This is a genomic window from Streptomyces sp. NPDC048507, from assembly GCF_043199995.1.
In the GTDB taxonomy this organism is placed as follows: Bacteria; Actinomycetota; Actinomycetes; order Streptomycetales; family Streptomycetaceae; genus Streptomyces.
The window spans coordinates 1-48,810 of the sequence record NZ_JBICWZ010000030.1 but is presented as its reverse complement, the minus strand read 5'-3'; the positions used below and the strand labels follow the sequence as shown (position 1 = coordinate 48,810).

At 70.9% G+C, this 48,810-nt stretch carries 42 protein-coding genes and 4 pseudogenes; 29 read left to right on the top strand and 17 right to left on the bottom strand.

Going from position 1 to position 48,810, the window contains the following annotated elements; genetic code table 11:
• Positions 1-107: pseudogene (locus ACGFXC_RS36600) on the top strand (CsbD family protein); the annotation flags it as partial.
• A 145-nt stretch (positions 108-252) separates the two neighbouring features.
• On the opposite strand, the gene ACGFXC_RS36595 reads toward ACGFXC_RS36600, so the two are convergent.
• From ACGFXC_RS36595 to ACGFXC_RS36565, 7 genes and pseudogenes are all read right to left on the bottom strand, one after another.
• Positions 253-471 (bottom strand): hypothetical protein, encoded by a 219-nt coding sequence (locus ACGFXC_RS36595; protein ID WP_393719257.1) that lies wholly within the window; start codon positions 469-471, stop codon positions 253-255.
• Positions 472-1,397: 926 nt separating this feature from the next.
• Positions 1,398-2,318: a hypothetical protein gene (locus ACGFXC_RS36590; protein WP_393719256.1), complete on the bottom strand. Its 921-nt coding sequence runs from the start codon at positions 2,316-2,318 to the stop codon at positions 1,398-1,400.
• Positions 2,261-2,545, bottom strand: a pseudogene (locus ACGFXC_RS36585) (hypothetical protein); the annotation flags it as partial. The pseudogene ACGFXC_RS36585 and the gene ACGFXC_RS36590, both read right to left, overlap by 58 nt.
• A gap of 608 nt (positions 2,546-3,153) precedes the next feature.
• The gene (locus tag ACGFXC_RS36580; protein WP_393719255.1) at positions 3,154-3,498 is read right to left on the bottom strand and encodes a hypothetical protein; all 345 of its coding nucleotides are present in this window, start codon (positions 3,496-3,498) and stop codon (positions 3,154-3,156) included.
• On the bottom strand, positions 3,495-3,656 hold the full coding sequence (locus ACGFXC_RS36575) for a hypothetical protein (protein WP_393719254.1): 162 nt from the start codon (positions 3,654-3,656) through the stop codon (positions 3,495-3,497). The genes ACGFXC_RS36580 and ACGFXC_RS36575 overlap by 4 nt, the downstream gene beginning before the upstream one ends.
• A gap of 22 nt (positions 3,657-3,678) precedes the next feature.
• Complete coding sequence (locus ACGFXC_RS36570; protein WP_393719253.1) at positions 3,679-3,894, bottom strand: DUF3846 domain-containing protein; 216 nt, start codon at positions 3,892-3,894, stop codon at positions 3,679-3,681.
• A 236-nt stretch (positions 3,895-4,130) separates the two neighbouring features.
• A complete protein-coding gene (locus ACGFXC_RS36565) occupies positions 4,131-5,366 on the bottom strand; it encodes a helix-turn-helix domain-containing protein (protein ID WP_393719252.1) in 1,236 nt (411 codons plus the stop codon).
• 304 nt (positions 5,367-5,670) lie between these two features.
• Here ACGFXC_RS36565 and ACGFXC_RS36560 point away from each other — a divergent pair, with 304 nt between their 5' ends.
• Positions 5,671-6,420 (top strand): helix-turn-helix domain-containing protein, encoded by a 750-nt coding sequence (locus ACGFXC_RS36560; RefSeq protein WP_393719251.1) that lies wholly within the window; start codon positions 5,671-5,673, stop codon positions 6,418-6,420.
• Here ACGFXC_RS36560 and ACGFXC_RS36555 read toward each other — a convergent pair.
• The 3 genes from ACGFXC_RS36555 to ACGFXC_RS36545 form a co-directional block, all read right to left on the bottom strand.
• Positions 6,414-7,778 carry an NAD(P)/FAD-dependent oxidoreductase gene (locus tag ACGFXC_RS36555; RefSeq protein WP_393719250.1) on the bottom strand — a complete coding sequence of 455 codons (1,365 nt, stop codon included), beginning with the start codon at positions 7,776-7,778 and terminating at the stop codon, positions 6,414-6,416. The two genes, ACGFXC_RS36560 and ACGFXC_RS36555, sit on opposite strands and share 7 nt — an antisense overlap.
• Positions 7,779-7,957: 179 nt before the next feature.
• A complete protein-coding gene (locus ACGFXC_RS36550; RefSeq protein ID WP_393719249.1) occupies positions 7,958-8,992 on the bottom strand; it encodes a dihydrodipicolinate reductase in 1,035 nt (344 codons plus the stop codon).
• Positions 8,993-9,218: 226 nt separating this feature from the next.
• Positions 9,219-10,667, bottom strand: a complete 1,449-nt coding sequence (locus ACGFXC_RS36545; RefSeq protein WP_393719248.1) for an APC family permease — start codon at positions 10,665-10,667, stop codon at positions 9,219-9,221.
• 484 nt (positions 10,668-11,151) lie between these two features.
• Here ACGFXC_RS36545 and ACGFXC_RS36540 point away from each other — a divergent pair, with 484 nt between their 5' ends.
• The 17 genes from ACGFXC_RS36540 to ACGFXC_RS36460 all read left to right on the top strand — a co-directional run bounded on the left by ACGFXC_RS36540 (position 11,152) and on the right by ACGFXC_RS36460 (position 32,091).
• The gene (locus ACGFXC_RS36540; protein ID WP_393719247.1) at positions 11,152-12,687 is read left to right on the top strand and encodes a flavin-containing monooxygenase; all 1,536 of its coding nucleotides are present in this window, start codon (positions 11,152-11,154) and stop codon (positions 12,685-12,687) included.
• Positions 12,680-13,615: an alpha/beta fold hydrolase gene (locus tag ACGFXC_RS36535; protein ID WP_393719246.1), complete on the top strand. Its 936-nt coding sequence runs from the start codon at positions 12,680-12,682 to the stop codon at positions 13,613-13,615. Before ACGFXC_RS36540 ends, ACGFXC_RS36535 begins: the two co-directional genes overlap by 8 nt.
• Entirely contained in the window at positions 13,599-14,993 is a 1,395-nt protein-coding gene (locus ACGFXC_RS36530) for a flavin monoamine oxidase family protein (protein WP_393719245.1), read from the top strand. Before ACGFXC_RS36535 ends, ACGFXC_RS36530 begins: the two co-directional genes overlap by 17 nt.
• Positions 14,990-15,694 (top strand): transporter, encoded by a 705-nt coding sequence (locus ACGFXC_RS36525; RefSeq protein ID WP_393719244.1) that lies wholly within the window; start codon positions 14,990-14,992, stop codon positions 15,692-15,694. Before ACGFXC_RS36530 ends, ACGFXC_RS36525 begins: the two co-directional genes overlap by 4 nt.
• 26 nt (positions 15,695-15,720) lie before the next feature.
• The gene (locus ACGFXC_RS36520) at positions 15,721-17,079 is read left to right on the top strand and encodes an NAD-dependent succinate-semialdehyde dehydrogenase (protein WP_393719243.1); all 1,359 of its coding nucleotides are present in this window, start codon (positions 15,721-15,723) and stop codon (positions 17,077-17,079) included.
• Between the two features lie 28 nt (positions 17,080-17,107).
• Positions 17,108-18,223, top strand: coding sequence for a Zn-dependent alcohol dehydrogenase (locus tag ACGFXC_RS36515; RefSeq protein ID WP_393719242.1), 1,116 nt, complete (start codon positions 17,108-17,110; stop codon positions 18,221-18,223).
• A gap of 16 nt (positions 18,224-18,239) precedes the next feature.
• On the top strand, positions 18,240-19,496 hold the full coding sequence (locus ACGFXC_RS36510) for an aspartate aminotransferase family protein (protein WP_393719241.1): 1,257 nt from the start codon (positions 18,240-18,242) through the stop codon (positions 19,494-19,496).
• Positions 19,497-19,598: 102 nt separating this feature from the next.
• Entirely contained in the window at positions 19,599-21,155 is a 1,557-nt protein-coding gene (locus ACGFXC_RS36505) for a long-chain fatty acid--CoA ligase (RefSeq protein ID WP_393719258.1), read from the top strand.
• A gap of 42 nt (positions 21,156-21,197) precedes the next feature.
• On the top strand, positions 21,198-22,877 hold the full coding sequence (locus ACGFXC_RS36500) for a class I adenylate-forming enzyme family protein (protein WP_393719240.1): 1,680 nt from the start codon (positions 21,198-21,200) through the stop codon (positions 22,875-22,877).
• A 5-nt stretch (positions 22,878-22,882) separates the two neighbouring features.
• Positions 22,883-23,665 (top strand): SDR family oxidoreductase, encoded by a 783-nt coding sequence (locus ACGFXC_RS36495; protein WP_393719239.1) that lies wholly within the window; start codon positions 22,883-22,885, stop codon positions 23,663-23,665.
• Between the two features lie 27 nt (positions 23,666-23,692).
• Positions 23,693-24,931: an acyl-CoA dehydrogenase family protein gene (locus ACGFXC_RS36490; protein WP_393719238.1), complete on the top strand. Its 1,239-nt coding sequence runs from the start codon at positions 23,693-23,695 to the stop codon at positions 24,929-24,931.
• Positions 24,931-26,031: a phosphotransferase family protein gene (locus ACGFXC_RS36485; protein WP_393719237.1), complete on the top strand. Its 1,101-nt coding sequence runs from the start codon at positions 24,931-24,933 to the stop codon at positions 26,029-26,031. The genes ACGFXC_RS36490 and ACGFXC_RS36485 overlap by 1 nt, the downstream gene beginning before the upstream one ends.
• Before the next feature lie 122 nt (positions 26,032-26,153).
• Positions 26,154-26,387, top strand: coding sequence for a hypothetical protein (locus ACGFXC_RS36480; RefSeq protein WP_393719236.1), 234 nt, complete (start codon positions 26,154-26,156; stop codon positions 26,385-26,387).
• Positions 26,384-28,036: a transporter gene (locus tag ACGFXC_RS36475; RefSeq protein WP_393719235.1), complete on the top strand. Its 1,653-nt coding sequence runs from the start codon at positions 26,384-26,386 to the stop codon at positions 28,034-28,036. Before ACGFXC_RS36480 ends, ACGFXC_RS36475 begins: the two co-directional genes overlap by 4 nt.
• 248 nt (positions 28,037-28,284) lie before the next feature.
• Complete coding sequence (locus ACGFXC_RS36470) at positions 28,285-29,151, top strand: phytanoyl-CoA dioxygenase family protein (protein ID WP_393719234.1); 867 nt, start codon at positions 28,285-28,287, stop codon at positions 29,149-29,151.
• 48 nt (positions 29,152-29,199) lie between these two features.
• Positions 29,200-31,443, top strand: a complete 2,244-nt coding sequence (locus ACGFXC_RS36465; protein WP_393719233.1) for a SpoIIE family protein phosphatase — start codon at positions 29,200-29,202, stop codon at positions 31,441-31,443.
• A gap of 21 nt (positions 31,444-31,464) precedes the next feature.
• Positions 31,465-32,091 carry a TetR/AcrR family transcriptional regulator gene (locus ACGFXC_RS36460; protein ID WP_393719232.1) on the top strand — a complete coding sequence of 209 codons (627 nt, stop codon included), beginning with the start codon at positions 31,465-31,467 and terminating at the stop codon, positions 32,089-32,091.
• A gap of 71 nt (positions 32,092-32,162) precedes the next feature.
• On the opposite strand, the gene ACGFXC_RS36455 is transcribed toward ACGFXC_RS36460, so the two are convergent.
• The gene (locus ACGFXC_RS36455) at positions 32,163-35,378 is read right to left on the bottom strand and encodes a bifunctional cytochrome P450/NADPH--P450 reductase (RefSeq protein ID WP_393719231.1); all 3,216 of its coding nucleotides are present in this window, start codon (positions 35,376-35,378) and stop codon (positions 32,163-32,165) included.
• A gap of 253 nt (positions 35,379-35,631) precedes the next feature.
• On the opposite strand from ACGFXC_RS36455, the gene ACGFXC_RS36450 reads away from it, so the two are divergent.
• Complete coding sequence (locus ACGFXC_RS36450) at positions 35,632-36,693, top strand: zinc-binding dehydrogenase (protein WP_393719230.1); 1,062 nt, start codon at positions 35,632-35,634, stop codon at positions 36,691-36,693.
• 83 nt (positions 36,694-36,776) lie between these two features.
• Here the strand turns inward: ACGFXC_RS36450 and ACGFXC_RS36445 are convergent.
• Both ACGFXC_RS36445 and ACGFXC_RS36440 read right to left on the bottom strand, forming a co-directional pair.
• Positions 36,777-36,909: pseudogene (locus ACGFXC_RS36445) on the bottom strand (DUF1345 domain-containing protein); the annotation flags it as partial.
• A gap of 1,269 nt (positions 36,910-38,178) precedes the next feature.
• Positions 38,179-38,793 (bottom strand): hypothetical protein, encoded by a 615-nt coding sequence (locus ACGFXC_RS36440; RefSeq protein WP_393719229.1) that lies wholly within the window; start codon positions 38,791-38,793, stop codon positions 38,179-38,181.
• 646 nt (positions 38,794-39,439) lie between these two features.
• Between ACGFXC_RS36440 and ACGFXC_RS36435 the strand changes: the two genes are divergently transcribed.
• Entirely contained in the window at positions 39,440-39,610 is a 171-nt protein-coding gene (locus ACGFXC_RS36435; protein WP_393719228.1) for a hypothetical protein, read from the top strand.
• A 1,301-nt stretch (positions 39,611-40,911) separates the two neighbouring features.
• A complete protein-coding gene (locus tag ACGFXC_RS36430) occupies positions 40,912-41,367 on the top strand; it encodes an ATP-binding protein (RefSeq protein ID WP_393719227.1) in 456 nt (151 codons plus the stop codon).
• Between the two features lie 34 nt (positions 41,368-41,401).
• Here the strand turns inward: ACGFXC_RS36430 and ACGFXC_RS36425 are convergent, their stop codons facing one another.
• Positions 41,402-41,722, bottom strand: a complete 321-nt coding sequence (locus ACGFXC_RS36425; protein WP_393719226.1) for an STAS domain-containing protein — start codon at positions 41,720-41,722, stop codon at positions 41,402-41,404.
• Positions 41,723-42,215: 493 nt separating this feature from the next.
• Here ACGFXC_RS36425 and ACGFXC_RS36420 point away from each other — a divergent pair, with 493 nt between their 5' ends.
• Positions 42,216-42,551: a hypothetical protein gene (locus tag ACGFXC_RS36420; protein ID WP_393719225.1), complete on the top strand. Its 336-nt coding sequence runs from the start codon at positions 42,216-42,218 to the stop codon at positions 42,549-42,551.
• 335 nt (positions 42,552-42,886) lie between these two features.
• Positions 42,887-43,048 carry a hypothetical protein gene (locus ACGFXC_RS36415; RefSeq protein WP_393719224.1) on the top strand — a complete coding sequence of 54 codons (162 nt, stop codon included), beginning with the start codon at positions 42,887-42,889 and terminating at the stop codon, positions 43,046-43,048.
• Positions 43,049-43,206: 158 nt separating this feature from the next.
• Here the strand turns inward: ACGFXC_RS36415 and ACGFXC_RS36410 are convergent, their stop codons facing one another.
• A complete protein-coding gene (locus ACGFXC_RS36410; RefSeq protein WP_393719223.1) occupies positions 43,207-43,779 on the bottom strand; it encodes a dihydrofolate reductase family protein in 573 nt (190 codons plus the stop codon).
• A gap of 163 nt (positions 43,780-43,942) precedes the next feature.
• Here ACGFXC_RS36410 and ACGFXC_RS36405 point away from each other — a divergent pair, with 163 nt between their 5' ends.
• The 4 genes and pseudogenes from ACGFXC_RS36405 to ACGFXC_RS36390 form a co-directional block, all read left to right on the top strand.
• Positions 43,943-44,623: a winged helix-turn-helix transcriptional regulator gene (locus ACGFXC_RS36405; protein ID WP_393719222.1), complete on the top strand. Its 681-nt coding sequence runs from the start codon at positions 43,943-43,945 to the stop codon at positions 44,621-44,623.
• 487 nt (positions 44,624-45,110) lie between these two features.
• Complete coding sequence (locus ACGFXC_RS36400) at positions 45,111-45,722, top strand: hypothetical protein (RefSeq protein WP_393719221.1); 612 nt, start codon at positions 45,111-45,113, stop codon at positions 45,720-45,722.
• 154 nt (positions 45,723-45,876) lie between these two features.
• Entirely contained in the window at positions 45,877-46,209 is a 333-nt protein-coding gene (locus ACGFXC_RS36395; RefSeq protein ID WP_393719220.1) for a hypothetical protein, read from the top strand.
• A pseudogene (locus ACGFXC_RS36390) lies at positions 46,206-46,523 on the top strand (MerR family transcriptional regulator); the annotation flags it as partial. The gene ACGFXC_RS36395 and the pseudogene ACGFXC_RS36390, both read left to right, overlap by 4 nt.
• A gap of 172 nt (positions 46,524-46,695) precedes the next feature.
• On the opposite strand, the gene ACGFXC_RS36385 reads toward ACGFXC_RS36390, so the two are convergent.
• Positions 46,696-47,025, bottom strand: coding sequence for an STAS domain-containing protein (locus ACGFXC_RS36385; protein ID WP_393719219.1), 330 nt, complete (start codon positions 47,023-47,025; stop codon positions 46,696-46,698).
• A gap of 213 nt (positions 47,026-47,238) precedes the next feature.
• Between ACGFXC_RS36385 and ACGFXC_RS36380 the strand changes: the two genes are divergently transcribed.
• Positions 47,239-47,640: an STAS domain-containing protein gene (locus tag ACGFXC_RS36380; RefSeq protein ID WP_393719218.1), complete on the top strand. Its 402-nt coding sequence runs from the start codon at positions 47,239-47,241 to the stop codon at positions 47,638-47,640.
• Between the two features lie 57 nt (positions 47,641-47,697).
• Here ACGFXC_RS36380 and ACGFXC_RS36375 read toward each other — a convergent pair whose 3' ends face one another.
• Entirely contained in the window at positions 47,698-48,051 is a 354-nt protein-coding gene (locus ACGFXC_RS36375; protein ID WP_393719217.1) for a PRC-barrel domain-containing protein, read from the bottom strand.
• Positions 48,052-48,810: the final 759 nt, after the last annotated feature.

Here is a 48,810-nt window from a genome sequence, read left to right as displayed (position 1 = left end):
GCCGTGCGGTCGGCAACGAGCGGATGACCGCCGAGGGCCACGCCGACCAGGCCAAGGGCAACGCCCGCCAGGCCAAGGAAGACATCAAGGACACCCTGCACCACTGACTCATCAGCGCCTGCCGCGGTCCTGACCCGCGGCACCCGCTGGGCCCCGACCCCCTCCCCCCGGGTCGGGGCCCAGACATGTATCCGGACCCGGAAGACCGGCGGGCCCGGCACCAACAGCGGGCAAGGCGAGGGCCGGGCCGGCTTACGCCGCTTGCAGCCGCCGCAGCAGTCGGCTTTCGCGGCGGGAAACGGGCCTGGCCAGCAGCTCCCGCACCAGCACCTCTCCGCCCCGGCGTGTCTCCAGGCCGGTCCCGTGCTGCAGGTCCGACAGCCGCATGGTCGCCACGGTTGCGTCCTTTAGACCTTCGTCGCGGTGGCGGTGCCGCGGGAGGGTCGCTGCGGCCTTCCCGTCCCTGTTCATCGGGACGTACTGCCAGGATCGCGCAGCTGTGGGGGCGGTGAGCCGGTCGTAGGCGTCCGCCCAGCGCTTCCGCAGGCGCGATCCGATCCCGCAGGCAGACAGGAAGGCGATGCACTGCTGGCGGCTGGCCGGAAGGACCTGCCCGGTCACGACCCGCCCGGCGGTGCTCCTCGGCAGCAGATGTGCTCCGTCCGCCCGTGCGACCAGGAGGCTCAGCGGCGGGCCGCCGGCGGCTTCGTAGAGGTAGACCAGTGCCTTGCTCAGCTCCCCGGGGGTGGTGATGAGGTCGGCCGAGGCCGGGCTGCGCAGGCGGGCGAGGCGGCCTCGCTCTGCGATCCGGGCCCGCGTCCAGGTCTACGAGCTCCAGCCCGAGCATCAACCCGCCGGGTTCCCGGGCCCGGGCATCAACCCGCTTACGAGCTCCAGCTCAACCACGAGCACCAGCCCAGGCGCGGGCCCGGACGGTACGGCCCGGCCCTCGTCCGGCGGCACCAGAGGCTCAGCAGGAGCGGGCCCGGGGCACTGGGCCTTCGCCCCGCTCCCCCGACCGCCGCCAGCTGGGAGACGGGCGCGAACCCGACCGCGCCGCGGACCCCTGGTCACCGCGACGCAGCCGCAACCCGCCCGGCTCCCGCCCGCCCGGCTCCCGCCCGCCCGGCTCCCGCCCGCCCGGCTCCCGCCCGCTCCGCCCGGGCCGCCAGCCGGGCGGAGCGGGCCCAGCAGGACTGGACCCCAACCCCCGCCCGAGCCCGAGCCCGGACGCGGGCGGGGGTTGGCCGCGGGCGCGGGCTCCAGACCGGGCCGGAGCATCAACCCGCTTGCGAGCCCCAGCCCGCTCCGACGACGGGCCGGGGGGAGTCCGCGGCCGCCCCAGGACGCGCCCTGGAGTAGCGGCGGTGTGGCGTACGCCGCGCTGCTGGACCGCGTCAGGGGCTGAGCCAGCCGCGGAGGTGGTCCCCGATCTGGTTCACGACCACGATCAGGCCGTCCACCCCGACGAAGGTCACGCGGAGCCGTTCCAGGGCGGCCCGGATGCGGCCCGGCTCCCGTTCCTCCTCCGGGGCGCGCAGTTCGCGGGCGACCTCGCCCAGGTCGCCCGCGGCCCGCTCGCGCGCCAGCTCCGAAAGCCCTTCCGCCCCAAGAAGGGCGCTGCGGAGCTGCTCCAGCAGCTCCAGGACCGCCGCCAGGTCCACCTCCCCCGGCGGCGCGGACGCCCCCGGCGCCGCGTTGTGCACCGTGGTGCCGGAGATGCCCCCGTGGACCGTGTGTGCCACGTTGCCCGCGCCGCGGGCGTCGATCGTGACGCGCGGCTGGTCCCGCCTGTTCTCTGTCTCGTCCATGCGCTTCCTGTCTCCTGCGAACTCTTCGAAGATGCGGCTCCCGCGGCGGGTGAGCCGCCAGTGCTGCCGGTCGTGGTCGAACAGGGCGATGCCCTCGCGGACAGCCCGGTCCAGGGCCCGGTCGATCTCGTCCAGGGACAGGTAGGCCGGCACGTCCTTCGAGAGTCGGCTGATCCGTGAGCTGTCCCCGGGCTTCTTGAGCAGCTCCTTCAGGACGTGGTCGTAGACCAGCTCCGGCCACGCGGGATCCCGCCGGGGGTCCGGTTCCGGAGCGGGTTTCGGCCGCGCCGCCCACTCCGCCTGCCTGCGCCGTTCCTCCTCCTCGCGCTCCGCGCGCCGCGCGGCCTCGGCCTCCTCCGCGATCCGCAGCGCCCGGCGCTTGCGCAGGGCGTTACGGGCGGAGGAGAGGGCGAGGAGGAGGGCGAGCACCGCCACGAGGGCGGCCGCCTTCAGTCCGAGCTCGGCGAACAGCTCCGGCCCCACGATGTACGACGTCGCTCTGTCCATCGCCCCCCCAGGCCTGATCCAACACACCCCAATCTAACGTCAGTTGCCGGATTCCGGTTCACCGAGCGGGCCAGGGCCAGGGAACCGGCCACCTCCAGCCAGGTCAGGCCGTCGCGGGTGCGGGCGCCGAGCCAGGCCACGCCGACCACCGCCGGACCGATCGTCTCGCCGATCACCACCCCGGCCATGGCGACCGCCACCGAGCCGCGGGCCAGCGCCGAGGTGAGCCGCGCTCGGACCCGCGCCTGGACTCCAACCCGAGCCCGAGCATCAACCCGCTGACGAGCTCCAGCTCAACCACGAGCACCAGCCCGGGCCCGGGCGGTACGGCCCGACCCCGGTCCGGCCGCAGCAGGAGCGGGCTCGGGGCCTTGGGCCCTCACCCCGCTCCCCGGCCGCCGCCAGCTGGGCGCGGGCGCGGACCCGCCCGCGCACTACCCCGCTCGTCACCGCGCGCAGCCGCAACCCGCCCGGCTCCCGCCCGGGCCGACAGTCGGGCGGAGCGGACCCAGCAGGACTGGGCCCCAACCCCCGCCCGAGCTCGGGATCGGGATCGGACGCGGGCTCGGGCTCGGGCTCGGGCTCGGGCCCGAGCATCAACCCGCTTACGAGCTCCAGCTCAACCACGAGCGCCATGCCGGGCGCGAGCCCCAGCCCGGGCGCAGGCCCCGGACGGTATGGCCCGGCCGGCCCGGCGACACCACAGGCCCAGCAGGAGCAGGCTCGGGGGCTTGGGCCTTCACCCCGCTGCCCCGGCAGACGCGGGCGCCGGCCCTGGATCGGTCAGCGTAGACGCCGAACAGCCGCGCGCGGGCCGGGCTCTGTGCAGCCGAGCTCACCGCGAACGCCCCGCCCCCTTGGCCGGTCCGGCCTGCTGCCGGTGCGCGGGGACCGCGGCTTCCGCCGGGGCCGGCTGCCCGGGCGCGGCGGTGGCCGGGGTGGTGGTGGAGCGGGTGCGGGCCGCCGCCGCGGAGACCCGGATCCGTACCGGGGACGCGGGCCCGGCCGGGGCACAGGGCGGTGTCGTCAGGGCTTGCAGGGTCGCGTTCACAAGACGGCCGGCCGCGGCCGAGCCGCCGGCGTTTTCCTTCCACGCCCCTTCCTTCCCCGTGTCGGTGGTGAGGCGGGCCAGGTGCGCGGCGAGGAGTGCGCGGCCGCCCTGTTCGCGGATCTGGTTCATGCGGTGAGCGAGCAGGGGCGGGAGGCGACCAGGAGACCGGCCTGTGTCTCGGGCAGCACGTCCTTGACCAGCCCGACGATCGTGGCATGCCCGAGCAGGTCCACGCCGAGCTGCTCCAGGGGCTTCTTGCGGTCGCCGAGGTCCAGGTCCCGGGGCACATCCAGGCCCAGGGAGGCTTCGTCAGAGGTCGGCGAGCGTTACCAGGATGGCGAGCATCTTGTCCCTGTTGAGCGGCAGGGTCTCCCCCTCGTCGTCCGCTCGGCCGGTCAGCAGAACGGCGCCGTGGTAGTCCTGGTAGGTCCGGCCGAAGCGCCCCGCGAGCAGCGTAGCCACCGGGTTGACCGGCTGGGTGTTGAGGCCGTTGTCGTCCAGCCACATGTCCACCTGGTCGGTCATCGTGAAACATGTAGAGCCGAAGGAAAGTCGCAGGCCTGTAGCGTGGCGGGCGCCAAACGTGCTCACAATGGGCATTACGTGCGACGTGGGCGCTATGTGCGACCCCTGACGCACGCGCGGAGGGCACGGGGCATCTTCACACCGTTCCGGCCTCCGACGTCAGCCTCTGGGCGGCGGTGTAACCGTCGCCCTCCTTCCATGGCAAGGAGGCTCGAGCCACGCGGCCGCATGTGAGTTCAGCTCGGAGCGATCGTCACGATGTCGGGTGCGATGTCCAGCACCAGGAGCGCCGCCGCCACATGGGTCGGATTGTCCTCCACCTTGACGGCCGAAAGCTCGTTGGCGCGTGAGACCCGCCGTTCGACGGTGTTGCGGTGCGCGTAGAGGTTGGCGGCCGCGCGGGTCGTACTGAATCCGCACTGTACATAGGTGAGCAGTGCCTGCCGCAGCGCTGTGTCGGCTTCGGCCAATGGCCCGAGGGTGTTGATGACGAACCGGCGTGCGCCGGGCCGGTCCTTCGTGAGCGCGTCTATCAGCTCGACGTCGGCGTAGGCGGTGAAGCACCGGTCGGACCCCAGCCGGATCACCAGCGCCTGCGCCGCGAGGGCGTCCTGGTGGCTGGAGCGGAATCCTTCGAGGCCGCGTCCCGGCCTTCCCACTGCGGCGCGGACCTCGGCGGCCGCCGCGAGTTCCTTCTCCACGTGGTGAGGGTCCGGGACGGTCTCCCCCGAGAGCCAGATCCACCGCGACGCGGCGCTGGCGCGCGCCACCAGGGCGCTTCGGCCGCCGGCGGAGGAGCGCACGGCGGCGATCGCCTCGTCCAGGGCGCCGCCGTCCTGAAGATCATCGACCCAGAGGACGAGGCTCATGTGCCACCGCGCCAGCCGGTAGCGCAACTGCCCTTCGGCAAGGTCCTCCGCCATCGGTGCCCCACTGGCGATCAGCTGGATCAGCGCGATCTCCTCGGCATGCATGTTCCCCATCGCCGCGGCGAGGCCAGCTTGCCGCAGGGCGGCGACGGAGTCGAGGGCGTACTGCACCATCGACTGCGCCGTCACGTCCAGGACCCCGACGAGAAAGTCGGGGTCGGCGCAGAACGCCACGCATTCCTCGAGCCAACGCCGCCAGCCGATCCCCAGGGCCACGCGCCAGGCGACGGCGAAGTCGGGCGCGATGCCCCGGGAGACGAGATCGTTGATGTACGCCGTGGTCCTCTGACTAACGTAGGGCTCTACCCTCCGACCCGGTTGTTGAACGTTTGCGGTCAACCATTGGGCGAGGTCGGAGCGGTTGAGTGCGAGATCCTCCTCGACCAGCGACGCGTCCGCGAGGAGGGCGGGATCGTTCTGGGCGATGAGGGAGGGCCCCGCGAAAGCGTCGACCAGGGCGTCCGTTTCCGTCAGCAGGCGCTGGCACAGTGACCTGATCGCGTCAGCGACCTCGCGCGAGGGCGGGGGCCACAGCTCTTCCATGCTCTCAGTGTCCCTCTGCTCTCGGGGAGCCAAGGCTCCCGACATGCCGTGTCACCGATAGATGAAGTACTGGCCGACGGCGAATGCGCGAACCAGCGCTGTCTATCATCGCTAAACAGCGGCAGATTTAGCACGCCCTCGTCGGCTCCACAAAGGGTTCAACGCCGTCGCTCCCTTCACAGGGGCGCGCCGACATCCCCTGACGCGCATGCCTTAGCCGCGTGTCACGGAGACCACTCGTCCGGGTCGGCCCCTCCCCTGACAGACGCACGACCTCGGCCTGGGGACGGGCGGTGAGCACACCGTGTCCATCGGTGACAGCGGGACAGCAGGCGGAGCGGAAAGGGGCGCCGCCGCCCTCGAAGCGTCCACAGGCGCGCAGCTGCAGAAGATCAGGCTCGACCGCGGGTTGTCATTGACGGAGGTCACGCACCGGGCAGAGGTCACCAAGGGCTTTCTGAGCCAGTTGGAGCGCGGGCTCACCAGCGTGTCCGTCCCGACGTTGCTGCGCTTCTGCGAGGTGCTGCGGATCGGGGTCGGGGAGCTGTTCGCATACCCCGACGAGCAAGCCGTGGACGGTGGAAGCCGGATCGACATGGGTGGTGAGGGTGTGGCCGAATACCTGCTCACGCCCGCCGACACCACGGCGTTCCAGGTATTCCGTTCCGTGATCGAGCCAGGCGGGGGCACCGGCGGCCCCTATCGGCTCGGCACCGCCGCGATCTTCGCGATGGGACTGAGCGGCTCGACCCGTCTGATCGTCGGGCGCGGGGCCCGGATGCTGTCGGCAGGGGCGTCCACCTCGTTCTCCGGCCAGACGCTTCACCAGTTCGACAATCCGGGCACGACGGTGAGCAAGGTCCCCTGGGTCCTGTCGCCTCCCCCTATTGCGCGCCGCGCGAGAGCCCGCCTAGATCCTGTCGTCGCATGCCGGGCCCACATCAGGGTGACGCGAGGGCGGCGGCTGTTTCGCAGGACCGGGCGGTCTTGTCGTAGCGGGGTGGCGATCTCGCACCGCGCCGTCACGGAGCAGGCGTCGCTCGGCCCTCAGTAGCCTCCGCGCCTGCCGCGACGCAGCGCCCGCCGGGCCAGCGTTCTGCTGCCGTTGAAGAAGTCGTTGAACCGGTCCAGCCCCCAGACGGCTCGGAGGACGAACGGCTGCATCAGCAGCGACATCGACCGCGAGTATTTCGAGGCGTCCGACCAGATGCCGGCGAGGTCCTCCGGCATCTCGCCGTCGACGATGTAGTCGGCGAGCTGATGTGTCACGTACGGCACCTGGCAGAGGCCGTGGCCGTTGCAGGCCATCGCGTAGAAGACGTTGTCACCGACCTGCCCGGCGACCGCCAGCCAGTCCGGGCTGATGCCGATCCAACCGCCCCAGGCCCGCTCGATGGCCACGTCGGACAGCGACGGGAACCGGTTGGCCAGATCCTTCCCCATGTCGCGCACGACACGGGGGTCCGGGACACGGTCCGGGAGCGGGTAGGTCTGGCCTCGCTGCGCTTGGCGGACCCCGCAGACGATGGTGTTGCGCTCGGTGAGCCGGTAGTGGGTCATCACCTGGTGCTGGGTGATGATGCCGGACCGATTGGTCCAGTCCAGCGCGGCGAGCCGCTCCGGCGCGATGGGTTCCGACTCGATCTCGATGACGTACAGCGGCGTCGCGAGGTTCTTCGGCGTGATGTCCCACTCGCCGCCGTAGACGCTGGTGGCGAGCAGCACCTTTTGGGCCCGCACGGTGCCGTGCGGTGTCGTGATCTCGACGATGCCGCCTGCGCGCCGGACATCGCTCACCCGCGTCTGTTCGAAAACCCTCGCCGAGGAGCCGAGCAGTGCGCGACGCACACCACGGGCCAGCTTGCCCGGGTTCAGCATCCCGCCGATGGATTCCCGCATACCGCCCACAAAGCCGGCGGGGAGGCCGAGCTCCTCTCTGCTGCCGACGGTCCCGTGCCCACCGAAGGCGCGCAGGATCGCCGCCTGGGTGCGCACCCTGAACATCATGAAAGGGGATACCGCACCCCACACCAGGCCGTTCGCCACGTAATCGCAGTCGATGTCGTGCGTCTTGATGAGGTCTTCCACGTAACGGCCCGCGTGCTCCGCCAGTCTGGCCATGATCGGCACCTTCTTCGGGGACTGGAGGCTGAGCATCCGCAAGTCGCCACCCGGCGCCCCGGCGATCTGACCGCCGTTGCGCGAGGCCGAGCCGTAGCCGCAGAACTCGGCCTCCAGCAGGACGACGTCCTGGTCGCGCTCCGCGAGGCGCAGCGCAGCCGCCATGCCGCCCGTGCCGCCGCCGATGACGGCGATGTCGCAGGTGAGATCGCCGTCCAGCGCGGGCTGCACGTCGTCCGGCGGGTCGATCCAGCCGGTGAAGTTGGTGTACTTCGTGCTGTCGGTCCTCATGCTGTTCCGATCTCCTTCCAGGTGGGGCATCTGCCCCACTTCGTACTCCGCGTCGAGGCGTGCTCGGCAGCGCGCCCGAGCCCCCGTTCCCGTCCTGCGGGTCAACCGTGACGGGCGACTCTTTGGCGAGACGCGTGAAGACGGCGAACAGGAGGTTCTCCGTCTTCTGCGTCTCCGTCTCAGCCCTGAGAAGTAGTGGCCCCGAGCGAGGCCCGGCCCGCTCGCCGTTCTCCCTTGGCCGCGACCGAACGGGCGGGCAGGTCCCCCATCGACAGGAGACCGGGACGCGCCTCGACGACCGCGGTGGAGGCGTTGACAGCCGCCGCGACGGTGCTGAGGAAGGAATCGAAGCCCACGGAGGAACGGAGGTCGATTACCTGCTCCTCTCCGACGATCTGGTAGTCGTCGCCCGCGGCCACCTCGTCGGCCGGCTCGAAGAACCCGAACGTGATCTCCAGATCGATCACCACCTCGCCCTTGAGCATGCCCCGGGCGGCGTGAGTGACCGCCGCGATTTGCCCTGGTTCGATACGCATGTGCTCCCCGACGCGCGGCGAAGTCGTCACGACAGCGGGTTCGACCTCTCCCACGTCCACCGAGTCGAGATCCCATCCGAGCCCTGCCGCGAGCGCCCCGATGGCCTGCTCGAAGCCGTGGTGCCCGACGACCTCGCCCCGGCTGTGAGCCGTCGCGAACTCGCGCATGGTCAGACCGAGGCCGAACTTCGACAGGATCGCGCCGTAGCGTGACATGTTCGTCCGGCGGCGGATCCGCACGCTCTCCACGCGCTGGGTCAGTGTGGTCAGGAGGAGAGGAAGGGTGTCCATCAGCACGCCCGGGTTCGCCCCGCTGCCCAGGACGGTCACGCCGTGCGCCTTCGCCGTGTCGTCGAGCCGCCGGGCCAGATCGGGGTGGCTCCGCCATGGGTGGGCCAGTTCTTCGCAGATGCTCAGGACGTTGTACGACCGCTCCAGCAGCGGCAGCAGGACGTCGGCCACCCTGTGCAGATCCGAGACGGTCGCCACGATCGCGAGGTCGGCGGCAGGCAGCTCGGTCGGGTCGCTCACGACGACACCGTTCGCGACGCCGCCGAGGAACACTCCGAGGTCTTGACCGACCACGCGGGGGTCCCCGTCCGCCGCTCCCACGATCTCCACGTCCGCGCGTTGCAGCAAGGAAGAGGCGATGGCCCGCCCAGTGGCGCCGAGCCCCACTACGACAGTCCGATTCTTCAACGTCACTCCTCTGGGCGCCCGGTCGGCCCGCCCACGAAACGGTGCTCGGCGAAACCGGACTTCGCCGGTGGCGGTTGCCTCGTACCCCACGATCACAGGCCGCGGCCGCGGTGAGAACGACACCGTGCACCGGCCTCCCCCGGGGACGGTGCACGGTGCACAGACCGGCCGCGTCCCTGCGCTTATGAGCTGATCGGCGAGTCTCTCAGAGCCGCTCGTAGACGGCCGGGCGGCGCGCTCGCAGGACGAGGGCCTGCACCGCGCCGGCAACGGCCGAGAGGGCGACGAGCCCGCCGATCACCCAGGCGCCCGTGACGGTGCCGACGAGGAGCGGGAAATTGGCGACCATCAGGCCGCCCACAGACGCCAGGCCGAGGAAGGCGACGCCTGGGGCCACGGCCGTCCGCCACACCGGCTGCCGTCCGCCGGCGCGCCGGAAGAACCCGATGACCGCGAGGCTGGTGGCTGCCAGCAGCAGGACGACGCCGAGGGTGGCGGCACCGGAGAACCAGGCGTATAGGTCCGCGATCGGGTCGAGGTCGAGCGCGGCGACGACGAGCGTGGTGACGAACGCGACGGTCGATGCGACGGCCGAGGACGCCGACGGCGCGCGGTGCCGGGGGTGGACGACGCCCAGCGGCGGCGGAAGCGCGCCGGCTCGGGACAGCGCGAATTGGTAGCGCGTCACGACGTTGTGGAAGGCAAGAACACAGGCGAACTGGCTTGTGATCAGCAAGAGTTGCATGGCGTCGGCCCAGATGGACCCCACGTAGCGCCGCGTCAGCGTGAGGACCAGGCCCTCGGGGTCGGCCTGCGCGGCTCCGACCACGGTGTCGACGCCAGCCCCCACCACGATCGCCCACACGGTGAGCGCGTAGAAGACCCCGATCACCAGGATCGCGACGTACGTCGCCCGCGGGACGGTGACGTCGGGGTCCTTCGCCTCGTTGCGGAACACTGCCGTCGCTTCGAATCCGATGAACCCGAAGAGGGCGAACATGACGCCGAGCCCCAAGGAGCCGGTGCCTACGACCGAGGGCAACATCGGCTCGGCCGTCAGGCCGTGGGCGCCGCCGTGACCCACGATGCCGAGGTCCAGGACAAAGAGCAGCAGGGATTCCAGCACCAGCACGGCACCGAGCACCTTGGCGCTCAATTCGATGTCGCGATAGCCGAGGAAGGCGATGACGCCCAGCGAGACGAGCGCCCACGCCCACCAAGGGGAGCCGACGTCGGCATACCGCTCGATGACGTTGCTCGTCGCGACCCCAACGTAGGCGTTCACCCCGACGAGAAGCAGTGCGTAGGAGAAGAGCGCGAGGGTCGCGGCCGAGAGACCGGGGATCCGGCCCAGTCCCGCCTGGACGTAGGCGTAGAAGGCGCCCGCGTCGCGTACCCGTCCGGCCATCTGTGTGAAGCCGACCGCGAAGACCAACAGCAGCACGGTGGACAGCACGAAGTACAGCGGCATCCCCGGGCTGCCGCTCACGGCGAAGGCGAGCGGGACCCCGCCGGCCACAAGCCCGAGCGGCGCCGCCGCGGCGACGACCGTGAAGACGATCTGCGACACACCGAGCCCTCGGTGGAGCGGGTCGCCCGATCCGGTTTCACCACCAGGTACTTCGACGTGCCCTGTCATGGGGAGGTCGGTCATCGCGACCACCTTTCGCTCACGGGCCGGCACCGGCTCGTCATGGGTGGGTGAAGGGGTGCGTGAGGCGGTACGCCCACGCGCGGCATACCGAAGCGGCCTTTCGCGCAGCGAAGCGCGCAGATCCGGCTGCTGCCTCTCCTGTTCGGTCCGGAGAGAAGGTGGCTCCGAGCGGGCCCGCGACGACAGCGGGGTCGGCCTCTTCGTACGACCACAACCAGATGTTTAGCACTACTAAACATCTGAGGGGCAAACCTCTATCCCGCCGCCCCCGCCCCCGCAATGGCTACGAACTCCGCGAAAGGGCGAGTCCCGGCCTCGGTGAAGGTCGCGGCTCGAACATCAGGCACTGTACGGGCGCGCAGCTCCCGGCCCGCCTGTGCATCGTGCACCGAGCCCTGGCAAGAGAGGTGCCCGCTGTCGTTCTCGCAGGCGGTCGCGGCTCGCGACAGTGAGGTAACCGCCACAGGAACAGCGAGGAAACGCCATGACAGCTGAGGTGTTGGACGCCGTCGAGGAGTTCGACGTGGTGATCGTCGGGGCCGGGATCTCCGGGATCGGCGCGGCCACCTATTTCAGCCGGGAGCTGCCTGACAAGTCGCTCGCCGTGCTGGAGGCGCGCGACGACATCGGAGGCACGTGGGACCTGTTCCGCTATCCCGGCATCCGCTCGGACTCCGACCTCCACACGTTCGGATACGCGTTCAAGCCCTGGCGCCACGAAGCCGCGATCGCCGACGCTCCCCTCATCAAGGAGTACCTCCACGAGACCGTCGAGGAGAACGGCCTGGAGCGCGTCCTCAGGCTCGGCCACCGGGTCGTCCGTGCGGAGTGGTCCACGGCGGACTCGCGGTGGACCCTCACCGTCCAGACGTCGGACCCCGCCACGGGAGCGACCCGGACCAGGACGATCCACGCGGGATGGGTCTTCGCCGCCACCGGCTACTACCGGTACGACGAGGGGTTCTCCCCGGAGTTCCAGGGGCGGGACGAGTTCGAGGGCCGGATCGTCCATCCGCAGCACTGGCCCGAGGGGCTCGACTACAGCGACAAGAAGGTCGTCGTCATCGGCAGCGGCGCGACCGCGATCACGCTGGTGCCGGCCATGACCGCAGGGGCGGGCGCCGCCCGGCACGTGACGATGCTGCAGCGCACCCCCACCTACGTCATGGCGCTCCCCCGTGTCGACGGGGTCGCGCTGGCGCTCACGAAGCTGCTCGGGGAAGAGCGCGGGTACGCCGTGACGCGGTTCAAGAACATCTGGACCGAACACGCCGTCGTGAAGGGGCTGCGGAGGTTCCCCAGGGCAGGACGGGCCTTCATCCGGCGCGAGAACGTCAAACGCCTTCCCAAGGGGTTCGACGTCGACAAGCACTTCAACCCGCCGTACGACCCGTGGGACCAGCGGGTGTGCGTGGCGCCGAACGGCGACTTCTTCGACTCGATCACGGACGGAAGGGCCTCCGTCGTCACCGAGGCCGTGGCGCGGTTCAGCAGGCGCGGAATCGTCCTGGCGTCGGGCGAGGAGCTGGAAGCCGACGTCATCGTCACCGCGACGGGGCTGAACCTGCAGCTCTTCGGCGGCATGCCCCTCGTGGTCGACGGGCGCCAGATCGACCTCGCGGACGCGCTCTGTTACCGCGGCATGCTGTTGAGCGGGATCCCGAACTGGGCGATGGCGATCGGTTACACCACCTCGTCCTGGACGCTCAAGGTGAGTCTGATGTGTCGCTACTTCATCGACCTGGTCCGGCACATGGACGCCCGTGGATACGACACGGTGGTTCCGGTCGCACCGTCGGGATTGAACCGCAGGCCCGTCATGGACATCCAGGCCGGATATGCCAAGCGCAGCGAGAAGCTCATGCCCAAGCAGGGCCCCGAAAAGCCCTGGCGGATGGCTATGTCCTACCCCGAGGACGCCAAGGCCCTGCGCGGCCCGGTGGCCGATGAGAACCTCCGGTTCGGCGTCCGCCGGACGGCCGCGCCGGCGCCCGGTGACAGGCGGGGCACCCGTGCCTGAGACGAGCGGCGCCGGGAGCGCCGACCAGTACGCGGCCCTGCCGTCCGGGATGACGATCTGCTTCCGGGACCACGGCGACCAGGACGACCCCGCGATGCTGCTCATCGCGGGACTGGGCGAAGACCTCACCTTCTGGACCGACTCGTTCGTCAGCTCCCTCGTCGCCGGCGGTTTCCGGGTCGTCGCGATCGACAACCGCGACGTGGGCCAGTCGACGTTCGTCGCCGCGCCCCCGCCCGGAACCTGGCGCCAGATCGCCGCGCGTCCGCGCGGCGACGCATACGCACTGGCCGACATGGCCCAGGATGCCATCGGCGTGCTCGACCATCTCGGAATCGTGCGGGTGCACCTGGTCGGGCGGTCGATGGGCGGAATGATCGCGCAGACGATCGCGGCCACAGCACCCGAGCGGGTCCTGTCGCTGGCCTCCCTCTACTCCACGACCGGAGCGCGCAAGGTCGGTCAGCCGGCCCTGTCGACGATGCGGCTCCTCGCCGCCCCGCCGGCGAGGAACAGAACCGCGGCGGTCCGTGCCCACCTGAGGCTCACCCGTCACGTCGCGGGAACGGGGCACCCCATCGACGACGCGGCCGAGGCGGCCATCGCGGCTCGCGGCTGGGACCGCAGCGCCGGCGACCCGGCGGCCGGCACGGCGCGCCAGATCCAGGCCATCCAGCGCTCCGGGGACCGGACGGCCCAGCTGGGCGGGATCAGCGCCCCGACTCTGGTCATCAACGGCGACCGGGATCCGCTGGTGCACCCGAGCGGCGGCGCCGCGACCGTCAGGGCGATCCGCTCGGCGCAGCACGTGGTCGTCCCCGGCATGGGCCACCACATCCCCGAGGGCCTCGTCGGCCCCGTCACCACCTACATCGCGCAGCACGCGAACCGCGTGGGCGAAGGAGGAAACCATGTCCGGATCTCGTAAGTCCCACTCCAGCGAGACCACGGTCGACGTCGTCATCGTCGGCGCCGGCTTCGCCGGTCTGAGCGCCGCCGAACGGCTGGTGAGCATGGGGCGGTCCGTCCTGGTCGTGGAAGGCCGCGACCGGGTCGGAGGCCGCTCGCGCTCCGGTGAGGTGGCGGGCGTGAAGGTGGACCTCGGAGCGACATGGGTGGCACCACGCCACACCGCCATCCGGGACCTCGCGCGCCGGGTGGGGTGCACCACGACCGGCCAGTTCGCCCAGGGCCGCAACGTCCTGTGGCTGGCCGGCCGGCGCCGCACCTACAGCGGCACCATTCCCAAGGTCTCCCCCGCGACCCTGCTGGACATGGCCCGCATGCAGACGGCCGTGAACAAACTGGTCGCGACCATCGACGTGAACGCCCCGTGGGAGACGCCCGGGGCCGACAGGCTCGACGCCCTCTCGTTCGGCGAATGGCTCGACCGGAAGAACGCGCTGCCCAACACCCGTGCGCTGATGACCATCGTGAGCAAGGTGCAGTGGGGCTGCACCCCGGGAGACGTCTCCCTGTTGCACGTACTGCGCTACATCCGTGCGGCGGGCGGGCTCAACCACATGCTGGACGTCGAGGGCGGAGCGAACGAGGACCGGTTCGTCGAGACCACCCAGGAGATCGCGAAGCGGCTGGCGGAGCGGCTGGGCGACCGTGTGCGCCTGGACACGCCGGTGCGCCGCGTCACGCAGGACGACGACGGCGTCACCGTCAGCACCGACTCCGGCGAGATCCGCGCCGGGTACGCGATCGTCACGGCCGCACCGGAGCACCGCGCCGCCATCGCCTTCGAGCCCGCTCTGCCCGAACAGGCCGAAGGGCTCGCGCGAACCTGGCCCATGGGCTCGCTGAGCAAGGCCTTCGTCGCCTATGAGAAGCCGTTCTGGCGGGTCGAGGGTCTCTCCGGCGAGGCGGTGACCGACACCGGAACCGTGTTCATCACCTTCGACGTGTCCCCCGACCCCGGCGGACCGGGCGTCCTGATGACCTTCTGCGACCCCCGCGTCTTCGACGGCTTCGACCCCGAGACCCGACGCGACATGGTCGTCCGGCAGCTCGTCGACCTCTACGGACCGCAGGCCCGCACCTCGATCGACTACCTGGACCACTGCTGGGGATCGGAACCGTTCGCCCCGGGCGGCCCCCACCCTGCCGCCGGCCCCCACGCGACCACGAGTTACGGCAAGGCGCTGACCGAGCCCCACGGGCGCGTCCACTGGGCCGGCACCGAGACCGCCGGCGAATGGGCCGGCACCATGAACGGCGCGGTCTTGGCCGGCCAGCGCACCGCCGAGCGCGTCCTCACCCTCCTGCCCCGCGTCGTCCGAGAGGGGGCGGCTCGATGAGGGAGGTGCTGTTCCTGCTGGCCGACCTGTGGATGATCTTCGTCGGCTACTTCTACGGCTGGAAACTCGTCCGCAGGTACGGCAACTACCTCCTCGGTCTCGAACTGATGGTCGTCGCGACGTCGGGCAGCAACTTCCTGCTCTGGTCGCTGCTCGGCGCCAAGGGCGACAGCGCCCTGTACGACCTGGCGTACTTCCTCGACGCCTTCTCCCGGTCGGTCGGCATCACGCTCATCCTGATCATGGGCCTGATGATGGTCACCCACCGCTACAAGCCGAGCCGCGGCGTCGACATCGCCGTGTTCGGAGTCGCGATCGTGGCCGGTCTGTTCCTCCGTCCGTTCCACGGCGCGGAGCTCCACACGGGCGGCATCGCGTACTGGGTCGCCGTGTTCTACGTCGTCGTCAACCTCCTCACGGCCGCCTTCCTCGGGTACTTCGTCAAGCGGCTCTGGGACGCGGGCGCGAAGCGGCTCGCGATCCGGACGGGCCTGGTCACCGCCGCCGGGACCACCATCGCGTTGATCTACGACTTCTTCCCGCTGCCGTTCGACGACGCGGACCGCACGATCTTCTACACCGCCGCACTGGCGACCTGGGGCACCCAGGGATTCGTCCTCTTCCACGCCTACCGCGCGCTGCACGACCACAACGCGGCCTCGGACGCGAACCCGGCCCGCGCCACCGGCGCCCTCGCATGAACCCGGAACACCGACAAGGAGTCAGCATGGCGAAGAAGCACGTGTACGCGGTGGTGGACCCCGCCACCGGCAAGCTGGTCGAGGAGTACCCCACCGCGACGGACGAGGCGGTCGAGGGGGCGGTCGACGCGGCGGCGGAAGCCTACGCGCAGTGGTCGAGGCAGACCTCGGTGGCACAGCGCGCCCAGCTGCTGAACACCGTCGCCGCCCTGCACGACGAGCGCAGCGCGCACCTCGCCGAGATCATCCACCGCGAGGTGGGCAAGCCGCTGGAGGAGGCCGTCGGGGAGGTCGAGTTCAGCGCCTCGATCTACCGGTACTACGCCGAGAACGCGGAGGAGTTCCTCACCGACGAGCCGATCGAGCTCCTGGAGGGCGAGGGGACCGCCTTCGTCCGTCGCCAGCCGGTCGGCGTGCTGCTGGGGATCATGCCCTGGAACTACCCGTACTACCAGGTGGCCCGGTTCGCCGCGCCCAACCTCGCGCTGGGCAACACCATCGTGCTCAAGCACGCGTCGCAGTGCCCGGAGTCGTCCGCGGCTCTCCAGCAGCTGTTCACGGACGCGGGCTTCCCGCCGGGCTGTTACGTCAACGTCCACGCCACCGGCGAGCAGATCGGTCGCGCTATCGCGGACCCTCGCGTGCAGGGCGTCTCCTTCACCGGTTCGGAGCGGGCCGGCGCACAGGTCGCCGAGCAGGCCGGGCGCAGCCTCAAGAAGGTGGTGCTCGAACTGGGCGGCTCGGACCCCTTCATCGTGCTGTCGACCGACGACCTCGACGCCACGGTCCAGGCGGCGGTCGAGACGCGGTTCGAGAACGCCGGCCAGGCGTGCAACGCCGGGAAGCGCTTCATCGTCGCCGAGGACCTCTACGACGCCTTCCTCGACACGTTCACCGAGAAGGTGCTCGCGCTGACCGACGGCCTGGCGCCGCTCTCCTCGGTCGCCGCCGCCGAGTACGTCGAGGAGCAGGTCGAGCGAGCGGTCGGCGAGGGGGCGACCTTCGTCTCCGCACGGCAGCGCGAGGGCGCGTACTTCCCGCCCGGCGTGCTGACAGGCGTCTCCCCGGCGTCGCCGTCGGCCGCCGAGGAGCTCTTCGGCCCGGTCGCGACCGTCTACCGGGTCGGTTCCGAGGACGAGGCCGTCGAGCTGGCGAACGGAACCCCGTACGGCCTGGGCTCCTACGTGTTCACGACGGACGCCGAGCAGGCGCTGCGCGTCGCCGACAGGATCGAAGCGGGCATGGTCTTCGTCAACGGCGTCGGACTCGAAGGCGCGGAACTGCCCTTCGGCGGTGTCAAGCTGTCCGGTTTCGGCCGCGAGCTGGGCCGGGCGGGAATCGACGAGTTCGCCAACAGGAAGCTCATCCGCACCGCCCGGCCGTGATCACCCAGCGCGCAGAAGGAAACCCCCTGTGACCATCGAATTCGACGCCGCCGTCTTCAGGACCCCGAACGAACCGCTGACCATCGAGCGAGTGACGATCCCCTCGATGCCTCCACCCGGCGAGGTGCTCGTGCGGCTCAAGGCGAGCGGGGTGTGCCACAGCGACCTCCACGTCGTCCTGGGCGAATGGAATGTCCCTTCGCCGATGATCCTCGGCCACGAGGGAGCCGGGATCGTCGAGAGCGTCGGCGAGGGCGTCACGACGCTGAAGAAGGGCAACCACGTCGTGCTGTCCTGGACGCCTTCCTGTCGCCGCTGCCGCTACTGCATCAGTGGCAGGCCCGTCCTCTGCGACATGGTGAGCGAGCACTCGGCGAACCACCTGTCGTTCGACGGCCGGTCCCGGATCACGTCCGCCGACGGGGGCGACGTCCTCAGCTTCGCGGGCCTCGGAACGTTCGGCGAGTACGCCCTCGTGCCCGAGTCGGGCGCGATCGCCGTCCGGGACGACGCGCCGTTCCCGCAGTCGGCCCTGGTCGGGTGCGCGGTCACCACCGGCGTGGGCGCGGCCGTCAACACCGCCAAGGTGCGGCCGAGCGACACGGTGCTGGTCCTCGGCTGCGGCGGCGTCGGCCTGAACGCGATCCAGGGCGCCCGGCTCGCCGGCGCACGGAAGATCATCGCCGCGGACCTCTCCGACGAGAAGCTGGAGCAGGCACGCCTCTTCGGCGCGACCGATCTGATCAACAACGGCCGCGAGGACTTCGCGGACCGGGTGCGGCAGCTCACCGACGGACGCGGCGTGGAGATCGCCATCGAGGCCATCGGACTGCCCCGCACCATCGAGTCGGCCTACGAGGTCCTGGCCCGGGGCGGCACGGCGGTGGTCGCCGGGCAGGTGGCCGACGGCCTGAAGGTCTCCATCGACCCCTTCGTCATGTCCGACCAGGAGCTCTCGCTCATCGGCTCGAACTACGGCTCCAGCAAGCCCGCTTCCGACTTCCCGCTGCTGATCGACCACTACATGAACGACCGCATCGATCTCGACTCCCTGGTGACGAGCGTGATCGGTCTGAACGACGTCAACGAGGCGTTCGACCAGATGAAGCGCGGCATCGGCATCCGCTCGGTGATCACGTACTGAAAGGCAGGGGCGATTCATGGCCCTGGAATCATCACGCTCGGCCTTCGAGCGAGCCCGCCGCAGCGTCGGCGGGGGCGTGGGGTCCGGCCTGCGCGCCGCGATGCCACCCCATCCGCTCTTCGTACGCGAGGCGCGGGGCGCACACGTCTGGGACCTGGACGGCGACCGGTACGTCGACTACGTGATGGCCTGGGGGCCGCTCGTCCTCGGTCACGGTGACCCGCGCGTGCTGTCGGCGGTGTCCGAGGTCGCGCAGACGATGCAGGTCGTAGGCACCGGCCACCCGCTGGAGTACCTCGCGGCCGAAGCGGTCCTCGAAGCCGTGCCGCACGGCGAGCGACTGCTGTGGAGCAACACGGGGACCGAGGCGGTGCAGGTGGCGCTGCGCCTCGCGCGCGCCGCCACCGGGCGACGCCGCGTCCTCAAGTTCGCCAAGAGCTACCACGGCTGGCACGACACCGTGTACGCCGGAATGTCCGAGGACGACTGCGACCGCCCCGCCACCCCCGGTGGGGCGGGACAGTCGGCCAGCGTCCTCGACGACCTGGTCGTGGCGCGCTTCAACGACGTACAACTGGCCGAGCGCCTGCTCGGTGAGGCCGTCGAGCGCGACATCGCGGCCGTGCTCGTCGATCCGGTGATGAGCAACGCCGGCGTCGAAGCACCCTCCCCGCACTTCCTGTCGACGCTGCGGACCCTCTGCGACCGGCACGGCGTCGTCCTCGTCTTCGACGAGGTGATCGCCGGATTCCGGATCGCCCGGGGCGGCGCGGCCGAGAAGTTCGGCGTCCTTCCCGACCTGTCCGTCTTCGGGAAGGCGATGGCCGGCGGCTTCACCCAGAGCGCCGTCGTCGGCCGGGCCGATCTGATCGACCAGGTGGCCTCCGGTGTCGTGCACGCCGGAACCTTCAACGCCAACCCGATCGCGCTGGCGGCCGTCGCGGCGACCATGCGCGCCCTGGCCGACCCCGAGGTCCACGAGCGACTCGAAGGGATCTCGTCCGAGTTCGACACCCTCGTCGGCGCCGTTCTCGCTTCGTCGCCCGACTTCGGCAGCTTCAACCGGGTCGGCTCGCTCCTCCAGTACGTCCCCGCTGGTGGCGCCACCGGGCTCCACGGGACCAGCGGGCTCTGGACCGCGATCCTTGAGGGGATGCTGCGGCAGGGCTTCCTCTTCATGCCGTCCGGCAAGGTCTTCCTCAGCACGGCGCACACCACCGCCGACGTCGAGGCGACGGCCGAGGCCCTCGACCAGCTCCTGCGGACGTTGTGACACCAGCACCGAGTCACGCGTACCCCCCACCCGCTCCGAGCCAGGCCGCGTGTTCTGTTCCTCCGCGGCCTGGCCCGGTCCACCTTTCCGGAAATGGCACCAATGCTGAACCTCTCGGTCCTGCTCGAGGACTCCGCCCGCACGCACCCGAACCGGGACGCCGTCGTCCTGGGCACGACGCGTCTCACCTACGCCCAGATCGACGCCGCCGCCAACCAGGTCGCCAACCTCCTGGTGGACCGCGGCATCTGGCCCGGCGACAAGGTCGCGCTCAGTTGCCCGAACGTGCCCTGGTTCCCGATCGTCTATTACGGGATCCTCAAGGCCGGCGCCGTCGTCGTACCCCTCAACATCCTGCTCAAGGGCCGGGAGGTCGCCTACCATCTCGCCGACTCGGAGGCTAAGGCATACCTCTGCTTCGAGGGCGGCGAGGGCCTGCCGATGGGGGCGGAGGGGCACGCCGGGTTCAGCGAGACCCCTGCCTGCGAGCACTTCTTCCTCATCACCGCCGACCCCGCTGCGGAGAGCCCGATCGAGGGCGCCGAGACCATGGGCGCCGCACTGCGGGTCACCGCGACGACGTTCGACAGCATCGGGACGTCCGGTGACGACCCGGCCGTGCTGCTCTACACGAGCGGTACGACAGGACGGGCGAAGGGCGCCGAGCTCAGCCACGCCAACCTGGTGCTCAACGCCCTCGCGTGCAATCGGCTGTTGGACAACCAGTCGGCCTCGGATACCCATCTGCTGGTGTTGCCGCTGTTCCACTCCTTCGGGGCGACCGTGCAGATGAACGCCGGCTTCTCGACGGCGAGCACACTCGTGCTGCTGCCACGGTTCGAGGCCCGGCAGACGGTGTCCCTGATGCAGCAGGAGGACATCACCGTCTTCGCGGGCGTCCCCACCATGTGGTGGGGCCTCTTGCAGGCCCTCACCGACGACGTCGACGTCGAGAGGATCGCGAGGAACCTGCGCGTCGGCGTCTCCGGCGGCGCCGCGCTCCCGGCGGAACTCATCAAGCAGGTCAGGGAGCGCCTCGGCGTCCAGATCCTGGAGGGCTACGGCCTCTCCGAGACCTCGCCGGTGGTGACCTTCAGCGATCCGGTGCGGGAGCCCCGGCCCGGCTCCATCGGCGTGCCGATCTGGGGCGTCGAGGTCAAGCTCGTCAAGCCGGACTGGTCGGAGGTCGAGGACGACGGCACCGGCAGCGCCGTCGGCGAGATCGCGGTCAAGGGCCACAACGTGATGAAGGGCTACCACGGCCGCCCCGAGGCCACCGCCGAGGCCGTCAGGGACGGCTGGTTCCGCACCGGCGACCTGGCCCGCAGGGACGAGGACGGCTTCTACTACATCGTCGACCGGGCGAAGGACCTGATCATCCGCGGCGGCTTCAACGTCTACCCGCGCGAGATCGAGGAAGTCCTGATGACGCACCCGGCGGTCAGCCTGGCCGCGGTCGTCGGCGTGCCGCACGAGAGCCATGGCGAGGAGATCAAGGCGTTCGTCATCCTCGAACGTGGCGCCGAGGCCCGCCCCGACGAGCTGATCGCCTGGGGCAGGGAGCGGATGGCCGCCTACAAGTACCCGCGCATCGTGGAGATCGTGCGGACCCTGCCGATGACCTCCACCGGAAAGATCCTCAAGCGCGAACTCACGTGACCGGCGCGCCAAGCGCAAGGACACGGATGGGAAGGACGGCAGATGACAGTGGATGACGGACGGCGGCGGGACACGTCCCCCGACGGGTCCGGTGCGGGGCCGGACACGACACCCGGCTCGCTCGTGGCCGCCTGGAGGGCACGCGTCGCGAAGAACCCGGACGGCACGGCGCTCCGTTACTTCGACGGTGCCCTGTCCGCGCGGGAGGTGGACGCGGCGTCGGACGCCCTGGCCGCCGCGTTCGAGGCCCGCGGAACCGGCCGGGGTGACCGCGTCGGCGTGTACCTGCAGAACGTTCCGCAGTACGCGCTGGTGCTGCTGGCCCTGTGGAAGCTGGGCGCCACGGCACTGGGGCTCAATCCCATGTACCGGCGCCAGGAGCTGCGCCGCATCATCGACGATTCCGGGGCGGTCGGCGTCGTCTGCGCGGACGAGGACATCCACGAGACGCTCGGCACGCTGGCGGGGAGCACTGTGCGGTGGCTGGTCAGCACCTCGGCGCTGGACTACCAGTCGAGGAACGATCCGCGGGTCTTCGCGACGGCGCAGCGCCACGCCCCGGCCCCGGACGGCGACCTGGTGGCTCTGATCCGCGAGTTCGAGGGCCGCGGCCCCTCGCCCGTGGAGCCGACCCGCGACGACATCGCGTTCCTGACGTACACCTCGGGGACGACGGGGCCGCCGAAGGGGGCCATGAACACCCACGGCAACGTGCTGACCGTGGTGGAGACCTGCGCGTCGTGGATGGGGGTACGGGACGGGGACGTCGTGCTCGCCATGGCGCCGCTGTTCCACATCACCGGCGCCGTGGTGAACGCGACGATCTCCCTGCTCACCGACACCACGCTCGTCCTGGCGGGCCGGTTCCACCCCGAGGTAGCCCTGGAGACCTTCGTCGAGCACGGGGTGACCTACACGATCGGCTCCATCACGGCGTACAACGCGATCTACGAGCTTCCGCAGGCCGCCCCGGAGCACTTCTCCTCGGCGAAGGCCCTGTACTCCGGGGGCGCGCCGATCCCGCCGGCGACCGTCGAGCGGTTCCAGGAACGCTTCGGCGCCTACCTCCACAACGGCTACGGGATGACCGAGACGACGTCCGCCGTCATCGCCGTGCCTCCGGGAGAACGGGCACCTGTTCATCTGCCGAGCGGGACGCTGTCCGTCGGCAGGCCGCTGCCGCACATCACGGCGCGTGTCGTGGACCTGCACGGCAGTCCGGCGCCCAGCGGGGAGCAGGGCGAACTGGAGCTGAGCGGGCCACAGGTGGTGCCCGGGTACTGGGGAAAGCCCGAGGCCACCCGGCAGACGATGCCGGAGGGCCGGCTGCGTACCGGTGACGTCGCGGTCATCGACGAGGAGGGCTGGGTCTACCTGGTGGACCGGCTCAAGGACCAGATCAACGTGTCCGGGTACAAGGTCTGGCCGCGCGAGGTCGAGGACGCCCTGTACGAGCACCCCTCGGTCCTCGAGGCCGCGGTCGTCGGACAGCCGGACGCCTACCGCGGCGAGACCGTCGTCGCCTACGTCTCGCTCAAGGCGGGTCTGAACGCGACGGCGGAGGAGCTGATCGCCTTCTCCCGCGACCGGCTGGCCGCCTACAAGCGTCCACGCACGATCCACTTCATCGCCGACCTGCCCAAGACCCAGAGCGGCAAGATCCGGCGCGCCGAACTCCGCGACATCGACGGCACCGGGCCGGCATCGCTTCCGAAGGACTGACCCCCATGAACGAGCACCACACCGACCGCGGCCGTTTCTCGGGCCGCACCGCCGTCGTAACCGGCGCGAGCCGGGGCATCGGTCTCGCCGTCGTGGAACGGCTCGTCGCGGAAGGGGCTCGCGTGTGCCTGACCGCGCGCAAGGCCGGGCCGCTCGAAGAGGCCGCCGCCGCCCTCCCCCGGGACAGCGTCATCACCGTCGCCGGCAAGGCGGACGACCCCGAGCACCGCCGCGAGGTCTTCGATACCGTCGCGCGCGAGTTCGGCGGGCTGGACGTCCTGGTGAACAACGCGGGCATCAACCCGGCGTACGGCCCCGTGGTCGGCCTGGACCTCGACGTCGCCCGCAAGGTGCTCGAAGTCAACGTCCTCGCCACCCTCGCCTGGGTGCAGGACGCCGTGGCCCACCCGAAGCTCGGCTTCACCGAGCGCCGCGGCACCGTCGTGAACCTCTCCTCGGTGACCGGCGACACCCCCGCGCCCGGCATCGGCCTCTACGGCGTGAGCAAGGCGGCGGTGTCCCACCTGACCAGGACCCTGGCCGTCGAGCTCGGCCCGGAGATCCGTGTCAACGCCGTGGCGCCGGCGGTGGTGAAGACCCGGTTCGCGGAAGCCCTTTACGAGGGCAAGGAGGCCGAGGTGGCCGCGGAGTACCCCATGAGGCGCCTCGGCGTCCCGTCGGACATCGCCTCCGCCGTGGCCTACCTGGCCTCGGAGGACTCCTCCTGGGTCACCGGCCACATCCTCACCGTCGACGGCGGCCTCACGGTCGCCGGCGGCGCCGCGTAAACCGCGCTCACCCGACAAAGGACAGCCATGACTTTCCCTCATCTTCCGCCCGAGGTCGCGGAGCTGCGCGACCGCACGCGCCGTTTCATCCGCGAAGTCGTCGTCGACGCCGAACCCGCACCGGGCGGACGTCTCGACCAGGCCACCCGTGACCGGCTGCAGGCGGCGGCGAAGGAAGCCGGCGTCTTCGCGCCGCTCGTGCCGAAGGAGTACGGCGGGCAGGGCCTGCCCGTCGAGCACTGGTCGCCGATCCTCCAGGAGGCCGGCTACTCGCCGATCGGCCCCAGCGTGCTCAACTGCATGGCCCCCGATGAGGGGAACATGCACATGCTCAATCTGATCGCGACCGAAGAGCAGAAGAAGCGCTACCTCACACCTCTGGCCGCGGGGGAGATCCGGTCCTGCTTCGGCATGACCGAGCCCCACCCGGGGGCGGGCTCCGATCCGGCGGCCCTGCGCACCGCGGCCGTGCGCACCGACGGCGGCTGGGTCGTCGACGGACACAAGCGGTTCACCAGCGGCGCCGTCGGCGCCCGGTTCTGCATCGTGATGGCCCGGACCCCGGCCGTCGACGCCTCCCCCGAGGGAGCCACCATGTTCCTCGTTGACATGACGAACCCCGGCGTCCGGGTCGGCGAGGCGATCCACACCGTCGACCGCTCCATCGACGGCGGCCACCCCCACCTGTACATCGAGAACTGCTTCGTCCCCGACGACGCGGTCCTCGGCGAGGTGGGCCTCGGCTTCGGCTACGCCCAGGTACGGCTCGGGCCGGCCCGTCTCACCCACTGCATGCGGTGGCTGGGCCTGGCACGCCGGGCACACGACATCGCGCTGGACCGGGCCGCCAGGCGGGAGCTGTTCGGCGGCACGATCGACTCCCTCGGCCTGGCGCAGCACCTGATCGCCGAGTCCGTGATCGACATCGAGACCTCCGACGCGATCATCACCAAGACCGCCGCTCTGCTGGGCGTCGACCCGAAGGCGGGGTCGGCGTTGTCCTCGGTGGCGAAGGTGCACTGCTCCGAGGCTGTCTTCCGGGTGATCGACCGAGCGGTCCAGATCTGCGGCGGCGACGGCGTCTCCGACGTGCTCCCGCTCGCGCAGTACCTCAACGAGGTCCGCCCGTTCCGCATCTACGACGGCTCCAACGAGACCCACCGGTGGGCCATCGCCCGCCGGGCCTCGGCCGGCCGCGCCGCCGCGGTCCGCTCCGGTGAGCCGTACCGGGGCGACGCCGTCGTCGGCCGGGACGGGGGCGCGTGATGCACACCGTCCCCGACGGCGTGGAAGTCGTCGCGAGCCGCGAGCGCGCCCGCCACCTCGACAGCCCTCCGCTCCTGGTGCTCGACGCGGTCACCGGCTTCCTCGACGCGCACGGCATCGGCAGCGGGCCGATCGCGTGGCAACGCATCGGCGACGGCCAGTCCAACGTCACCTACCTGATCGAGCGCGGCGGCGAGTCCGTCGTCCTGCGCCGTGGCCCGCGGCCGCCGCTGCCGAAGTCGACGCACGACATGGTGCGCGAGGCCCGCATCCAGAAGATCCTCGGCCGGCACGGGGTGCCGGTCCCGGAGATCATCGCCGTCTGCGAGGACGAAGGCGTCCTGGGCGTGCCGTTCTATCTCATGTCCCGGCTCGACGGGACGGTCGTCACCGACACGATCCCGCCCCACCTCTCCCCCGCCGCACAGCGCCGGGCCACCAGCGAGGCGGTCGTCGACACCCTCGTCGCCTTGCACGGCATCGACGTGTCCGAAGGGGAACTCGCCACTCTGGGCCGCCCCGAGGGATACCTCGGCCGCCAGGTCGACCGGTTCCGCACCCTGTGGGAGGTCAACGCCACCCGCAGCCTTCCTGCAGTGGAGCAGATCGCGACCTGGCTCGCCCGCAACCTGCCGACGAGCCAGGCAGCCTCGGTGGTGCATGGCGACTACCGCATGGGCAACCTCATGTTCGCCCCCCAGGCGCCGGCCAGGGTCCTCGCGATCCTGGACTGGGAGATGGCCACGCTCGGCGACCCGCTCGCGGACCTGGGGTACCTCACCGCGACCTGGTCCGAGGCAGGCAGTCCTCCCACTCCCCTCGAACTCACCACGGTGACCCGGTCACCCGCCTACCTCACCCAGCGCCGACTGGCGGAGCGCTACCGGTCCGGAACGGGCCTCGACCTGACCGCGCTCCCCTGGTACCAGACCCTCGCCCTGTGGAAGGCGGCGATCTTCTGCGAGGCCATCCACACCCGCTGGCACCGGGGTGAGCGCCCGAACGACACGGCCTTCGGACCGTCGCTCGAAACGGGTGTCCCCCGGCTCCTGGAGAGGGCCGGGCGGTACGCCGGCCTGACGGCGCCCACCCGCCGCTGACACCCGACGCGCCCCGCTGCTGGCTCTTCGCCGGCCTCGCCGCGGCCGGCCGCCCTGCTCCTTCTTCAGAGAGAGGTCCCGTGCCCTCCGCTTCCTCCCGGCACCCTTCCCGTGACACCCGGATGCTGGTTACCGTCAACGCGCTGCAGCTCGCCGTCGGCGTCCTGCTCTCCTGCTCCACGTCCCTCGGAGAGGTCTCCGTGTACGGACGTCTCACCCTCGGCATCGCGTGGGCGTTCACACAGCTGGCCGTCCTCATCGGCGGGACCTGGTGGTACGAGTGCCGGGCCGTGTCTTCCTCCGATCCGGCCTCGGCGACGACCGCCGCTGCGCGTTCGGCCGGGGGCGCGTGGTGACGACGTACCTCCTGAGCGGCGGGTCGCCCGATCTCGTCGGCTCCGCCGCGAGGGGCGCGGTCATCAGCGCCTTCCTCGTCTTCGTCGGCCTCTGCCTCCTGTGGGTCTTCACGCTCGCCACGCAGGACGACGACCCGGAACGCCTCTACGTCGCCGGCCGGTCCCTCCCGCCCGTCTTCAACGGCGTGGCGATGGCGGGGGAACAGATCACGGTCGTCATCCTGGTCTCGCTGCCGGGAGCCATCGCCCTCTTCGGCTACGACGGGGTCTCCAGCGCCGTCGACAGCGCCCTCGCACTCGGCGTCTTCCTGCTCCTCGCCTCCAGGATCCGCGCGACCCGCCGCTACACCCTGGGCGAGCTGTTCTCCCTGCGGGCCGACGGGCCGGGAACACGGATCGCCGGTGCCGTGGTGACACTGTGCATCGCCGTGCCCCTGCTCATGGTCCAACTGCGCGCCAGCGGCATCACCGCAGCCCTTCTGATCGGCATGCCGACCGAGCGGGCCCAGCTGGTGTGTACGGTGCTGATGGGATTCCTAGTCACGTGCTTCGCAGGAGTGGCCGATCTGCGCGGCACCAGCTTCGTCCAGGCCGCCAAAGTGCCCGTAGCCCTGGCGACGCTCGCCGCCGTGAGCCTGCTGGCGCTCCGCCTGTTCAACTGGAGTCCCGGATCGCTCGTGTCGGCCGCCATGGACAAGAGCATGTCGCCGGGCGGTTATCTCAGCCCCGGCATGTGGACGCACACCGCCGGCCTCGGGACGTTCGGCACGCTCAGCGATCACATCGTCGTCATCCTGGGCACCGCAATGATGCCGCACCTGCTCCTGCGCGTCAGCGCCAGCCGGGACGTACCCGCCGCTCGGCGCTCACTGAGCGTCGCCGTAGGGCTGACCGGCCTCTTCTACGTGCTCCTGATCACGACCGGCTTCGCCGCAGCCGCGGTGGTGGGCGGCGGACGTATAGGGGCGGTCGACGCGAAGGGACAGGGAGCTCCGATCTTCCTGGCGTCGGAGGTACTCCCCCACGATTCCACCGGTCGGGTCGTGCTCATCACCATCGTGGCCTGTGTCGCCTTCCTCGCCGTCCTCACGGCCGTGGCGAGCGTGACCTTCGCCGCCGCCGTTTCTGTAACCCGCGACCTGCTCGGGCGGAAGGGGCGCGCCAGGATCGGGATCGGGGAGCCGACGGTCCTGCGGCTGTCCGTCGTCGCGCTCTGCGCCGTGAGCCTTTTCCTCACCACAGCCTTACACCGCTACCCCATCGAGTTCCTCCTCGCCTTCTCGCTGAGCCTCGCGGCCACCTGCGTGTTCCCTGCACTCGTCTATTCCTTCTTCTGGACCGGCTTCGACCGCCGGGGGCTGCTGTGGCTCGTCTACGGAGGGCTGTCCCTCTGCGTGCTCCTTACACTGGCGTCCCCCGCCGTGTCCGGAACGGAATACGCACTGCTGCCGGAGCAGGACTTCAACCTGTTCCCGCTGCACACCCCCGGGCTGGTCTCGGTACCTGCGGCCTTCGTTCTCGGTTGGCTCGGCAGCGCGCGTCCTTGGGAGCGAACGACACACCGCCGGCATACGGCGCCGGAACCGCCTCCTCGAGTGGGTGCCCCCGGGGCGCGCGTCGACTCCGACAAGAACGTCGTGAGCGGATAGCTCCGCCGCGCCCGCGACGGGCCTGGGCATTGTGCACCGGGCCCGGGTCAAGCAGGTGCCCGCTGTCGTTCTCGCTGGTGGCCCCGGCTGGCGACAGTGAGACGACCACCACATGAACGACGCGTGAACGACCTGACCGTCGCACCCGCCCGACGCCACGAGGACGCGCGGGATTCCCCAGAACAGAATGCCCGGCGGTTGGTCGAGCGGTCGATCAACCGTGACCCAGATCGAGGGAGAGGACGCACATGACGATCCAGAAGAAGGCCCCGGCCCTGACCTCCGTGACCGACGACACGCCGGCCGAGGAGATCCTCAGGATCGTGACCCGTGACGGCGGCGTCATCATCAAGGGCTTCCTGACGCAGGAGCAGATCGCCCGCTTCAACGCCGAGATCGAGCAGCCGCTGCGGGCGCTCGCCCCGGGGTCGACCCACGAGAACGAGATCGTGGCCGCGTTCCACGGCAGCAACACCAAGCGCCTCACGAACCTGGTGACGCACAGCGCCACGTTCCGCAGCGAGGTCATCGACCACCCCTTGGTCCACGAGATCAGCGACCTGGTCTTCCTCCAGGAGTCGGGCACCTACTGGATGACCACCGCACAGGTGATCGAGATCGGCCCCGGCAACCAGGCGCAGATGCTCCACCGCGACCTGGAGAACTGGTTCCCCTTCATCGGCATGGGGCCTGTCGGCCCGGAGGTCACCATCAACTTCCTGGTCGCCCTGACCGACTTCACGGAGGAGAACGGCGCCACCCGCGTCATTCCCGGAAGCAACCACTGGAGCGACTTCGAGGACCGCGGGACCCCCGAGCAGACGATCCCTGCCGTCATGGACGCCGGGGACGTCCTCCTCATCAGCGGCAAGACCGCGCACGGCGGCGGGGCGAACCGTACCGGCGATGGGTATCGGCGCGGCCTCGCCTTCACGTTCAACGCGGGCTTCCTCACCGGCGAGGAAGCCTACCCCTTCCTGGTCGACGGGGAGCTCGTCAGGACGCTCTCGCCGCGTGTCCAGCGCATGCTCGGGTTCCGCTCGCAATACCCCACGGGCTCTCCCGGCCTGTGGCAGGTCGACTACGCCGATCTGGGCGAGCACCTCGGCCTCTGAGGGCCGGACCGATCAGAGGCCGCCGTAGCTGTCCGAGGAGCGCACGTCATGGCCTTCCCGTACATTCACACTATGGGAACCGAGGTCGATGCGTTCCTCGGCCGGCTGGCCCGCCACCTCAGACCACAGGTGAAGAGCCTTGCCGGCCTGCTGCTCCAGCGCCTGGGCGGCGAGTTCCCCGAGCTGTGGGAGAACGCGGACATCGAGGCCCTGACCCTGGAGGAGACGGCCCAGCACGTCACCGCCCTGCTGGATCTCCTGGAGAACGACCCCGGCGCGAGCGTGCCGGGGGCCCCTCCGGACGCATTGGACATCGCCCGCCTCTACGCCCGGCGGGGGATCCCGGTAAGCCGGCTCCTCCGTGGCTACCGGCTCGGCCATCTCAGCCTGCTCGAACAGGCACAGGCCGAAGCTCCCCGCCTCACCGGCGACTGGCACATGATCAACCTCGCCACGGTGAAGCTGGTCGCGATCGGTTTTGCCTACGTTGACCGTTCCTCGGAAGAGGTCGTCGCCGCCTACCAGGAGGAACGCGACCGTCTGCTGCAGCGTTTGCTCGCCCTCACCGACCGGGCGAGCAAACTGATCGGGACCACTCTCGACATCTCCCGAACCGCGGAGGAGCTGACGGAAGTCTGCACCGAGGACTTCGCCGACTTCGTCACCGTCGACCTCTTCGACTCCGCACTCGAGGAGACCGGCACCGATCCGCCGGAGGCCCTGGCGCAGCGCCGCGTCGCCCAGCGCTCCGTCCTCGACCACTGTCCGGAGTCCCCGCTCCGCGTCGGTCGGATCCACACCTACCCCGACGGCTCCGAGCCGGTTCGCGCAATCACCACCGGCCGATCCGTCCTGCGCCACATCGCGGGGACCGAGATGCCCACATGGGTGGCGCCGTCGGAGTCCCACGGCCGAGTACTGCGCGACCTCGGTCTTCACTCCGTACTCCTCGTCCCTCTGCACGCCCGCGGAGAGACTCTCGGCCTGGTGCAGTTCGTACGCCACCGTACCTCGGCGCCCTTCGACGACGACGATCTGCTGCTGGCGCAGGAGATCGTCTCCAGGGCGGCGGTGTCCATCGACAACGCCCGCCGGTACACCCATGAGCGTTTCACCGCGCTCGCCCTTCAGCGGACCCTGCTGCCGCGCAACACGGTGGAACAGCCGGCCGTCGAAACGGCTTCGCGTTACCTGCCCGCCGGGTCCCGTGCCGGTGTGGGCGGCGACTGGTACGACGTCATCCCGTTGTCCGGGGCCCGCGTCGCGCTGGTCGTCGGCGACGTGGTCGGTCACGGTCTGCACGCCGCCGCCACCATGGGCAGGCTCCGCACAGCCGTCCGCGCCTTCGCCGACATCGACCTCATGCCCGACGAGCTCCTCACCCATCTGGACGACGTGGTCATCCGCATGCAGCGCGAGGAGTCTGCGGACGAGGGCGAGACCAGCGCCACCTGCCTGTACGCGATCTACGACCCCGTCTCCCGCCGGTGCACCCTGGCCAGTGCCGGCCATGTCCCGCCGACCGTGGTGACCCCGTCGACGATCGGCAAGGTCACCGGCGCCTCCAGGGAGGTCGGGTTGCCGGAGGTGCCGGTCGGGCCGCCCCTCGGCCTGGGCGGACTCCCCTTCGAGACGGTTGAGTTCGAGCTTCCGGCAGACAGCCTGCTGGTCCTGCACACCGACGGGCTGATCGCCGGCCGCATGCGTGACGTGGACCTCGGACTCGCCACGCTGCGCGACGTCCTCGCCTCGGCGCCGGACTCGCTGGAGGACACCTGCGACCTGCTGCTGGCCGCATTGCTGCCCAGCCGCCCCGCCGATGACGTCGCTCTGCTCGTCGCCCGGACCCGTGTCCTCGACCCGGGCCACGTCGCCGTAATGGACCTTCCGTCCGATCCGGCGGCCGTGGCCGGGGCCCGCCGCTTCGCCTCCGACGTCCTGGTGGCCTGGGGACTGGAGGACCTGTCCTTCACCACGGAGCTGGTCGTCAGCGAGCTGGCCACGAACGCGATCCGCTACGGCGGAAGCCCCATCCAGCTACGGCTGATCCTCCAGTCGACGCTCACCTGCGAGGTCTCCGACGCCAGCAGCACCGCCCCGCATCTGCGCCGTGCCCGGACCTTCGACGAGGGCGGCCGCGGCCTGCTCTTGGTGGCCCAGTTCACCGAACGCTGGGGTACGCGACACGGTCGCGAGGGGAAGGTCATCTGGGCCGAACAGGCTCTCCCCGCGGACAGCGCCTCGCCGGTCGGAGAAACATATCGCCTGGCCCGGACCGACTTGATCGATTGACTAAGTCGATATACTGTACGTATGGCTCATGTTTCCGCGGCGGAGCGCCGCCCCCAGTTGATCAAGGCTGCCATCGACCTTATGACCCGGGAGGGCGTCGCCGCGGGGAGCACCCGGGCCATCGCCGCGGAGCTCGGAGTCGCCCAGGCCACGGTCCACTACACCTTCGGGACGAAGGAAGATCTGTACCGCGCTGTCATGGACGAGATCACCGACGAGCTGGTCGCGCAAGTGCGGCGGGCGGCGCCGGAAGACGCGGGCTTCGAGGAGACCATCGCGGCCTTCGCGGGGGCATTGTGGGGCACCGTGCGCGAGCCGACGTCGCATAACCAGCTGCTCAGTGAGCTGACCATGTTCGCCCTGCGGGTGCCCGGCCTCAACGAGGCCCGGCAGAGCCACTACCGACGGGTCGTAGAGGTGACCGCGCAGGTGATCACGGAGACGGCGGAGAGGGCGGGGCAGGAACTGGCCGAGTCGCCGGAGACGGTGGCCCGGTTCTTCCTCGCCGGCTTCGACGGACTCACCCTGCAGGTCCTCGTGGCCCTGCCGGACGAGGCCACCGAGCGGACCGGCCTCAGGGCGCTCGTGGCCGCGACCGTGGCGCTGGCCAAGGGGGACCTCGGCCTCCCTGCCGTGCCAATGGCCTGACACAACGCGAAAACGGTTGTGGGCGCACCTTTTCAGACGCGCCCACAACCTTCTCTGCCGCCTCGTGAGGTTCAGCCGGCCCAGACGTCCTCGACGTACCGTCCGGACGCGACGAGCTCCGCCAGCCACGCCACGGCCTGCTCGTCGCTCGCGCCGGTCCGCTCGCGGTGGATCGCCATGAACGCCTCCCGCACGGCGGGTGCCATGCGGCGGCCGTCGCCGCAGATGTAGACGCGTCCGCCCGCCTCCAGGACCGACCACACCTCCTCGCTCTCACGGGCGATGCGCTCCTGGACGAACCGAGCGCCGCTCTCGGGCGCGTGCATGAAGGTGGGGCGCATGCTGACGGCGCCGGCCGTCTCGGCCGCCTCGAACTCCTCCCGGTGCAGGAAGTCCACGTCGGGGTGGTCGCAGCCGAAGTAGCAGAGCAGGGTGCCGGTCGAGCCCGCGTGGTGGCGGTCCAGGACCGCGCCGCGGAACGGTGCGAGGCCGGTGCCCGCGCTGACCAGGATCACCGGTACGGAGGTGTCCTCGGGAAGCCGGAAGGACTCACTGCACGGCAGGACCCGGGCCTGGATCACGTCGCCCGCGTCCACGGTCTGCAGGAAGTGCGAGGCGATGCCACGGAACGTGCCCTCGCCCGACCGGTGGGGCGCGGCGAGCAGCGACACCATCAGGTCGGCCGCGCCGGGCCGGGCCGCGGCGGACGACGAGATCGAGTAGTGCCGGGGACGCAGCACCGGCAGGAGCTCCAGGAAGCTCTCGAAGGGCAGCTCGCATGCGCGGTAGCGCTCCAGGAGGTTGAGGAGGCTGAGTCCGGCGACGGTCACCTGCTCCCGGAAGGTCTCGGGATCGGCGGTGGCGAGGGCGGTAAGCGGCTGCTTCTCGGGCGGGCAGGCGGTGTACTCGGCGAGCACGGCGATCTGCTCCTGGGTGGCCGCGTCCTGGAGCTCGACGAAGTCGGTGAGGAGGCTGCGCAGGGTCAGCGGCCGGTCGACGGGCAGGGCGCCCCGGCTCCGGCGGCGGGCGCGCAGTCGGACGGTGCGGTCCAGGTCGAGGCCGAAGCGGGCGGCGACGCGATGGACGAGGGCCTCGGGGTTGCTGGGCAGGACGGCCAGGTGGTCGGCGGTGCGGTAGGTGACGCCCTCGGGCAGCCGGAGCCGCAGGAACCGCTTGGAGCGGCCCAGTTCGTGGTCGGTGTCCACGAGTTCGTACGCTTCGAGGACCTCCATCGGCCGGACGCCGTGGCGCTCGGCGAGACCCCCGAGGACCGACTCCGAGGTGTCCTCCAACTCGTACAGCCCCTCGCCTTTCGTCTCCGGTGCGGGGGCGGCCGCTTCACGGGCGACAGCCTCGCCGTACTCGTCCAGGAGCACCTTCCACAGGTCTTCCGTCCACTGGTCGACCGCTCCGCCGAAGTCGCCGGAGGCGTCGGCGCTGCCGCGCTCCAGCAGCGGGACGGCGCCGGCGGCGGTCAGACGCTCGTCGATGAGGGTGGGGATCCGCTGGTAGGTGGCTGCCCAGTTGCGGTCGCCGACACCGAGGACGGCGTACCGAAGGCCGGTGAGCGAGCCGGGTGCCAGGTTTTCCAGGGAGGAGACGAACGCGGCGGCGTCGTCGGTGGGGCGACCGTTGTAGGAGGCGGCGACGATGATGACGGGCCCCTCGGTGCCGGCCAGCCTTTCCGTGTAGTGGTCGAGGGAGGCGAGGGTCGGGGCGAAGCCGTGCTCCTCGCCGTCCGTGCCGAGGTCGCGGGCGATGCCGGCGCAGGTGCCGAGGTTGGAGCCGTGCAGCAGGGTCAGCGCGGTGCCGCTCGCCCGGCGCGTCACGGCTGAGTTCCGGCTCGCGACAGGGGCGGCCGCCGTCGCGGCGGGCAGGCGCCGTTCGTCGCCGGTGCGGCGGGCGAGCCGCAGGCTGAAACCGTCGGGCTTGATGGTCAGCGTCGACTTGATCTTCAGCTGGTAGTCGGTGTGGTCGATCAGGCGGTAGCGGTGCACGAGCAGGCCGAGCAGCAGGGTGGCCTCGTGCAGAGCGAACTGGCGGCCGATGCAGGCCCGCTCGCCGCTGCCGAACGGCTTGAAGGCGTGGACCGACCGGGCCGCCTCCCGCTCGGGGGTGAAGCGCTCGGGATCGAACAGCTCGACGTTCTCCCCCCAGGCCGCATCACGGTGCAACGCCGAGGTGATCACCATCAGCGACTCGCCCTTGCGGACGGGGTACTTGCCGCCGATGACGGTGTCCTCGATCGGCTCGACGGCGTACGCGGGCGCTGTGGGCCACAGTCGCAGGCTCTCGTTGAGGATCTGGCGGATGTAGGTGAGCTTGCCGATGTCGCCGTACTGGGGGTCCGGCGAGTCGGTGTCGCCCCACAGGGCGTCCACCTCGGCCCGGGCCCGGGCGAGGACCTCCGGATGCTTGGTCAGGTAGTACAGGGCGAAGGAGAGCGCGCTGCTGGTGGTCTCGTGGCCGGCGATCAGGAAGGTGATCACCTGGTGCCGGATGTTGACGTCGTCCAGCGGCTCACCGGTGACCGGGTCCTCGGTGTGCAGCATCAGCCCCATCAGGTCGTCCGTGCCGGTGTCGCCGGAGGCGCGGCGCTCCCTGATCACCTCGTCGACGAGGTCCGTCATGAGGTCGATGTCCGCGCGGAACCGCTCGACCTTCTTCCTTTTGAAGATCTCTGAGCCCGGGATGGACTCGCCCTTCTCCTGAGCGAAGACGAGGGCCCGGGACATCGCCTCGACGAACGGATGCAGGTCGTCGCGGCGGAAGGATTCGAAGTCGTAGCCGAAGCCGCAGAGGCCGATCGTGTCGAAGGTCAGCCGCGTCATCTCGTCGGGCACGTCCACCGTCTGCACCCCGGCCAGCCGGTCCCACTTGCCGATCAGCGAGCGGGCGACCTGAAGCATCGGGTCGTGGTAGCTGCGCATCGCGCCCAGCGAGAACGCGGGCATCAGGACGTTGTGGGCCTTGCGCCAGTTCGGTTCGTGGTTGTAGGCGGTGAACAAGCCGTCCCCGGCCAGAGCGCGGACCTCGACCAGGTCCTTATGGACGTGCTTGCGGAACCGGCTCTCGTCCGACAGCTCGGTCACGAGGTCCAGACCGCCGACCATGACGGTGTCCCTGCCGAAGATGCGCAGCCGGTACACGGGGCCGAACTCCCTGAACTCCTTGAGCAGGTGGGCCAGACCGTCCGCACCCGCGGGAACGTTGAACGCGTGGCCTACGAGGGGCAGCGGGGGGCGCTCGGGGATCGCCCGCGCCGCACTTACGGACACCTGAGTCATGAGCGTGCCTTTCGTTGCACTCCAGCAGTCGCCCACCAGGTTACACGCGACTTTGTCGAGTGAACATGTCGCTTGACTGCATTGAACGACACAGCCATGAGGTGGAACTCGGAACCTCCCGCGAACGTCCGGCGGAAGCGGCTTGACAAACGATCCCGTCACTAGACACGGTTATGCGACATGGTCAGTCGACCACGTCGATTGCATAATCTGCGTACGCTCTTCTCCCCACCGAGCACATCGAGGTTTCCGCATGAACACCATGCTGGCCGGGCGGCTGCGCCTGGATACCCGTACCTTCGCCGTCGAAGAGATCCCCATCCCCGCCCCCGGCCCAGGCGAGGTCCTCGTCGAGGTGCGGGCAGCGGGCGTCTGCCTGTCGGACGTCCACCTGATCGACGGCAGCCTGAGCCCCTTCTTCCCCACCGACGCGGTCAGCGAGACGGGCGCCGTCACCCTCGGCCACGAGGTCGCCGGAGTCGTCCACACCCTCGGCCCGGACGTGAAGGGCGACTGGACGCCCGGGCAGCGCGTGGTCCTCCAGGCCGGCGAGGCATGCGGCGACTGCGGCGGCTGCCTGCGCCGGATGACGTGCCACCGCCCGCTCACCCGCGGCCTGGACTACGACGGCGGCTGGGCGCAGTACGCGATCGCCCGCGAGGGCACCCTGTTCCCCCTCCCGGACGGCCTGCCCTTCGACCAGGCCGCGATCATCCCCGACGCGGTCTCCACGCCGTACGCCGCGATCGTGGGCACCGGCGCGGTCCGCCCCGCCCAGTCGGTCGGCATATGGGGCGCGGGCGGCCTCGGCGCCCACGCCGTGCGGCTCGCCCGGATGGTCGGCGCGGCCCCGATCATCGCGATCGACCCGCTGCCCTCGGCCCGCGAGCGAGCCCTCGTCTTCGGCGCGGACGTCGCCCTCGACCCGCTCGCCCCGGACTTCGCGGAGGCGGTGCGGGAGGCGACGGCCGGGCGCGGCCTCGACGTCGCCTTCGACTTCGCCGGGGTGGGCGCCGCCCGCGCCCAGGCCGCGTCGGTTCTCGGTCCGTTCGGTTCGCTCGTCCTCGCCGGACTCACCCCGGAGCCGGTCACGATCGCCGACAGCATCGGATTCTGCTTCAACGTCAACCAGGTCCGCGGCCACTACGGCTCCGAGCCCGAGCACGTGGAGCAGCTCGTCGGCCTGGCCTCGGCCGGACGCATCGACCTCGCCCCCTCCATCACCGCTCACGTCCCGCTGGCCGAGGCCGCGGACGCCGTCGCCCGCCTAGAGAAGAAGGTCGGCGACCCGATCCGCCTGGTGCTCACCCCCTGAGCGGGAGGGGCGGTGCCCGGCGCGCCGCGCCCCGGCACGGGCGTTCCGGCCACCGCCCCCACCATCACGCCCGGCGCGCCGCCCAGCGCCGCGACCATGCCGGCCACGATCACCTTGTTGAAGACGAACGCGATGGACGCGTTGGCCGCCACCGTTCGGCGCATCTCCCGCGAGATCCGTGACGTCAGTCGTACCGAGCGTCGTCATGACCGACAGGGGGGCCTTCTGGGGTCGCGGGCGGCGGGGCGTTGCAGCAGCGCACGCTGCGAAACACCCGTGACGGCAGGTCGTACCGATTCCCTGTACTGCAACGCGGCATGCCGACAAGCCGCATACCGCCGCCGCATCAAAACCGGCACGCCCAGCCGTAACACGCCAAGCCGCTGAATCCGGCACGCCCACCTGTAACGCTGTCGCTGGGCACGGTCCTCGTGCTCCGGACCTGGAGCGGATTACCGGAGCCCGTCCCGTACACCCGACGATCGGCTCAGCCCGTCACCCGGCAGCCCGGTGCGCGCGGCGCACCCGGCGCCGTACGACCCCGCGCCGGGTCAGCCGGCGGCGGCCGCCGGATCGGCCCCGAACCCGGGAACGTCCTCCGGCGTCACGTCTGTGTGCAGCCGCTGGAACCGGAGGGGATGGTGGAGTGCCGCCGTGGTCCACGGCCCGGTCTGCCGACACTTCAGCGACGAGCTCGGGGCGAACAAGAGGGACATCGCGAACGTCGCGTGAGCCCCACGACGCGGAGAAGCGGACACCGGTCCGGGGATGCCCGGGCCCGGGAACCGCACCCCAGCCCGGGCCCGGACATCCACCCGAGCCAGTGCGGACTCCAGCCCGGGCACGGACGGAGCGGGGCCACCGGGACGGTCGGCGCGGGCGTGGGCCCTCACCCGCTCCCCAACCGCCGCCAGCCCGGCACGAGCCCACGCCCGACCGCGCACTGGCCTCTCCTCACCGATGCGCAGCCGCCCGCCCGTCTACGGCGGCCCGGCCATATTGCGGCACGGCTCCCGGCGTGAGCCGGACTCGGTGTCGGCTCGTAGGAACGCGGTTCCGGAACGCACCCAGGCCGCCGTGCAAGCCCCCGCCCCCGAGCGCCGACGCCAGCCCGGGCGCGAGTACGAGCGCCAGCACGGGCGCACTCCAGCTCCAGCCCGGCACGTGCTCCAACCCGCGCCCGCGCGGGGACTCCGGCCCGGGGTGCGGGGCGCGGGCTCCAGCCCGGGCGCAGGAGTACCGCTGACGGGAAGAGCGTGCGGCCGCCCATGGGTGCGCCAGCCCGGCCCGATCACGTCGTCGCTGATGACCGTCCCGTCACCGGAAATCAGGTGGTCAGTCCATCCGGCCGGTGCGCGGGCGGCTGAGCGAACCGGGCGGCACCGGTGATGTCCCAGGCGTGGCTCGCCGACGTCTGCGTGCCGCTGCGTCGGCGGCGGTCCGCCGGGGGGGCCGGGGCCCCGGGCGCGCCGGGCCGGGCGGCAGTCACGCTCCTTGGGCCTTTTCGTGGAAGTGCTTGGCCACGAGCAGGGCGGCGTGGAAGTTGTAGATGTGGACCGCGGGGTACGCGACCGGGGTGAGTTTCCCCGACACCTTGACCCACAGCGAGCCGACTTCGACTCCGACACTGCGGACCTTGGTCCAGGGGTAGAAGTCGCGGCCGGCTTCCAGCCCTTCCTTGCTGATGGCCAGCTTGCTCTTCGGCTTCCCCGCGATGTTCACCAGGACCCAGGGGGTGCCGTCAGCGATGCGCTTGAGGTGGTGCGGCACCCACAGCTTCGCCACAGCCGCGTTGATGATCGGACCGAACTCCTGCGCCCCCTGCCAGTTGGTGAGGAAGGCCGAGCGGCCGTCGGTGTGGCAGAGGGTGTAGTTGCGGGACACCACACTGCTGCGGCTCGTGATCCCCTCGTAGACGAGCATGGAGTTCCACATGATCGGCAGAAGGCTGCCGTCCTGCTGTTCGACCACCACTCCGTTGTCGAAGAGGTCGAGGCGCCTGGGCTCCTTCTTGTACCGCGGCAGGTAAGTGTGGGTGTGATTCCCTAACTGCGCCTCGTCTGCGGCCCTTTGAGTGGCGGGCGGGAGTGTCTGCATCATGCGCGGAAGGCTGTCCTGACTTACCAATACCTGTCAACTACATGTCAACACGGCTGTCCCGGTGGTCAGAGGCCCACGGACCCCACCAGCACTCCACAGCGGCACGAAGTCGCAGCACACGCTCAGTGGAAGGCCTCCGGCTGCGGTGCGGCCCGGGCTCCTGCGGGCGGTGCGCTGCTGGTCGGCAGGGCACCCGGCCGCACCACCCCGGCGGCCAGGACGTGCGCGGGTGGGAAGCTCTCGGTGGCCTGCGGGGGCCCCGCCCGCGCCGGGCTTCGCGCGCCGGGCGCCGCTGGCGGGCCGGGCGCTGGAGCCGCCGCAGACGTGCCCCCCTTGAGGGTGCAGCTCTGTGGGCGTCCCGGGCACGGATCCGCGCCCGAGCCGGAGACGGCCCGGACGCTGCGAGAGCGGGAGCCGCTCCCAGCCAGGGCGCAGCAGGCCGGGCCGGGCAGGCGCTGCGCGGGGTCAGCCCGGGCGCGGACAGGGGTGGATGGCGTGCGGGTGCCGGCATGGTGCGGGGGCTCGTCACCCGAACGGCGCAGCGTGGCGCGGAGTGGGCGGGCGCCGGTCACCTGTTCGGGTCAGGCTGGGGGCGACGCCTCTGCCCGCGTGTATCCCGTGGTGTGCCGCTGCATCGGGAGGCCTGATGATCGTGATGGTGCTGCTCCTGGTCGCGGCGCTGCCGCTGATGCCCTTCGGACTGGACCGGTGGGAAAAGTTCCTGTTCCCCCAGGACAACCCGTCTACCCGCAACAGCGTGGCCTCCCCCTCCCGGCCGGTGCAGCCACTGCACCCGGGCAGCGGCGGCAGCCCATGACCGCGAGTTCCAGTCCCCGCGCGCCGCCCGGACGGGCGGCGGCCTCGCGTTGCAGGTGGCCCGGCGGAGAGGGCTCATGCGGGCCGGCGGACACCGGTTCAAGGTGCCTCCGCGGCGTTTCGGCCGCGTGGAAGGGCGGGGACGGGGCATGCGCAGGGGCGTGACAGCGAAGCCGCCCGCGAGGAGGAGAGCGATGCAGCGCGAAACCACCCCTAGGGAGCCGGAGCTCCCTGCCAGCGTGCCCGAGAACCCGGATCCGGTGACTCCCGATCTGCCGCCTCGCGGAACCGAAGCCCCCGACATACCCGGTGGGGCCCCTACGGAGGAGAGCAGGAGCGACGGCGCGCCCGCACCCGATGCGGGCCAGGGGCCGGGTAAGGACACGGACCGGCGGCCCGCCACACCTCAGGAACCCACCGACTGACACCGTAGGCGTGCCTGTCCGCGCGTCCCGCGGACCTGCCGTCGCAGGCCTCGGCTGGCTTCCTGTTCTCCCCGGTCTACTCGTCACGTACGAGCGAAGCCAGGGCCTACCCGCCTCCAGTCCGCGGCCGAGCCCGGATTGCAGCGCACGTACAGACTCCGGCAGAGCTGGACATCCAGCCCGAGCCCGAGCTCCCTCTCCACCCCCTAGCTCCAACTCCGGCCCGAGCGCGGGCTGCGGGGTATTGCCGATTAGCGTCGCGGGCCTGGCGCGGTACGTCGAGCGCGAGGAGCGGCTGCCGGGGTGCGGCGTCATCGAGGTCCTGCCCGACGGGACTGAGCACGCACCGGGTCCGCACGTCGCAGCCCGACTGGATCCGGAGGCATCAGAGGCGCAGGGGGGAGCGGACGCTGCAGCCAGGTGTGCACCGCGGTAGGCGCGGTACACGGGCGTCAGCTGGAGCAGGTACGGCCGGCGGGGGCCGCCGCCGCGACGACCGGAGCGGACGCGGAGCTTGGGCCCCGCGGTGCCCCGCTCCCCGCCGCCGCAGGCTCGGCACGGGCCAGCACCTGACCGCGTGGCGTGCGGTCGTGCTCGCGCGCGCTCTGCGCCCGGCACCGCAGTTCCCCGCGCGGCCCTTCCCCCGACGCCCGCGGTCGGAAGCTCTGCCACCTGGCTGAGCAGGCGCCCGAAATGCCGGCTGTCTTTCCGGTATGACCGCGTCCGGGTTAGCCTGACCGCTGCGCCAGGTGCCCCCCGCGGCACCCCTTCCAGACCCTCACCGCCCCCACGAGGCGGGTTGACAGTGCGGTCTGCGGGGACAGGACCGGCGTCCCTGCCGCCGCGTACCAGGGCGAGGGCCGGGAAGGCGAAGCGTATGGACGATCGGAGCGTCACGTCCCGACTCCTACCGGACCCCGGCGGATCCGGCGTCACCGGCGCACAAGCCCGCACCGCCGCCCGCACGCTCCTCGCGCCGCTGGACCTGACGGCGACGGGGGTGGAGGACGTGATGACGGTGGTCACCGAGCTGGTTTCCAACGCCGAGCGGCACGCCGGCGGTGTCACCGCATTCACCCTCACCGCCCGGCCCCTCCCCAGCACGATTACCGTCACCGTTGAAGTCACCGACCGCGAACCCCGGCTGCCAGAACTCCAGGCCTGGGCGCCCGAGCGGCCCGGCGGGTTCGGGTGGCGGATCGTCCACCACCTCGCCGACACCGTCCACGTCCGGGCGCACGGCGACGGCAAGACCATCACCGCCACCTTCACCGACAAGCAACTCCGCTCCGCCGGGGCAGGCACGGAGCCCGGCCCCGGCGAACTCCGGTAGCCGCCGGCCGGGCGGGGTGGCGTGGGCCGGGGCGTCAGTCCGTCGCGGCGTCCGCGTCCCGGACCTCGAAGAGCGCCAGCGCGCCCGTCATCTCCAGCAGCCGCAGCAGCTGGGACGGCAACGGACCCGCCAAAGCCACCGGCCCCTCGTTCCGCAGGCGGATCAGCACGTTCAGGAAACTCGAGTCCGCGAACAGCACCCCGCGCATATCCAGGATCAGCAGCTGTGCGCCCGCGGCCTCAGTACGGCACGCCTGCACCAGCGTGCCGACGGTGTCCGCGTCGAACTCGCCCGAACACACCACGACGAACTCACCGGCCGACCCCGGCCGGACCACCACCCTCGGCAACTCCATGACGCCTCTCGCCCCACCTCTATGCTCATCTCTGCCGAGGCCGACCCCGACACTGCCGACGTACGGCCTACCCAGGGCAAACGACACCACGACCACCCGCCCAGAAACCTCGCAAGCACCATGGTCCGACCGCATCCACCCCCCAGATGGCCACGCTCAGTACGCACCTGCCAGGCGGTTCACCACAAAGAGTCCCGCGCAGCACGTTTGGCACACACCTCACAGAGCAGACGGGCCGTGACGGTGCGGCAGCTAGGGGCGGACGCCCACCGGGGCTGGTGCGTACGGCCGGCACCCCCTCCCCCCGGGGTGCCGACCGTACGCACCGCCCTCACCCTGCAGAACGGCCGCGCCTGCGCCCGGCCCCCGCACTATCAAGGCGGTCGGCATCCACTCCCCCGAACCACCCCCGCCCGTGGTCGCCCGCAACGCCCACTCCACCGCCGTACCCCGCATACGAACCCGACCGGTCCCGCGGCCTAGAGTGCGCGCCATGACGGATCCCGGCGACGAGCTGATGGAGCGCGTGCGGCAGATCCTGACCGAAGCCGGGTTCCAGGAGACCTCCACCAGCGGTGAAGGAATCCGCCTCATCCGGCACGCCCGCGGCGTCCTCGTCGGCTGGCTACCCGAAGAACTCACCCACACCGCCTACGACGACCGGCTCCCGCGCGCGCCCGGCACAGGCGCGGGTGAGCTAGCCGCGCTGCGCCACGTCTTCCCCCTCGCCCTGGCCGTCACCCTCCGCGCCGCCGGCTTCGCCGTTGAAACCCGCGACGAAGAATGGCTCCTCATCCTCGACACCCCCACCCCACACCCCACCAGCTGAACCCCGGCACGAGCCGACGGTGCTCAAGCACCACGGCGGTCAGGCCCGGCGCCGCCCGGGAATCCTCGCGGACGTCGAAGAGGGCCAACGCCCCGGTCGGCTCCGGCACCTTGCGGAACTGCGCAGGAATCGGACCTCCAGAATCACGGGATGCTGCTTGCGCACCCGCCCTTCAGCGAGTCTTGCCCGACACCGGGACAAGGGACTTCAAGACGGGAACGTGCACCGCCGTGGCGGACGGATTCGGGAGGGCTTCTTGATCACTGTCGACGTCCAGCCCTACCGACTCCGGCCTGATCACCGCGAGCGGCGAACTCGACGGACACGGCGGCCACATGCTCGGCGAGGTGCTGGACGGTATCCCTCTGGACGTGCGGGACCTGCTCGTCGACCTGCGCGCCGTCCGCTTCATGAACGCCCAAGGACTCCTCGCCCTCCTGGAAGTCCACCGTCAGGCGGAGATCCAGGGCCTGCGCACGCTGGTCACCGGCCGGTAAAACCCAGCCCCAGCGGTACCTCGCCGAGCTCGCCGGGATTCCGTCTCCCCCGCCGCGGAACGCTACCGGCCCCCGGCTTCCGCCGGCTGTCCGCCGAGCAGGCCCCCGGTGAGTGCGACGTCCGGGGGCGCGACGGCAGGACGAGTGCCGGAGCCTTGTCAGCGGATGACGTCGAAGACGTTCAGCTGCAGGCCGTTGGCGTAGGCCGCGTGCTCGACCAGCTTGAGCCTCTGGGTGTCCTTGTCGGTGGCGCTGAACAGGCGCTTGCCCGCGCCGAGCAGCAGGGGGAAGACGAGCAGGTGGTAGCGGTCGATCAGGCCGGCGTCCGAGAGGGCCTGGTTCAGGGCGGCGCTGCCGTGGACGATGATCGGGCCGCCCTCGGTCTCCTTCAGCGCGGCGACCTCGTCGAGCGAGCGCAGGATCGTCGTCTCGCCCCAGTTCGACACCAGCTTGTCCTCGGTGAGGGTGGTGGAGACGACGTACTTCGGCATCGCCTTGTAGTCGGCGAACTCCGCCATGTCGGGCCACACCGGGCTGAACGCTTCGTAGCTGGTCCGGCCCAGCAGCATGGCGGCGGCCTCCTGCTGCTCGCGGCCCTTGACGTCGAACGCTTCGGGGAGGAACTCGATGTCCTTGAAGGTCCACCCGGAGTTCCGGTAGCCGGGCTCACCGCCCGGGGCCTCCACGACACCGTCGAGCGAGATGAAAGCAGAGCTGATCAGAGTACGCATCTGAGGTTTCCTCGGTGTCGTGTCCGGCTCTTACAGAGCCGGCGTGGCCTGGCATGCGGCGCACAACGTGCTTGCTGCCGTCGATGTGATCACCGTATCCCCGCCACTTTCAAAAAACAACCAGTCACTTCTAAAGCGAAAGTTCCGAGGTAGGCTTGTCTGCATGGCAACGAAACGGAGCTACAACGACGCGTGCGGGACAGGCCACGCCCTCGACCTCGTCGGCGAGCGCTGGGCACTCCTGGTGGTCCGCGAGCTACTGCTGGGCCCCAAGCGGTACGGCCAACTGCGCACGGACCTGCCCGGCATCAGCACCAACGTGCTCGCCCAGCGCCTCGCCGAACTGGAGGCCTCCGGCATCGTGCGCAAACACCGCCTCCCCGCCCCCGCCGCCGCAGAGGCTTACGAGCTCACCGACTGGGGCCTCGAACTCGAACCCGTCGTACGGGCACTGGGCCGCTGGGCGGTGCGCTCGCCGGCCCACGACCGCACCGCCCATCTGAGCGCCACGTCGTTCGTCCTCTCCCTGCGCACCAACTTCGACCCCGGCCGTGCCCAGGGCGCGCGGGGGCGGTACGAGCTTCACCTCGGCGACGAGGTCTTCCACGTCCTGATCGCCGACGGCGCGCTGCACGCCGGACGCGGCTACCAGCAGCAGCCCGAAGCCGTCATCACGGCACGGCCCTCCGCGCTCGCGCGCGTCGTGTACGGCGGACGGCAGCTGGCCGACGCGGTCGCTGCGGGGGACGTCCGCGTCGAAGGCGACAGCACCTCCATCGCACACCTGAGCGCCGTTCTCAGCCTTCCCGCCCCTGCTGCCCCCGCCTCGGAGACACCGGTGTGATAACGAGTTCTCGCTCTCGCCAGCTCAGAGGACGAGACCTGGAGACGCTTGGCGCGAAGGGCACCCCGGCGGCGGTACCGCGGGATACCTCCTCACGCGCACTGCCGCCCGAGCAGCGGGCACGGCTGACCGGGCTGGGTGTGGAACCCGCCCAGGCGCCGTCTCCGGCTCCGGCGAGCGCTCATGGAACGAAGGGGGCGGGCAAGGGCGCAGCAGGCGTTCCAGCGGGGCTTGGCGGCCCTGGCGCAGTGGGTCGCGCGGGAGGGCGCGGACCGTCCGGTGCCGCGCGCCCACGGCGAGGAGATCGCGGTCGAGGGCGAAGCGGAGCCGGTGGTCGTGAAGCTGGGCGTGCAGAAGCGCTTTCAGAGCTCATCTCAGGCGAGACACACCGGCGCCCTGGGAGGTTCAGCCCGGGAGTGCGCTGGCTCTCGACGACGCTCAGACCCATCCGCATCGTGTGTCTCATGGCGCCTGGATTGCGGTGGCCGTGGATCATCTGATGGCGCTTCGGGCTTCGCTGGTACGCGAGGAGGGTCCTGACCATGCCTCTGCGGTCCTGCATACCCACGCCCAAGCCTCGCTCGTGCGCGGCGTGATCGAGAACGCTGCCCGCGCCGTATGGCTGCTGGGCCCTGACGAGCGGCCGGCCCGCGTTCAGCGGCGCCTGGCACTTCAGGTCAAGGAGGTGAAGGACTCCACCAAGCTCCACGGCCGGTTCAACGCTCAGCCGGCCCGCGATGAGGAGACTCGGCTGGCCGAGGTGCGGCGGCTGGCACTCGCCGCGGGCGCGCCGGCCGACACGCTCAAGACGTTCCTCAACGCCCCGCAATACACCAAGATCGTCGAGGAGGGTGGAGCGCATACCCAGCTGGGTGGTCAGCTGATGCTGACCCTGTGGAGTGCGTGCAGCTCTCTCGCCCACGGCTACATCAACGGCACCTTCGGTCTGCTGCGGCACGAGATCGTCTCCCAAGACGACGAGACCGCCTTGACCCGGGTCACCGGCAACTTCAGCATGCTGCGCTACACCACCCAGGCCGGCATCCATCTCATCGACCAGGCCCTGACCCTGTACGCCCAACGTGCTGCCAGGCCATGAGCAAATTCGCACCGCCTGCCTCACCGCAGCCCTCGCCACGACCGTGCTGGCCTGCCGGCAGGTTCGGCCCACCGGGGCTTGCATCCGGTACCTAGGTACCGGTTTACCGTCGGAGGTATCCCCTCCAGGGGCGCGACGACGGGAGTGAAGTGCGATGAGCGATCTGGCGTGGGTGCCGCAGTCCTGCACGCTGCCCACCGCGGAGAGGCCCCTGCGGGTCGCGGAGTGGGATGCGCTGTTCTCGGAGCAACTGGCGTCGCTGTCGCGTCCCGGGCCCTTGCGGCTGCGTCTGGACCTGACGGGCGGGCCTGGTGTCGAGGAGCGAGTGCGAGACCTGGTGGAGCGGGAGGGCGGCTGCTGCTCGTTCTTCTCGTTCACCATCACCCCGGGCGAGGATCTGATCGGTCTGGACATCGCGGTGGAAGTGGAGCACGCCGTGGTCCTGGAGGCCCTGGCCACACGCACGCTCGCCGGAGGCCGGCCGTGACCGCGGGGCTGCGCAGCGGGCAGGTCGCCGAGGCGGCCGGGGTGAACGTCCAGACCCTGCGCTACTACGAGCGGCGCGGGCTGCTGGCCGAGCCGGAGCGCAGCAACGGCGGCCACCGCCTTTACGGCGAGGACGCGGTGACCGCGCTGCGGGTGATCAAGGCCGCCCAGCGGCTCGGTTTCACGCTGGAGGAGGTCGCCGAGCTCCTGGAGGCCGGCCGCCACCGCCACGGCCGCCCCGTCGCAGGTCTCCAGGAGCGGGCCGCGGCCAAGCTCGCCGAGGTCGACGCGAAAATCGCCGACCTCACCACCATCCGCACCGCCCTGTTCGCAGCCGTCGAAGCCGGCTGCGACGACCTGACCGTCTGCGCCGCCAGCACCTGCTGCCCCATCCACTTCACCGACCTCGCCGAGCATCTCCCGCGCGGCCTGCCCGGCGGTGGAGCCCTGCCCGGCCACCCACCGCCAGGCCATAGCCGTACGCCGGTCAGCCGGCGGGGCCGCCGGGCGGCCCGTCGTCACGGACCTCGAACAAGGCATCCGCGCCGGTTATCTCCAGCACCCGCCGGAACTGGGACGGCACCGGCCCGGCCAGCACCACCTCGTGTGTGCGGCGCAGGCCGAGCAGCACGTTCAGGAACGAGGAGTCCCCGAACTCCAGCTCCGACACATCCACCACCAAGAGCTGCGCGTTCCTGGCTCCGCTCATCACCGCCCGCGACAGCAGGCCGGCCGACTCCATGTCGAACTCGCCCGCACACAGCAGCACAAGCTCACCGTCCGCCCCGGACCGCACCCTCACCGACGGCACCGCCATACACCCACCCAACCATCACAGCCGGCACCCTGCCGGACACCGCGACCGTAACCCCCCACACCCACCCCACGACAGCGCACACCCCGCCCACCAGCCCCGACCGGACCAAGACCGCCGCCGGCCCAGCTGCTCAGCGAGTCTCGCAGGACACCGGGAACGGGCACGCCAGGATGGGGGCCTGCATCGCGTAACGGGCGGCCTCGGGAGGGCTCTGTGATCACTGTCGACATCCAGACGTACGGAAACTCGGCCCTCGTCACCGCGAGCGGCGACCTCGACGGACACGGCGGCCAGACCCTGGAACAGGTCGTGGACGGGCTCGCTCTGGACCTGCGGGACCTGCTGGTGGACCTGCGCGGTGTCGGGTTCATGGACGCCGAGGGGCTGCTCGCCCTGCTGGAGGTCCACCGCCGCTCGGAAATCCTCGGCGTGCGCATGCTGGTCACCGGCTGGCAGACACAACCCCAGCGGTGCCTCGCCGACATCGCCGGAATCCCCGGCTCCCCCGCCGCTGACCGCTACCCAGCAGCCGGGTTCCGCCGGCTCCTCCACGACCGGGCCCAGGCCCTGTGCGGCAGCCCGGACTTCGCGAGCAGCGGGCAGCCGCTCACCTAGACTCCGGCGCACCGGGTGCGGCCCGCGTGGGGAGGCCGCACCCGTCGCACGCAGGGGTCAGATGCCCATGTTGCGGCCGTAGTAGTTCCCGACCTCGGTGCGGTAGCCGGCGTCGCCGCGGTGCTTGTCCTTGTCGTATTCCGGGGAGTCCTTGATCTGGTCCTTGGTCAGGTTGACCTGGACCTTCTCCTCCTTGACGTCGACGCGGACGACGGTGCCGGCGGGCAGCAGGACCTCCTTGCCGAAGATCCACGGACCGGTGTCCACGACGATGTAGGACGAGCCGACCTCCTCGGTGGCCTCGTCGACCTTGCCGATGTGGCCGTCGCTGGCCTCGACCTTGAAACCGACCAGGCTGGTACCGGGCGTGTAGTGCGACTCGGGGTTGTAGCTCCACATGTTCTCGGACACGAGGCTGTACTCCTTCGGTGCTGGAATCGTCGTCGGAGCGCCGGGCGTCGGCGCACCACTGTTCATCCCTGCCCGCGGCGACAGCACGCGCTGCCGCTACGGCTTCGACATCGACCATCTGGTGCAGCGGACGGTGGTTGCGCTGGAGGTGGACGGGCATCTCGGCGACGAAGGCGCGCGCCCGGCCGGGCCGGCGGAGCGTGGCCTTGGCGGACAGGGTTGGTCAGGTCGGGGAAGCGGCCTTCACGGCGGGCCAGAGCCAGCCGGGCGGACAGCCGCCAGTACATCGACGCCGATGTACCGATGTACCCCTGCGGCACCGTCGGCCCCAGGCACGGGACAGCCTCACCAGCAGCCGTGGAACCCGGCACGCAGGCCCGGGCTACCGGGCCCGACGCGCCCCAGGGCGTCCACACCAGACCTTCCGTGTCCAGCTCCAGCCCGGGCACGACTACCAGCTCAAACCCGGGCCCGAGCACGGACTCCAGCCAGGGCGCAGTACGGACTCCAGCCCGAGCACGGACTCCAGCTCCAGACCGGGCACGAGCGCCAGTACGAGCACGGGCTCCAGCCCAAGCAAGAGCCCGAGCTCCAGACCAGGCGCGAGCCGAACGGACTCCACCGCCAAGCCCGAACCCGACCGCGCGCTGACCCCCGTCACTGGTCGCGGATCTGGTTCATGCGAGCCGCAAGCAGCGGCCAGGAGCGGGAGGCGACCGGGGGACCGGCCTGTGTCTCGGGCAAGCTCCGCAGCCACCC

Excerpts from the sequence above, each read along its gene's own strand:
- ACGFXC_RS36480 (WP_393719236.1), top strand. The coding sequence starts at position 26,154 with ATGCTGGTTACCGTCAACGCGCTGCAGCTCGCCGTCGGCGTCCTGCTC.
- ACGFXC_RS36590 (WP_393719256.1), bottom strand. The coding sequence starts at position 2,318 with ATGGACAGAGCGACGTCGTACATCGTGGGGCCGGAGCTGTTCGCCGAG.
- ACGFXC_RS36530 (WP_393719245.1), top strand. The coding sequence starts at position 13,599 with ATGTCCGGATCTCGTAAGTCCCACTCCAGCGAGACCACGGTCGACGTC.
- ACGFXC_RS36460 (WP_393719232.1), top strand. The coding sequence starts at position 31,465 with ATGGCTCATGTTTCCGCGGCGGAGCGCCGCCCCCAGTTGATCAAGGCT.
- ACGFXC_RS36595 (WP_393719257.1), bottom strand. The coding sequence starts at position 471 with ATGAACAGGGACGGGAAGGCCGCAGCGACCCTCCCGCGGCACCGCCAC.
- ACGFXC_RS36410 (WP_393719223.1), bottom strand. The coding sequence starts at position 43,779 with ATGCGTACTCTGATCAGCTCTGCTTTCATCTCGCTCGACGGTGTCGTG.
- ACGFXC_RS36470 (WP_393719234.1), top strand. The coding sequence starts at position 28,285 with ATGACGATCCAGAAGAAGGCCCCGGCCCTGACCTCCGTGACCGACGAC.
- ACGFXC_RS36415 (WP_393719224.1), top strand. The coding sequence starts at position 42,887 with ATGCTCGGCGAGGTGCTGGACGGTATCCCTCTGGACGTGCGGGACCTG.
- ACGFXC_RS36555 (WP_393719250.1), bottom strand. The coding sequence starts at position 7,778 with ATGAGGACCGACAGCACGAAGTACACCAACTTCACCGGCTGGATCGAC.
- ACGFXC_RS36420 (WP_393719225.1), top strand. The coding sequence starts at position 42,216 with ATGACGGATCCCGGCGACGAGCTGATGGAGCGCGTGCGGCAGATCCTG.
- ACGFXC_RS36465 (WP_393719233.1), top strand. The coding sequence starts at position 29,200 with ATGGCCTTCCCGTACATTCACACTATGGGAACCGAGGTCGATGCGTTC.
- ACGFXC_RS36405 (WP_393719222.1), top strand. The coding sequence starts at position 43,943 with ATGGCAACGAAACGGAGCTACAACGACGCGTGCGGGACAGGCCACGCC.
- ACGFXC_RS36485 (WP_393719237.1), top strand. The coding sequence starts at position 24,931 with ATGCACACCGTCCCCGACGGCGTGGAAGTCGTCGCGAGCCGCGAGCGC.
- ACGFXC_RS36385 (WP_393719219.1), bottom strand. The coding sequence starts at position 47,025 with ATGGCGGTGCCGTCGGTGAGGGTGCGGTCCGGGGCGGACGGTGAGCTT.
- ACGFXC_RS36395 (WP_393719220.1), top strand. The coding sequence starts at position 45,877 with ATGAGCGATCTGGCGTGGGTGCCGCAGTCCTGCACGCTGCCCACCGCG.
- ACGFXC_RS36580 (WP_393719255.1), bottom strand. The coding sequence starts at position 3,498 with ATGAACCAGATCCGCGAACAGGGCGGCCGCGCACTCCTCGCCGCGCAC.
- ACGFXC_RS36570 (WP_393719253.1), bottom strand. The coding sequence starts at position 3,894 with ATGACCGACCAGGTGGACATGTGGCTGGACGACAACGGCCTCAACACC.
- ACGFXC_RS36500 (WP_393719240.1), top strand. The coding sequence starts at position 21,198 with ATGACAGTGGATGACGGACGGCGGCGGGACACGTCCCCCGACGGGTCC.
- ACGFXC_RS36510 (WP_393719241.1), top strand. The coding sequence starts at position 18,240 with ATGGCCCTGGAATCATCACGCTCGGCCTTCGAGCGAGCCCGCCGCAGC.
- ACGFXC_RS36430 (WP_393719227.1), top strand. The coding sequence starts at position 40,912 with ATGGACGATCGGAGCGTCACGTCCCGACTCCTACCGGACCCCGGCGGA.
- ACGFXC_RS36490 (WP_393719238.1), top strand. The coding sequence starts at position 23,693 with ATGACTTTCCCTCATCTTCCGCCCGAGGTCGCGGAGCTGCGCGACCGC.
- ACGFXC_RS36520 (WP_393719243.1), top strand. The coding sequence starts at position 15,721 with ATGGCGAAGAAGCACGTGTACGCGGTGGTGGACCCCGCCACCGGCAAG.
- ACGFXC_RS36540 (WP_393719247.1), top strand. The coding sequence starts at position 11,152 with ATGACAGCTGAGGTGTTGGACGCCGTCGAGGAGTTCGACGTGGTGATC.
- ACGFXC_RS36450 (WP_393719230.1), top strand. The coding sequence starts at position 35,632 with ATGAACACCATGCTGGCCGGGCGGCTGCGCCTGGATACCCGTACCTTC.
- ACGFXC_RS36505 (WP_393719258.1), top strand. The coding sequence starts at position 19,599 with ATGCTGAACCTCTCGGTCCTGCTCGAGGACTCCGCCCGCACGCACCCG.
- ACGFXC_RS36495 (WP_393719239.1), top strand. The coding sequence starts at position 22,883 with ATGAACGAGCACCACACCGACCGCGGCCGTTTCTCGGGCCGCACCGCC.
- ACGFXC_RS36435 (WP_393719228.1), top strand. The coding sequence starts at position 39,440 with ATGATCGTGATGGTGCTGCTCCTGGTCGCGGCGCTGCCGCTGATGCCC.
- ACGFXC_RS36565 (WP_393719252.1), bottom strand. The coding sequence starts at position 5,366 with ATGGAAGAGCTGTGGCCCCCGCCCTCGCGCGAGGTCGCTGACGCGATC.
- ACGFXC_RS36455 (WP_393719231.1), bottom strand. The coding sequence starts at position 35,378 with ATGACTCAGGTGTCCGTAAGTGCGGCGCGGGCGATCCCCGAGCGCCCC.
- ACGFXC_RS36425 (WP_393719226.1), bottom strand. The coding sequence starts at position 41,722 with ATGGAGTTGCCGAGGGTGGTGGTCCGGCCGGGGTCGGCCGGTGAGTTC.
- ACGFXC_RS36440 (WP_393719229.1), bottom strand. The coding sequence starts at position 38,793 with ATGATGCAGACACTCCCGCCCGCCACTCAAAGGGCCGCAGACGAGGCG.
- ACGFXC_RS36545 (WP_393719248.1), bottom strand. The coding sequence starts at position 10,667 with ATGACCGACCTCCCCATGACAGGGCACGTCGAAGTACCTGGTGGTGAA.
- ACGFXC_RS36525 (WP_393719244.1), top strand. The coding sequence starts at position 14,990 with ATGAGGGAGGTGCTGTTCCTGCTGGCCGACCTGTGGATGATCTTCGTC.